Origin of the sequence: Streptomyces sp. NPDC005794, assembly GCF_042871445.1 — a bacterium.
Taxonomy (GTDB): Bacteria; Actinomycetota; Actinomycetes; order Streptomycetales; family Streptomycetaceae; genus Streptomyces.
The window spans coordinates 57404-111194 of record NZ_JBIAIN010000003.1 but is presented as its reverse complement, the minus strand read 5'-3'; the positions used below and the strand labels follow the sequence as shown (position 1 = coordinate 111194).

The following is a 53791-nucleotide window of genomic DNA, read 5'->3' as shown; positions in this document are numbered from 1 at the left end:
TGCGCGCGGCCGCCTCCGAGTCCCAGGGCACCTCCGACGCCGGCCGGAGCGGCTGGGACCCCGCCGGCCTGGGGGACAAGGAGGCGTGGCGCACGGCGAAGGAGGAACTGAGCAAGGCCAAGCAGGAATGGAAGGAACAGGCCCGCAGGGCGAAGGACGAGTCCCGCAGGGCCCGTGAGGACGCGGAGCGGGCCCGCCGCCAGGCCCAGGAGGCACACGAGAAGGCGCGGGAGCAGATGCAGAACGCCGCGCGTCAGGTCCAGGAGCACTTCGCCCGGGGGGACTGGCCCGCAGGCGTGCGGGACGGACTGGCCGAGATCACCGGCCAGCTCGGCGGCTTCGCCAGGACCGGCTCCTGGCCCTCGTACAGCCGTCCGGCACCTGAGGAGCCGGACATCGAGTGGGCCGCCGACACGACGGCCACCGGCGACCCGGCCCGCGACCTGGACCGGCTGCTGGACCGCTTCCGTGACGACATCCGTGACGCGGCCCGGGACCGCGGCGTCACCGAGGCCCAGCTCTCGGACGCCCGCCACCACCTGGCCACAGCCGCGACACACATCGGCTCGCTGCTGCGCGGGCCGGCCGACGAGGCGAAGGGCGCCTCCGGCAGGCCCTGATCCCACGCGGCGCGCGGGCGGTGCCACCCCGGCGAGCGGTGCCCACCCGGCCGGGTGGCACCGCCCGGGCGAGCGCGACCCGCCCGACGCCGCCCGGTCAGCTCGCCTGGGCCCGCCCCGCCCCTGCCCCCCCCGTATCCGTACAGCGCGCGCTCCACCGTCGCGTAGGTGGCGCCGTTCTCCGCGAGTACATCGGCGACGACTCCCGGGCAGGCGGTCAGAGCCAGCAGCAGGTGCTCCTCGCCGATGAAGCGGTCGCGTCGCCCGAGGGCGACCCGCAGGGACTTCTCCAGGATGCCCTCGGCGCCGCCCGTGAAGCGGTGGTCGTGACGGGCCGGTCCGCCTGCCTCGCCGTCTCGGGAGGCGCGAAGGCGCTGAGCGCCGCCGGGGCGTCGTCGGGCCGCCAGGGCCTCAACGACAGCCCTTCCGTCATCAGCAGCGCCTCGGCCGTCCTCACGGAGCGGTGAGGACGATCTTGCCGAACAGGTCTCCCGCGGCGAGCCGCTCGAAGCCCTCGCGGGCCCGGTCCAGCGGCAGCGTCCTGTCGATGACGGGCCGCACACCGGTTGCCGCGCAGAACGACAGCAGGTCTTCCAGTTCGTCCTTGGTGCCCATCGTGGAGCCGACGACCTTGAGTTCCAGGAAGAAGATCCGGGTCAGCTCGGCGTGCTGGGGCCGGTCACCGCTGGTGGCACCGGAGATGACCAGAGTGCCGCCGGGGCGCAGCGATTTGACCGAGTGGGACCAGGTCGCCGCTCCGACGGTCTCGATGACGGCGTCGACACGCTTCGGAAGCCGCGCGCCGGGCTCGTAGGCCTCGGCCGCCCCCAGTTCGACGGCCCGCTCGCGCTTGGCCTCGTCACGGCTGGTGGCGAACATCCGCAGCCCGGCGGCCTTGCCGAGCACGATCGCGGCGGTGGCCACACCTCCTCCCGCCCCCTGCACGAGAACGGAATCGCCGGGCCGCACACCGGCGTTGGTGAACAGCATCCGGTACGCCGTCAGCCAGGCGGTCGGCAGGCAGGCGGCCTGTTCGAAGGTGAGCTCCTTCGGCTTGGGCAGCACATTCCAGCTGGGGACGGTGACCTGCTCGGCGAAGGTGCCCTGGTAGCGCTCGGTGAGGATGGAGCGCGGCTCGTCCCGGCCGACGCCGTGACCGGTCTGGCCGATGACGGAGTGCAGGACGACCTCGTTTCCGTCCTGGTCGATCCCCGCGGCGTCGCAGCCGAGGATCATGGGCAGCTTGTCCTCGGCGAGGCCCACGCCGCGCAGGGACCAGAGGTCGTGATGATTGAGCGAAGCGGCCTTGACGCGGACGGTCGTCCACCCGGGTCGTGCCTCGGGTGCGGGGCGTTCCCCCAGCTCGAGCCCGTCGAGGGGCCGGTCACGGTCGATGCGGGCTGCGTAGGCGGCGAACATGGCGACGACGATAGGCCGCGACGTCATGTGACGTAACCGTTCGGGGGTGTGACACGCACCGCGCCGCACACGGCCGTCGTCATCTCACCCCGGTCCGGCGCGGAGCCCCGGTTTCGGGAAGAGGCTGGGTGGGGTGCGGACCCCGCGCAGCGGAGCCCGCACCCCACCCCCGCACGACGTCAGCGCCGCGCGACACCCTCCGCGCGGGCGGCCGCAGCCACCGCGGCGGTCACGGCGGGGGCGACGCGCTCGTCGAACGGTGACGGGATCACGTAATCCGCGGCCAGCTCGTCGCCGACGACATCCGCCAGCGCGTTCGCCGCGGCGATCTTCATGCCCTCGGTGATCCGGGAGGCCCGCACCTGCAGCGCGCCCGCGAAGATGCCGGGGAACGCCAGCACGTTGTTGATCTGGTTCGGGTAGTCCGACCGCCCGGTCGCCACCACGGCCGCGTACTTGTGCGCGACGTCGGGGTGGACCTCGGGGTTCGGGTTGGCCATGGCGAACACGAACGCGCCGGGCGCCATCGAGGCCACGGCCGGCTCGGGGACCGTACCGCCGGAGACCCCGATGAAGACGTCGGCGCCTGCCAGCGCGGTCTCCAGGGAGCCGGTGACGCCGGCCCGGTTCGTGAGCTCCGCCAGCTCGCGCTTGACGTCCGTGAGGTCCTCGCGGTCGGCGCTGACGATGCCCTTGCGGTCGGCGACGGCGACGTCACCGATGCCCGCCTCCAGCAGGAACTTCGCGATGGCCACACCCGCCGCGCCGGCGCCGGAGATGACGGCGCGCAGATCACCGAGCGTCCGGCCGGACAGCTTCGCCGCGTTCCGCAGTGCCGCGAGGGTCACCACGGCCGTGCCGTGCTGGTCGTCGTGGAAGACCGGGATGTCGAGACGCTCCTGGAGCTTGCGCTCGATCTCGAAGCACCGCGGCGCCGAGATGTCCTCCAGATTCACACCACCGAAGGACGGCGCCAGGCGCACGACGGTGTCGACGATCTCGTCCGCGTCCGTCGTGGCGAGCGCGATCGGCACCGCGTCGACCCCGCCGAACTGCTTGAAGAGAATCGCTTTGCCCTCCATCACCGGGAGGGAGGCCTCGGGACCGATGTCCCCCAGGCCGAGGACGGCGGTGCCGTCCGTCACGACGGCCACGACCTGCGACTTCCAGGTGTAGTCGTGGACGAGCTCGGGATTCTCGGCGATGGCGCTGCACACCTTGGCCACGCCGGGCGTGTACGCGAGGGACAGGTCGTCCTTGTCCCGGATCGGAACGGTGGCCTGCACGGCCATCTTCCCGCCGCGGTGGAGGGCGAAGGCCGGGTCGAAGGGCTCGTCCGCACTGCTGAGTCCTGCCGCATCGGCCGTGCCGTGCGTCTTGCTGTCGCTGCGAGGATTGACGATCTCCGCTGCCATTGTGTTGACCCCTTAAGTCTTCATCAGTTGAGGGTGGCCACTCCTGGTTGAGGAGGGGTGGGCGGGCACCGCGTACGTTCCCGGCACTGAGCGGTTGGCCCGCTCCGGCAGGGGAGACACATACGCGCGGGCGCGCCGCACACGCGCCCTGAGCCCCGGATGAGGGGTGTAAAGGTCTTTCTTACCGGACGGACCGGGCCTCTTACGAGTCGGTATCGACTCGGTGACATGACTCATAGCCGAATATCTGGACAAGTCCACCAAGGGCTACAAAGGCCGTCCGTAGGTCGAGACGCACCGGAGATTCTCCGGAGACGCACGCACTTTCCAAGAGAAGGTCCGGCCTTGCGTGCCGGCCCATTGAGGTTCGGGGGTCGCCCGTTACCCGATTTTGACATGGCCAGCCCCCTGATTGGGTGAGTCCGAATGGCAAGATGCCCTAATCACGCAAGGTGGCGACACTCGAAGGTGCGTGCGTGCCCACCTGACCAGCTTTCCCTCACCGCCGGAGGATTCCGATCATGACCGCAAGCACCCTCTGTCGTACGGCCGCGAAGTCCCGGATTGCCGCGGTCTGCGCAGTCGCGGTCGCCGGCACCCTGCTGCTGACCGCCTGCGGCGACCAGACCGACAGCGGTTCGACGAAGAAGGACGGGGCGGCTTCCGAGAACAGCGCTCCGCTCTTCGACAAGCTCCCGGAGAAGTACCAGAAGTCCGGTGTCATCAAGGTCGGCACGAATGCCGAGTACGCCCCGATGGAGTCCGTCGAGAACGGCAAGATCGTCGGTGTCGACCCCGACCTCGCAGAGGCCCTCGGCAAGCAGCTGGGTGTGACGTTCGAGTTCACCTCCGGCTCCTTCGACGGTCTCATCACCGCCCTCAACACCGGCCGCCACGACATCGCCATGTCGTCCATCACGGACAACAAGCAGCGCCAGGAGGGTCTGGACGACAAGGGCAAGAAGCTCGGCAAGGGCGTCGACTTCGTCGACTACTTCCTGGCCGGCACCGCCGTCTACACCAAGAAGGGCAACCCCGAGGGCATCAAGTCCATCGAGGACCTGTGCGGCAAGGTGGCGGCGGTCCAGCGCGGCACCACGTACGAAGAGGCCCTGAAGAAGCAGTCTGCGGCCTGCACGGACGCCGGCGAGAAGGCCGTCAAGATCGAGTCCTTCGAGAACGACACCGAGGCCCAGACCCGCGTGAAGTCGGGCGGCGCCGTCGCCGGCGTCAACGACTACCCGGTCGCGGTCGACCTGGCCCGCAAGGCCGGTGGCGGCAAGGACTTCGAGGTCGTCGGCGAACAGGTCGACGCCGGCCCGTTCGGCATCGCGGTGAACAAGGACAACACCGAACTGCGTGACGTGCTCAAGGAGGCCGTGGACGCGATCATCGCCGACGGCTCCTACCAGAAGGTGCTCGACAAGTGGGGTGCCGGCACCGGCGCGATCGACAAGGCCGCCATCAACGGCGGCAAGTGACCGGCGCACCACCGAAGGGCAGTCACCGTGACTGACAAGTTCGACAAGGTGCCCGGCGGCCCATCGACCGCCGCACCCGTCTCCAAGGCCACCACCGTCGCACCGGAGACCATCAGGGCCATTCCCGTCCGGCACTACGGCCGCTGGATCAGCGGCGTGGTCGTCATCGCCCTGCTCGCCGCCCTCGTGTACGCCTTCTCCCAGGGCGACATCCAGTGGCAGGCGGTCCGGGACAAGCTGTTCGACGACACCGTCCTGGCCGGGGCGGGCCGCACGCTGATGATCAGTGTGCTCGCCATGGTCCTCGGTGTGATCCTGGGCGTGGTGCTCGCCGTCATGCGGCTCTCCAGGAACCCGGTGACCAGCTGGGTCGCATGGCTGTACATCTGGTTCTTCCGCGGCACTCCGGTCTATGTGCAGCTGCTGCTCTGGTTCAACCTGGCCCTGATCTTCCCGGTCCTCAACATCCCGTTCATCTACAAGGACGAGATGACCGATGTGATGACCCCGTTCATGTGCGCCCTGCTGGGGCTCGCCCTCAACGAGGCCGCGTACATGGCGGAGATCGTCCGGGCCGGCATCCAGTCGGTGGACGAGGGCCAGACCGAGGCCTCGCACGCGCTCGGCATGACCCAGGCGAAGACCATGCGCCGCGTGGTCCTCCCGCAGGCCCTGCGGGTCATCATCCCGCCGACGGGCAACGAGTTCATCAACATGCTGAAGACCTCCTCCCTGGTCTACGCGGTCACCTACAACGAGCTGCTGCGCTCCACGTCGCAGATCGGCTCGACCTCGTACGCGGTGATGGAGATGCTCTTCGTCGCCTCGATCTGGTACATCGTGATGACCAGCGTGTTCAGCGTGGGCCAGTACTACCTGGAGCGTCGCTACGCCCGGGGCTCGCTGCGGAGCCTGCCGCTCACCCCGTTCCAGCGGGTCAAGGTCAGCCTCGCCTCCTTCAGCAACCGTCCTTCGGGGGGTGTCTCCGCATGACCGCCATGGTGAAGGCCGAGGGCGTACACAAGTCCTTCGGCCCGGCGCACATCCTCAAGGGCATCGACCTGGAGGTCGCCCCGCGTGAGGTCTTCTGTCTGATCGGGCCGTCAGGTTCCGGCAAGTCGACGTTCCTTCGGTGCATCAACCACCTGGAACAGATCAACGCCGGGCGGCTGTACGTCGACGGCGACCTGGTCGGCTACCGGCAGAAGGGCGACAAGCTCTACGAGCTCAAGGACAGCGAAGTCGCCCTGCAGCGCCGGGACATCGGCATGGTCTTCCAGCGCTTCAACCTGTTCCCGCACATGACGGCCCTCGAGAACGTCATGGAGGCGCCGATCCAGGTCAAGGGCGAGGCCAAGGCCGTCGCCCGGGCCCGCGCGGAGCAGCTGCTGGACCGGGTCGGTCTGTCGGACAAGGCGAAGAACTACCCCTCCCAGCTCTCCGGCGGACAGCAGCAGCGTGTGGCCATCGCCCGCGCCCTGGCCATGGAACCGAAGCTGATGCTCTTCGACGAGCCGACGTCGGCCCTCGACCCGGAGCTGGTCGGTGACGTCCTGGACGTCATGCGCGGCCTGGCCGAGGACGGCATGACGATGATCGTCGTCACGCACGAGATGGGCTTCGCCCGTGAGGTCGGCGACGCGCTGGTCTTCATGGACGACGGCGTCGTGGTCGAGTCCGGCCACCCGCGCGACGTCCTGACGAACCCGCAACACGACCGGACGAAGTCCTTCCTGTCGAAGGTGCTGTAACCGCGCACCGGAACGACAGCGTCGCGCAGCGCGAGGAGGGCGGTACGGACCCGGTCCGTACCGCCCTCCTCGCGTCCTCCCCCACCTCTCCGGCAGCACCTCGGGACGCAGCAGCAGGGTGCCCAGTTCCTTCTGGCTGATCAGCGGGGCCTCGAGCAGCGGGCCCTGGGACCGTTCGCCGAGGTAGCCGCTGCCGGCCCGCACGCCCAGCAGGGAGCCGTCCTTCAGCTCCAGCCGTCCGGTGAGCTCCCGGCCCCACCGGGGGGTGTCGTCCTGCCCCGCGTGCTCCATCGAGTCGCTGCAGGTCGTCAGGATGCCGCCGTCCGGGAGCTCCTCCCGTACGCCTCGATGTCGTCGAGCCGTCCGTGCCGCTTTCCGCCGAGTACCACCTTGACCGGCGTCGTCCGGACCAGGTCCTCGGCCTCGTGGCAGGGTGCAGGAGGGGAGGACCAAACAGGGCGAGGGACGGCCGGAGCCGCCCCTCGCCCTGCACACGCGCACGCCCTACTTCACCGCGAGCACCAGGCTGTCCGACGGCGAGGCCCAGACCGCGCGTGCCTCGCCGAAGCCGGCCTCGCGGAGGGTGCGGGCGTGCCACTCGACGGACGGCATGTCGCCGTCCGCGTGCTCGCCGTAGATCTCGAACCGCTCGGCGGTGGGCTCCCCGAGCACGGGGTCCTTCGCCGCCATGGCCCACCACTCCGCCCAGTCCACGGCTCCCGCGGCCCTGGCCCGGTCCATCGCCGCGTGCCGGTGCGCACGTTCGGCGGCGTTGATGCGGGGGGTGCCGGTGTCGATCATGTGGTCCGCGTTCATGAAGACCCCGCCTTCCCTGACCAGTGAGCCGATCTGCCCGTACAGCGCGGCGAGCGGCCCGCTGTGCAGCCAGTGCAGGGCGGTCGCGGTGAGCACGGCGTCGTAGGACGTGTGCGGAAGACGCTCGGTCCAGGCGGCGTCCTTCAGGTCGGCGGTCACGAAGCTGACACGGTCGTCTCCCTCGAAGGTGCCGCGCGCAATGGCGAGGAGCGCCGGGTCGAGGTCGACGCCGGTGCTGGTGGCGTCGGGGAACCGCTTGAGGAGGCGGTCCGTGATACTGCCCGTACCGCACGCCAGGTCGAGGACTCTCGGACGGGGCCCCACGACGGCCTCGACCATGTCCAGCATCACCCGGAACCGCTCCTCGCGATCCGGCATGTACCACTCCTGCTGCCGGTCCCAGCTCTCCTGCCAGGACTGCCAGTCGGTGCCCGTCGCCGTCACTCGTTCCTCCACCTTTTCCCGCATCCGTGAGACCTGCCCGTAAGACCCGTTGAACGCAACCACCCATTACCCTGGTCAGCACATCGACCATAGACCGACGCTGTAAGGACTACAAGTGGAACTGGCCTATTACTCGGACTACGCCGTGCGTCTGGTCAACACCGAGGAGCCGGCCCGCAACAAGGACTCCCTCACCACGGTGGAGTCCGTCCGTGCACTGTTCGGTGCCAACGCTCAGGCCGCCCGCCGTGCGGCGGACGCGGACGTGACCCGCTTCCGTTCGGTGCGGGGCCGGCTGCGCGCCGTCTTCGAGGCTGCCGACGGCGGCGACGAGACCCTCGCGGTCGATCTGCTCAACTCGCTGCTGCTGGAATTCCCGGTGAGCCCGCAGATCTCCGGCCATGACACCCGGGACGAGGACGGCAAACCGGACTGGCACATGCATCTCGCCGACCATCCGTCGAACGCGACGGCGGGCTTCGCCGCGATCGCGGCGATGGGCCTCGCCTTCCACCTCACCTCGCACGGCGTGGACCGGCTCGGCCTCTGCGAGGCGGCTCCGTGCCGCAACGCCTACCTCGACACCTCGACCAACCGCTCGCGGCGCTACTGCTCGGACCGCTGCGCCACCCGGGCCAACGTGGCGGCCTACCGGGCCCGCAAGCGCCTGGAGACGGAACGTCCGGGCGACACCCGGCGCACCGCGGACACCGCCCAGCCCAGCAGCGCGCGCACCGACCGCTGATCCTTCCTCAGCGGCCGGTAGCGGGCCCGGACCCGGGCCAGCACGAGCTCTTCGGGCACCGCCCCGTAGTCCGTGCTGTCCCCGCCCGCGTACGAGTTGTCGCCCAGCACCCACCAGCCGCCGTCGCGTCGCTCGGTGGCCCGCTTGACGACCAGCAGGTCCTGCTGGAACGGATGACGCAGGATCACCACGTCCCCCGGGCGCACCGGCGCCCCGCGCTGCACGAGCAGCCAGTCCCCGTGGTAGAGGGTGGGCACCATCGACGGCCCCGTCACCTCCACCACCTGGAACGGCCTGCGCGCCGTCCGTCCGCTCCACGGCTCCTGTGCCGGTTCCGGCATCTGTGGCACCTCCCGGGCCCATCCTCCAGTACACGGCTGCGCGCACCGCTCCGTATTTTCGGCCACCGGTCGCATCTCACCCCGGACTTTTGGCCTAAGCCCTAGGGGGCAGCCGCTAAAAGCGGCTTCCTACGGAGTAATGTCCCACCTGAGAAGACGATCACGAGGAAGGACAGCTCCATGCTTTCCCGCCTGTTTGCCCCCAAGGTGAAGGTCAGCGCCCACTGCGACCTGCCCTGCGGTGTGTACGACCCGGCCCAGGCCCGCATCGAGGCGGAGTCCGTCAAGGCCGTCCAGGAGAAGTACCAGGCCAACGAGGACGCGGACTTCCGCACGCGCGCCGTTCTGATCAAGGAACAGCGTGCCGAGCTCGCGAAGCACCACGTCTCGGTGCTCTGGAGCGACTACTTCAAGCCCCCGCACTTCGAGAAGTACCCGGAGCTGCACCAGCTGGTCAACGACACCCTGAAGGCGCTCTCCGCGGCCAAGGGTTCGAACGACCCGGCCACGGGCCAGAAGGCTCTGGACCTGATCGCCCAGATCGACACGATCTTCTGGGAGACCAAGAAGGCTTGATCTATGGTTAGGCCGTCTGACCTGCGATTTCGCTGGTCATGCCGCCTACCGGTCCGCACCCGGTCCGCAGGCCGCCGAGAACGGCGTCCATGACGGCCCGGGTGCGGTCTTCTTCCCCCGGCCACAGGTGCGCATAGATCCGCAACGTGATGACGGCGGACGCGTGGCCGAGGACCATCTGGACCTGCTTGACGCCCACCCCGCCTGCGATGAGCGCGGAGGCGTAGAAGTGCCGCAGGTCGTGGGTCACCGTGTGCGGCAGCGCGACGGGTTTGCGGCCCTCACGCCCGGCCGCCTCGTTCTCGGCCGCCTCGTTCTCCGCTGCTTGGAGCGCGCGACGAGTACAGTTCCATTCGGTCTTCCAGCGGCGGTAGTTCAGCGGCTCACCCCTCCTCCATCGTGAAGAGCCATTCCCTCGACGGCCTCGCGGCGAGATACCCGAGGAGCGCGTCGACGACGACCTCGCCGACCGGAACCGTACGCCGTGACTTGCCGGTCTTCGGCGGACCGATCAGACCGGACTGCAGCCGCCGGCGTTCGACATCGAAGTCCTGGACCGGATCCGGGTTCCCCGGCCCCTGGGCGGACGACCCCGGACACGGCCCGGCCACGTCAGCGGCGACAAGGCATACAGCTCCCGTCGAAACCGCCTCTACCTGCGAAGTCACCACATCAGGCACACCATCCCGGAACGGAAGGACAGCGGGCCAACCGGCGACGCAGGGGCAGAAAAAGCGGCAGACCCACCGGCTTCGACCGTGACCACCACCGGCGCCGCAACGAGGTCGAGCGGACCATCAACCGAATCAAGAACTCCCGCGCTGTCGCAACCCGGTACGACAAGAGGGCCTACGTCTTCCACGGCACCGTCACCGCAGCGGCAATCCGCTTATGGCTCCGCCCATGATCCGCCGAACAGTTCCTCATCCATGTGCACCGAGTCAGTTGCCAGTCGCCTTACGAGCATCGTGAGCCCGCCCCGCGATGATCGCGCCGATCACGACGGCCAGTACGTACACGGTGATGCTCGCGGCGAAGCCTCCTGGTAGCCAGCCCAGCAGACCGGCGTTGTCGTGGTCGACGAGTTGGCGGATTGCGCCCTGGGCTCCGATGACGAGCAGTGCCATGCCGAGCGCCTGGTAGAGGCCGTGTTTCATGGGATCCTCTCAGTCTGATCGCGGTTTACCATGCACTTGCACTGTAAACCGACAGTGCTCGGTTTTACAATGCGATCGCATGGTGAAACTGGCGAGGAAGGCGGCGGTACCGTGCCGAAGATCGTGAATCACGAAGCGCGCAGGACGCGCCTCGTCGAGGCCGTCTGGTCACTGGCCGTGCGCGGCGGCATCGAGCAGGTGTCGCTGCGTAAGGTCGCCGAGGAGGCGGGCGTCTCGATGGGCCAGATCCAGCACTACTACTCCTCGATGCAGGCCTTGATCCGCGACGCCCTCGACCGAGCCGTACGAGCCGTCAACGCCACCATCGAGAACGCTGTCAACGCCGCCGACACGACCAGTCCGGAGGCTGTTCTCCGCGCCTGCCTGCACGCCCTGATCAGCCCGGCCCAGGAAAGCGCTCGGCTGATGCGCTTCGCGCTGGCGGCCGCGGGTCGGGCAGTCTCCGATCCGACGATGGCCAAGGTCCTGGCGCCGGGCGACGACGAAATGCTCACCTTCACCGCCGGCCTCATTACGGCAGCCCGGGAAGAACGGGGCAGCAAGCCGCGCTGCGAGGAACGTGCCGACGCCGATATCTGCTGGTCCCTCGCCACCAGCCTCGGCGTGGACCTCGCCCTCGGCTACCGCACCCCAGAAGCCGCCGGCCGTCTCCTCGACCACCACATCGAGCAGGTCCTTCGCTAGGGCCTGTGCAGTGGACCTTGCTGGCCCCCCGCGCCCCTGTGCTGGTGGCACCGCCCGTGCCCACCGACAAGATCCGTCGGACAGGCCCTAGTACCACGATGTGGCACATCCTGAGCGGGCCATCCAGGCCGCGGTGGACGGAAGGAGGGCGTGGAGGCCCGCCGCGACGAAGGTGCCGCCGAACGGCCTGAAGTACGCAGACGAAGCCGCCGGTCCCGCGCCGAAGGACCGGAGCGACCTGGCGCGCAGCACGGACACGGTGAAGGAGAAGGCGATCCACTACGACTCGGATGATCCGAAGAAGGCTCAGGACTTTCCGGATGCCGAGTACCCCTGGATGCGAGACGCCAACAAGCCGGGATATCCCGTTACTTGGGCAACTGCAGCCACAGCACCGCCACCGTGGACCGCCGTCCGGACGGCGTCGAAGTCAGCGCGGCCCCGAAGCAGGCCGGCGGCCACGTGCCGCCGGAGCGGCTCGGGCTCAAGGACAGGGCCGCGGGCCAGTACGACTTCGTGGATGGCTACGACGACATCGTCCGTGGTCTCCAAGCGCGCGGGGAAGGCTCAAGAAGCGTTGTCTACATCAGTCGGCCCGACGGCTCGGACCATATTTTCAACGCCGTGAACACTCCACACGGCGTTACGTTCCTCGACGGCCAGAGCGGGACCCTGGGCGTGCTGGAGAGTAACGTCTCGCCCATCGCACACACCCCGTCTCGCAATGGAGCTCCCTGAATGGCAACCAAGGACGAAGCCGTGGAGGCGGCTGCTCGTTTCCTGATAAGCATCGCTTACCCGGACAGGCCGGATTCCGTGGTGATGCTCCCGGAGACTGCCATTCACTTCACCGACGGCTGGTCTGTCCGCTTCGACTTCAAGGAACACGTCGAAACTGGGGCCTTCATTGATGCCCCGTTCACCTCCGTGGTCGTGGTCCCCCACGACGGATCCGCGGCCCACTTCCCCCCGTCGCATCTCCCCGTGAGCGAGTACATGACTCTCCGCGCGGCAGGCGACTGGCCCCCAGCGAGGCGCTGACAGCATGATTTTCCCCAGAGCCCATCGCCTCGGCGAACCCGTCACGGACTAGAGCCTGTCCGGGCGATCACGGAATCCCGCCGCGCAGCCGCCGGGCTGACCTCTATGGGGCCGCCCGGTCTGACGACTCAGGAGTGACAGAGCAGGTCAAGGACGACGGCCTCGGCGTCGAGGTCGTCGAGATAGCAGTTGGCTTGTTCCCAGTGGCCATCTGTGTCCGCGTCCATCCACGCGCCATCGAGAGTGACCAGGGCGAAGCCGGGCACGGCGCACCGGACCGACCACAGCCGTGCTTCCTCGTGTTCCTGCGCGAAGTACGCGACCGGGTCGTTGAGCAGGAACGACGTGTCGAAGTGCGGATCTCCTGCGACGGCCCGCTGGGCCACGTCCTGCACCAGCGGCTGGGCCAGATACTCCTTCCTGGCGTCTGCCAGGGAGTACCTTTCAGGGTCGGCCTCGTGGCGAGCAAGGAAGTCGGCGAGCGGGCGGGCCGACGGGTGTATCGCGGTCAGCTCGGTCCAAGCGGCGAGCAGGGCGTCATGCGTGCGCGCCGCTCGTTTCCGCATGCCGTCGAAGTCGAGCAGACCCCGAGGCCCGCCATAGCATTCCAGCGGCCCGAGGGCATCGAGCTCGGCCTTCCTGCGCGGCACGGTTGAGGCCGTGACGAGCCTGCGGTCGCCGTCGTGCGGAGGCAACACGAGGTAGGCGTTTCCCGCGCTGGAGTGGATGGCCCACCAGTCCCAGTGGCCGACCGGATTCCATTCCTCGGTGAGGTTGGCGTTGTAGGGCGCCATGATGGCAGCTATGGCCTGGGGAACCTTCCGAGGCGAGGTCGGCGGCAGGCACACAGTGGCGAAGAACTTGGTCATGCCCGGGAGCGTAAGCCCTGGGTTTTGTCCGCCCATGTGACTGTCACGTCGGCGGATCGTTGTCTCGGCCATGAGACGGGGTGATCTGACAGATGCGGAGTGGGAGCGGCTGCGGCCGTTCCTGCCGGTGGGCAATGGCCGATGCGGTAGGTGGCGGGATCATCGGCAGGTGATCGACGTCCCTGGTCGTCACACGCGGCCAACGGGCCATGCCGGGACAGCCTGCGCCGCCGGGGCATCCGGCACACCATCCCGGAGAAAACCGAGAGCCAGGGGCGCCCGCCAGCGCAAAGGCTCACGCGGCGGACGGCCACCCGGCTTCGAACAAGCAGCGCTACACGATACGCAACACCGTCGAGCGGGCCATCAACAAGCTGAAACAGTCCCGGGCCGTGGCCACGCGATACGACAAGCGCGGCTACGTCTACCTCGGCACCGTCACCGCCGCAGCCCTCATCATCTGGCTCCGCACATGATCGACCGGACAGGCTCCAGGCGTTGCGATGTCGTGTACACCTGGCCGTACGCCAGCGGGCGTACCTTTGGGACGCGCGCATCGTGGCGCTGCTTGAGGTCGTAGCTGCGGCCGGGACGGGAGGCAAGAAGCCCGAGCAGGACTTGTGGGGTGCTCACGAAAGCGAATGTCATGTGCCGAAGACCGTGGGCATGAGCACGAGCCCGCCGCAGGCAACCGCAGAGCGTCTGCGCCTGCGAACTCGGCGCATACGAAAGCTGACTTCCTGGCGGCTCCTGCGGAAGCTCCGCTGCAGCACCACCCGGATCACCGCCGTCGTCCGTGCCGTCGATGCCCTCGGACTCGCCACCTGACCAAAGAGGGAAAGCCTCAGTTCGGGAAGTGGTCGCTTCCCGGGCAGGCTCCTGGTGCCGCCGACGTATCAGCTGCACGCTCGGGCCGCCCTGCTTCAGGATGGGCTTCCTGTTCCGTCATGATTGCGCGCCTCGGTGATGCAGTGGTGCAACCGGTTCCGCACGTCCCGCAGGTCCGCCATCTGCCGGTCGAGGCGGTCGAGTTCGGCCGCGAGCAGCTCCAGCAGCTCCTGTGACGCCTCACCGGAGTCAGCGAAGGGCAGCACCTCGCGGATGGTTCTGCTCGGCAAGCCCACGGAGTAGAGCTGCTGGATCAGCACGACCCGTTCGACGGCACCGGCCGGATACTGGCGCTGGCCACCCGGATTCCGGGTGGAGTACAGCAAGTCCTGCTGCTCGTAGTAGCGCAGCGCCCTGACGCTGAGGCCCGCCTTCGCGGCTACCTCCCCGATCCGCATCCCGACCTCCTGACGTGACTCCGCGTCTCGCTTGCACCTGACGTTGGCGTCAGGTTTTAGCGTAGTGGACACGGCGCGAACCATCCCGCGCGAATCCTGGAGCAAGCCTGTGACCAGCCTATCTCCCACTCATTTTTCAGTAACCCAGGAGAAATCAGCAATGTTCATCAGGAGCACGTCCGTGATCGCCGAGAACGCAGCGTGGTCGGCATGACCGACATCAACAAAACCGTCGTCGTCCTGGGCGCCACGGGGCAGCAGGGAGGCTCGGTCGCCGCTGCGCTGCGGGCCGACGGCTGGGGGGTGCGCGCGGTCGTGCGCGATCCGTCCGGTCACCGGGCCCGTTCCCTCTCCGCCTCCGGCGTCGAAACTGTCCGCGGTGACCTCGGGGATCCTGAGTCGCTCCGGGCGGCCTTCTCCGGCGCCCACGGTGTCTTCAGTGTCCAACCGAATTCCGGCCAGGTCGGCGCCGACGTGACCAATGAGGACGAGGTCAACTTCGGCACAGCGGTGGCGGACATCGCCGAGCGCTGCGGCGTCGCCCACCTCGTCTACAGTTCGGCGGTCACCGCGGGCTCGACAACGGGCGTCGACCATCTCGACACCAAGAACCGTATCGAGGCCCATCTTCGGAATCTGGACATCGCCGACACCATCATTCGACCCGCCACGTTCATGGAACTCCTGGTGACCCCCGAAATGGGTCTCGATCGGGGTGGACACCTGTCATTCCTGATGCGCCCCGACCAGGCCATGCAGTTCATCGCGGTACGCGACATCGGCCGCATCGTCGCCACGGTCTTCGGCTCACCCGATCGCTACGTCGGCCGCGTTATGGAGATTGCCGGTGACACTCTCACCGGCAAGGCCCTGGCCGAGCATCTGACCCGGGCCGCCGGCCGGTCGATCAGCTACAGCCGCCTGCCGACGACCCTGCCGGCACAGGGCGAGGTCCTCAGCAAGTTGGAAGCACTCGTCGACGACGGCAGGCTGGCGGGAAACGCGAACCTTGACGCGTTGCGCACGGAATTCCCCTTCCTGCTGCGCTTCGACCGCTGGCTGGCCGGCCCTGGTGCGGGCCTCCTCGATGAGGCGCTCTGTTCCACGGACGACACGGACATCGCTCCGCGCTGAACGAGGCCCTGAGAGTTTTCCGACCTCTGCGGGCGCGCCCGCCGCCAGGAACGCGGAACACGGTGGCGTCGTCTGAGCGTGGGCCGCCAGGCCCTGGTCGCTCCCGCCCACCTGCGGTGCCGCCCTGCCCACGCCCAGCTCGCTGCCGTTTTCGGGGTGGGCACCACCACGGCCCACCGGTGCAGCCGGGATGCCCTGCTCATCCCGGAAACCGGTCTCCTGGCCGGCTGCAAGCAGAGCCAGATCACGATCACAGAGCGGCTGCCGATCAGCCATACAACTCGCTCCACCCCGCATCGGACAAAGGGCCGGGCCGTCGATTCAACCCTGTGGTGGGGTGAACCAGCCGGCCCGGTGCTCCCAAACCTACGACGACACCACGCCCACTCACACGACGACGAGCCCATCCACGTGGAGCCAAAACAAGCGGGAATCCCGACTACCCCGACGGGACCGTCCGGGTGGCCAGCTCGAGCTTGAGCAGCTGGGCCGGCATCCCGGTGGCGTGAAACGGTTGTACAAACGCGAATTCCTCGGCCCCGCCGATGTCTCCGGCGGCCCCGAAAGCGGCGCCGACCGGCCGACCACGACCCTCGGCTGACCGCCCTAGGCCTCCGGCAGGAGGTGGCGGTAACTCTCCGGGTTCTCCTGGAGAAAGGCGGCCAGGCTCCGGGCCGGATGGCCCGTGAGGCGGGGGACGGCGTCCGAGACGGTCTCCAGCTCCCCTGCCGCGATCGCCTCGTACGACGTGACCCAGCCGGCCACTTCCCACTCCGGGGCGCCGTAGTGGGCACGGGAGGCGTAGGCCTCCTCCCCGGTCTCGGGCACGTAGCGGATCGCGCGGCCGGTACGCCGGCTCAGCTCAGCGGCCGCCTCGGCCAGGGTGAACGCCTCGGGGCCCGTGAGGTCGTACGTCGCGCCGTCATGATCGGTTCCCTCGTCCAGCAGGACGGCTGACGCCGCGTCCGCGATGTCCTCGTGGGAGACGGCCGAGACCCGCCCCTCACCGCCGGGACCGCGCAGAACGCCGTCGGGGCCCGTCATCGCGGGGATCGCCGCGAGGTACCAGCTGTCCCGCAGGAAGGTGTGGCGCACCCCGGTCATCCTGATGTGGGCCTCGGTGTGCCAGTGGTCGCGTGCGAAGGTGAACGTCGCGTCAGGTGCCGCGCCGAGGAACGACACGTACACGATGCGCTCGACGCCCGCGGCGAGGGCCGCGTCCACCGCCGTGGTGTGCTCCAGCACCCGGCCGGGACTCTCGTGCGCCGATACGAGGAACAGGGTGTGCGCGCCTTCCAGAGCGCGGCGCATGGCCTCGCCGTCGCCGTACGCGGCCGGGGGTGCGGCGGCCGCTCCGGGCAGCCGGGGCAACCGGGAGGGATCCCGGCCGAGGAGGCGCACGGGGACGCCCGTCCGGGCCAGCCGCGCGGCCACCCGGCCGCCGACCGCCCCGCTCGCGCCGGTCACTGCGACGAGAGAGCTGATCATCCCGTCTCACCCCGCTCCGGATCCGTGTGCCCGGCCCAGGGGCGCGCCTCCACGACCGCGCTCGCGGGCAACGGCCCGTAGATGTGCGGGAACTCCTCGCCTCCGGGCTCCATGGCCTCGTACCGGACGGGCGCCGGGAGCCGATCGGTATCGATGACCAGGACGACCAGGCCCTCGTCTTCGGACCCGTACAACGCCCTTGCCACGGCGGGGAGCTGATGGGGCAGCGAACAATGGATGAAGCCCTCCTCCCGGAGGGTGCGGCCCCGGGTGGACATCTCGTACGTCCCCGCTCTGCGGGCGGCCTCCCACAGAGGCTCTTCCGTGAGGTGCAGCAGTTGTTCGGTCATGGGGATCACGCTAAGGGCTGCCCGGCGCCGCGAGGAGTTTCGCCTCGGTTCGCGCGTCGAGACCGACGGCAGGCCGGTCGGGCCGGTGCGGGGCCGTGCCTCCCCGCTCACGCAGCCAGGCCCACGTATCGGCGACAGTCTCGCCGACGGGTCTGCAGCGCAGACCCGTGGCGTGCGCCTTGGTGACATCGCCTTGGTGCAGGCTGTCGTAGAGCTCTCCGGCGGGCAGCCAGACCGGCAGGTCCGTCCACGGCTCGACGCCTGCCGCGAGGAGCACCTCGGGGTCGGTCCAGCGCAGCCGGGCGCGGGAGCCGGTGACGCGGACGCAGGCGTCCAGGAGTTCGCCCATGGTCGTGTGCCCCGGCCGGCTCACCGTGTTGTACGCCCCGCCCAGGCCGTCCGCCGCGGCGTCCAGGAGCCAGTCCGCCAGGTCCCGGGCGTCGATGTACTGGAGCCGGGCATCCGGTGGCCCCGGCGCGATGACCGGCCCGCCCCGGGCCGTCCGTCCCAGCCACCACGGCAGACGGCCGATGTTCTCCCCCGGGCCGAGGATCAGCCCGGCCCGGGCCAGCAGCGCCCGGTCCCCGAAGGCGTCGAGCACCGCGAGCTCCCCGCCGCGCTTGGCCAGGGCGTACGGGACGTCCGCTCCGGCGTCCGGCGAGGCCCCGGCCACCAGTGGCCCGTCCTCCGGCAGCCCCGCCGGGGTGGGGTACGCGTACACGGACCTGCTGGAGACATAGCTGAAGTGCCCGGCTCTGCCTGACAGCAGCCGGGCTGCGTCCCGTACGGCGGAGGGCGCGCCGCTCCATGTGTCGACCACCAGGTCCCAGGTGCCGTGGGCCAGTGCCGCGAGCCCCGCCCCGCCCGTCGTCCGGTCACCGGTCAGCGTCCGGGCCCCGGCCGGTGCGGTGTGGCGGCCGCGGTGGAAGACGGTGACCTCCCACCCGCGGCCGAGAGCCGCGTCGGTGACCGCGCGTCCCACGAACTCCGTTCCGCCCAGCATCAAGAGCCTCATGCGGGGAGCGTGCCCTCCAGCGTGGAAGAGGCAAACGGGACCTCGCTGTCGGCAGAACGGGGAACTCTCCCGCTTCAGGACATGTGCGCGAGCGGGCTGCGGTGGCGCAGCAGCCACCGGTGGTACTCCTCGGCCCGCCGTGCCGCGTCACGGTAGGCCGTTTCCAGCTCCTCGTACACGGCGTCCATGTCCGCGCCCGGGCGCGAGACCAGCAGGAGCCGCACCGCGAGTGGGTCGCCACGCAGGGGGCGGATCGCCATGTCGTCGCGGGGGCCGGAAGTCGGCTGGCAGGGGGCGACCGCCTCACCGAGCACGACGAGGGAGGCCGCAGTGAGGTAATCGCCGTGCAGGACAGGCGGGTCGAGGCCCGCGGCGCCGAGGACCCGGCGCACCCCGTCCCATTCACCGTCCACCGAGGGGTCGACCATCCACCGGTCGTCCGCCAGGTCGCCGAGGTCCACCACCGGCTGTCCGGCCGCCGGGTGGTCCCGGGCCAGGGAGATGAACTGCGGTTCGCGTTCCACGAGTACGCGCTGGCTCAGTCCGTCCGGTACGGCGAGCGGGCAGCCTTCCACCTCATGGACGAAGGCGACGTCCAGCCGGCCGGCCGCCACCGCTCCCAGCAGCGCGCGGGCCGATACGTCGACCCGGAGCGAGATGTCGGCACCTGGCAGCCTCACCCGCAGTCCGCGCAGCCAGCCGCCGATGACCCGGCTCGCGGTGGATCCGATCCGAAGGCCGGGGCCGCCGGCCCGGGCGGCCTGGGCTTCCGCCATCGCGGCACCGACCAGGGTGGACATGCCGTCCACCAGGGGGCGGGCGCGGCTGAGGAGCGCCCGCCCCAGGAGAGTCGGCCGGCAGCCTGTCCTCTCGCGGCGGAACAACTCCGCGCCCATGGTCTTCTCTATCCGCTGGAGCTGGGTGGTCAAGGAAGGCTGGCTGACGCCCAGCCGCCGTGCCGCCTGGTGCAGGCTGCCCGTGTCGGCGATGGCGCAGAGCGCCCTGAGGTGCCTCACCTCGAGCTCCATGACGGGAGCGTATGGCTGTTCGTACGCCGAACACCAGATGCCCCAACCCCCACCAACCGGGCTGATTCAGGGGGTGTCGGGGCGCCCGGAACGTGGTGATCCTGTGTGCTTCCTGTCCGGCCGATAGGGCGGCGTTATCGCCGGTTGACATCATCCGCCCGGTCCCCGGCTGCCCCCACACTCTCTCCGTACCCCCCACCCGTTCCCCGTCCGGCCTCCGGACGGGGTTCTTCGGACAGGTAGGAGACACCCCCCATGAGACACCTCAGGACAGCTGTCATGTCGGCCGTGGCCGGGCTCGGACTCGCCGCCGCGTTGGGCACCGCCCCGGCGGTTGCCGCCGCTCCGTCACCCGCGTCCACGGCCACCGTGAACACGGCGCAGGCCGGCTACGCCGCGTACGCCGGCTCGGGCGAGAACGCCGCCGCGAACAGGGCGTTCTTCGACGCCGTCATGAAATCGGTCGCCGAGAAGCGGGCCGCGAACCCGGGCGCCCAGGCTGTCACGGTGGTCTACAGCACCACCAACGCCCCCAGCTTCCGCAGCCAGATAGCGAGCAGCACCAGCATCTGGAACAGCTCGGTCAGCAACGTCAAGCTGCAGGAGGGCTCGAACGCCGACTTCGACTACTACGAGGGCAATGACTCCCGGGGTTCGTACGCGAGCACGGACGGGCACGGCAGCGGCTACATCTTCCTCGACTACGCCCAGAACCAGCAGTACGACTCGACCCGGGTCACCGCCCATGAGACCGGGCACGTGCTGGGGCTGCCGGACCACTACACCGGACCGTGCAGCGAGCTCATGTCGGGTGGTGGCCCCGGCACGTCCTGCACGAACGCCCGTCCCGACGCGGCCGAGCGCTCGCAGGTGAACAGCCTCTGGCAGAACGGCCTCGCGGCCGCCCTCGCCACGTCCTGACGCCCCGGCACAGCCGGCACGTGCCCCCTGGCACCGGCGCCCGAACGCGGCTCAGGCGAGTTCGAGCGGGAAGGCGCCCCGGTGGCCCGTGCCGGCGCCGTGTGCCGGGCGCGGTTCGAACTCCCGGCAGCTCCATATCTCCTGGACGAATCCGGTGCGCCGGTCCCAGAGGCCGGCGACGTCGTCCCCGCCCGCCACGTCGCGGTAGGCGTCCTTCGCGCCACGGAAGCAGGCGAGTCCGCCGGACAGACCGCGGACCGGGGCCGGGAAGTAGTCGGAGAAGGCGCAGGCGATGCACGTCTGCAGATGCATGTCCGCAGGCAGGATCCGCTGGACCGTGGCCAGTGCGGCGGCGAAGTCGCCCTCGGCACGGTTCGACTCGTACACCGCACCGTCCAGATGGAGGGCGAGGTACAGATCCGGGTCCGCCCTGCGCAGGGACAACAGGCAGCTGAGCGTGGCCTGCCGGACCGTCCCGGACACGAGGACCGGGAGGGGGAGGTCCCACTCCAGCACACAGTCGTCGAGCACGCCGTCCACCAGGTCGAACAGCCCCTCCTGGACCGGCGCACCCGCCACCGGGCCCAGGCTGTCGAAGCTGGCGCCTTCGAAGTCCGTGCCCCGGATACGGATACGGAGCTGTTGTCCGTCCGTGGTGAGAATGACGGCCTCGGAACCCTGACGGTCCCGGTACCAGCCTGCCCACGACTCATCTGTCATGAGCAGGGACTGTAGCCCGTGCCCCTGAGCCGGCCCTGTGGCACCCTCCCCTTCCGTACCTCCGCAGGCCGGGCCCCGCTCATCCGGCCTGCGGCTCGCGCCACATGGGCCACATCGACGGGCCGTCAGAGAGGTCGACGGTCTGTCCCGTGAACGTGAACCCGAGGCGCTCGTAGAGATTTCGGCTGCCCCCACCAGTTCGGCCCGCTCGTTGTCGGGATCGGCCGTCTCCCGCATGAGCGCGGGGGTGTCGTCGTCCCCCTCCGGCACGCCCGCCGGCACGGAGAGCCAGAGGGCCGTCGCCGTACCGTCCTCCAGCAGGTCGACCCGGCCTCCGTCCAGCGTGACGTCGGCGAAGACCCCGAGGAACTTCCCGTGCACCGCGCGCCGGTGCTCCTCGTCGGGGAAGACCCAGCTGCTCACCGGATCCTCGTGGAACGCCTCTTCCAGGATCCGCACCACCTGATCCCTGTCCCGCTGGTCCGCCTGCCGTATGCGTACGCCCATGACCGGCCTCTTCCCTCGTCCCCCGCCCCCCGTCCCTCGTCCCTCGTCCCTCGTCCCTCGTCCCTCGTCCCTCGTCCCTGGTGATGATCCCGGCCGACTGGCCCCAACCGGCCGTCGGAATCCTAGGGTTGAGCTTTTCCACCGGTCACGCACGGGCCCGTTCAGTGCGTTCTGCGGGTGACGAATTCAGCCAGGGCCAGTAGCTCCCCGGCGCCGGCCGGCTCGGGCACCGCACGGGACAGGTGGTGGACGGCCCGGGCCATCCGGTCCGCCGCGGCACCCTGGGCCCAGTCGCGGCCGCCGGCCCGGTCGACCGCGTCGGCGGCACCCTTCACCTCCCCCGGGGTGTTCATGGCGCCCCGGTAGAGCGCGGCGAGCTCGGCGGCGGCCGGGGTGTCCGAAGTGAGCGCCGCGACCACCGGCAGGGACTTCTTGTGGGCGGTCAGGTCGGCCCCGACCGGTTTGCCCGTGCGGGCCGTGTCCCCCCAGATGCCGATCAGGTCGTCGATGAGCTGGAAGGCGAGACCCGATTCCCGGCCGAAGCCGTCCATGGCGCGGACGGCCCGCTCCCCCGCTCCGGCATAGAGCGCGCCCAGAGCGCAGGCACAGCCGAGCAGGGCGCCCGTCTTGGCCATGGCCATGGCCAGGCACTCGTCCAGTGTGACGTCGTCAGGGTTGCGGTCCTCGAGAGCGCAGTCGGCCTGCTGTCCCGCGCAGAGTTCGATGACGCAGGTGGAGAGCCGCACCGCGGCCTGCGCGGACGCCGGGTGCGGGTCGTCCGCCAGCAGCCGCAGGGCGAGGGACAGCATGGCGTCGCCCGTGATGACGGCGTCCGGCACGCCGAACACCGCCCAGGCCGTGGGCCGGTGCCGACGGGTCGTGTCCTCGTCGATGACATCGTCGTGGAGCAGGGTGAAGTTGTGGGCGAGTTCCACGGCGACGGCCGCCCGCATCGCCGCCTCCGGGTCCCCGCCCAGCGCGCGGCCGGCGGCCAGGACGAGCGCCGGTCTGATGGCTTTGCCGGCCCGCCCGGAGGTGGGACTCCCGTCGGCGTTCTGCCAGCCGAAGTGGTACAGGGCGACCCTGCGGATCGCCCCGGGCAGCGTTTCGACGACTGCCCGGAGGTGCGGGTCGACGGCGCTACGGGTGTGCTCCAGGAGCTCGGCGGCCTTACGCCCCTCCATCGCGGCGTCCGTACTGGTCATGGTCACGGTCACTCCTTCCGGGCGCCCGGGGCACCTTGGTCGCGGCCTCGGCCTGCCGGGGCCCGGGCGGCTGCCGCCCGGGCCCCGGGGGCGTCACCGCCAGCGGCTCACCTCTACGTTCTCCAGGACGCCGAGCGCGTCCGGCACCAGCACGGCGGCGGAGTAGTACGCCGTGACGAGGTACGAGATGATCGCCTGCTCGTCGATGCCCATGAAACGGACCGAGAGGCTGGGCTCGATCTCGTCCGGGATGCCGGTCTGTTGGAGCCCGATGACGCCCTGGTCCGCCTCGCCGGTCCTCATGCAGATGATCGAGGTGGTGCGGGCGTCGGTGACGGGGATCTTGTTGCACGGGAAGATCGGCACTCCCCGCCAGGCGGGCACGTGGTGTCCCCCGACCTCGACGCTCTCCGGCACCAGGCCGCGCCTGTTGCATTCCCGGCCGAACGCGGCGATGGCCCGTGGATGGGCGAGGAACAGCTTCGATCCCCGCCGGCGCGACAGGAGCTCGTCCATGTCGTCGGGGCCGGGCGCCCCGTCGTGGGGCTGGAGCCGCTGTCCGTAGTCGCAGTTGTTGAGCAGGCCGAACTCCCGGTTGTTGATGAGCTCGTGTTCCTGCCGCTCACGCAGCGCCTCGACCGTGAGCCGCAACTGCTGCTCGGTCTGGTTCATCGGCTGGTTGTAGAGGTCGGCGACCCTGCTGTGGACCTTCAGCACGGTCTGGGCGACGCTCAGCTCGTATTCACGGGGAGCCGCCTCGTAGTCGACGAAGGTGTGCGGGACGACGCTCTCGCCCACATGGCCCGCCGACAGGGCGATCTCCGCCTCGCCGTAGCGGTTGGTCCGCTGGTGCGGGATGGCGAGGAGCCCGGCGAGATGGTCGCGGAGCGAGTCCGCGCGGGCCGCGAGGTTGAGCACGTCCGACCGACGCAGGGTCAGCAGCGTGCAGGCAGTCACCGCACGGACCGTGTACGCCCAGGTCGCGTCACCGTCGACCAGGGCATGGTCACCGAAATAGGCGCCGTCGGCGAGAACTCCGAGCACCGTCTCATCGCCGTACGGCCCCGCGCCGACCTTCTCGATCTTCCCGTGTGCCAGCAGATGGACACGGTCCGCCGCGTCGCCCGACGCGGCGAGCACCTCGCCGGCCGCGACGTCGCGCTGTTCACACCTGCGCGCCAGCTCGGCCAGTACCTCCTCGTCACCGAAATCGCGCAGGGCGGGAAGTTCGCCGAGCTCGGCGGGGATGACCGTGACTTGGTCGCCCGTCTGGACAAAAGTCACCCGGCCGTCTCCGACCGAATAGCTCAGCCGGCGGTTCACCCGGTATGTACCGCCCTGCACCTGCACCCAGGGCAGCATGCGCAGCAGCCACCGCGAGGTGATCTCCTGCATCTGCGGGGCGGACTTGGTCGTGGTCGCGAGGTTCCGCGCAGCCGCCGTGCCGAGACTCTGCTGCTGCGGCGGCTGCGTGTCGCGAACCTCTTCACCAACGGACATCCGACATCCTCTCGATCATGGGCTGACCTGCGAGAAGAAGCCTTGCAGCCGGGGACACCATGCGCTATTACACAAAAGAGTGTGACTATTCAGGCTTGGAGCGGGAACGTTGCCCGCACGGGCCCTCGCGGCCGACGGTCGGGCGGTCGCCGTGCACCACCGGCTCGACCTCCACGCGTCCGGGCTCGAGGAGTTCCCGCCCGGCATCGAACGGAAGGGCGATTCCCCCCGTCCGGCTCGGCCACTCGAGGAGCCTGCCGGTGCGTGCCGCCACGGTCACAGGTGCGGTCGAGTCGCACCCGCCGGCTCACCGAACTGGTCCGGGGGCACACGGCGGCGGGCACGTCGTCAAGCTCACCGGCGCAGCCTCGATGCCGGCGGCGAGCAGGCGCTCGCGGCGGCAGCTCGCCATCGTGCTCAGCGAACCGCTGCGGTGGGAACGGCTGCCGGAGCCGTCAGCTCGCCAGCGGTGCTCCCGAGACGACGACCTTGCCCGGGTTGAGGATGCCGTGCGGGTCGAGGGCCGCCTTGACGGCTCGCTGCATGGCGAGGTTGACCGGGCCGACCTCGCGGTCCATGCCGCCCATCTTCAGCAGGCCGACGCCGTGTTCGCCGGTGACGGTGCCGCCGAAGGAGATCGCCGCGTCGAGGATGTCCTCGAAGGCGAGCTGGGCACGGGCCCTGGCCGCGTCGTCACCAGGTTCGGTGATGATCAGGGGGTGGAGGTTGCCGTCGCCCGCGTGTGCGATGTTGGCGATGAGGACGTCGTGTTCACCGGCGATCTCCTCGATGCGCGCCAGCATCTGCGGCACCCGGGACCGCGGCACGACCACGTCCTCGGTGAGCACCGGTCCCAGCCGCTCCAGCGCCGGGTACGCCAGTCGGCGTGCCTGGAACAGGGCGTCCGCCTCCGCCTGGTCGGTGGAGACCTCGGCCCAGGCGGCGCCGGCGTCCGCGAAACAGGCCCGTACGGCCTCGGCCTCGGCGTCGCCGGCGGCTCCCGGCGTGTCCACGCGGCCGAGCAGGATCGCGTCCGCGTCCGCCGACAGGCCCATGTTCTTCCACTCGTCGACGGCCTTCAGGCAGTGCCGGTCCAGGAGTTCGAGCGCCGAGGGCACGATGCCCGCCGCCGTCACCCGGCTCACCGCGTCGCCGGCCGCGACGACGGAGTCGAAGAAGCCGGCCACCGTACGCTCCGCGGGCCGCGCGCCGCGCAGCTTCACGGTGATCTCGGTGATCACGCCGAGGGTGCCCTCGGAGCCGACGAACAGGCCGCACAGGTCGTACCCGGCAACCCCCTTGGCGGTCTGCCGGCCCACCCGCACGATCTCGCCGAGGCCGTTGACCACTTCGAGCCCGAGCACGTAGTCGCGGGTCACGCCGTACTTGACGCAGCACATGCCCCCCGCGTTGGTGGCCGTGTTGCCGCCGATGGTGGACCAGGGGGAGCTCGCGGGGTCCGGCGGGTACCAGAGGCCCTGCTCGGCGCACGCGGCGCGCAGGTCGTCGTTGACGACGCCCGGCTGGACGACGGCGAGGCGCTCCACCGGGTCGATGCGCAGGATCCGGCTCATGTCCTCGAAGGAGAGGACGACGGCACCGTCCACCGCGTTGGCCCCGCCCGAGAGACCCGTGCCGGCGCCGCGCGGGATCACCGGGATCCGGTGCTCGACGCAGTACGCGACGACAGCCCGCACCTCATCGGTGTCCTGGGGCCGCACGACGGCGAGGGGCAGCCCTGCCGGGGCCCACTCCGCCTCGTCGTGCGCGTAACGGCCCAGGCTGTCCGGGTCGGTGATGACCTTGCTCGCCGGTATCCCGTCGGCTGCGTTCGGCTTCGGCACGGCCGCTGACCACCTCTCTTGCCCATGCGCACCCCCCATCCGTCGCGGGGCCGCACCCACCATGATGACGCGCCCCCTCGGACCGAGGACGGCCGACCTGACTCGCACCTGGTACGAGCAGCAGCGGAGCCCGGTCGGACGGCCGAGCGCACCGGCACGGTCGACCTGAGCGGCCTTCCGGTCACCCCGGGCACCCACGCCAACCTCTGCGGCCCGCCGCCCTTCATGCGCGCCGTCCGCTCACAGCTGCTGGACAAGAGGGTGGCGTCGGCCGACATCCGCTACGAGGTGTTCGGCCCCGATCTGTGACTCGCCAGGACTGAGCACGGCCTGGGACTCGCAGCTGTCCGGATCCGAATCGCACACGGTGCGAACAGCGCCCGGGCGGGTTTGCCGGAGTCTCACATTCCGGTAAAAGCGCTGTACGGACACACTCCCCCACCGATGAAGGAGACGGCCATGTCCTCACCCATGTCCGCGAGCAACTTCCTCAAGGCCCTCAAGGACGAAGGGCTCACCGTCGTCCAGGTGGGCGACTGGCGTACGCACAACCGCAACCACAAGGGCCCCTGGGGGCCGGTGCACGGCGTGATGCTCCACCACACCGTCACGAAGGGCACGGCCCGCACCGTCGAGATCTGCCGCGACGGCCACGCGGGACTGCCGGGCCCCCTCTGCCACGGCGTGATCGCCAAGGACGGCCGGATCCATCTGGTCGGCTACGGCCGCGCCAACCACGCCGGCCTCGGCGACGACGACGTCCTGCGCGCCGTCGTCGCCGAGAAGCGCCTGCCGTCGGACAACGAGTCCAACACCGACGGGAACCGTCACTTCTACGGCTTCGAGTGCGAGAACCTCGGCGACGGGAAGGACCCGTGGCCCGCCGTCCAGCTCGAGGCCGTCGAGAAGGCCGCGGCGGCGGTCTGCCGCTTCCACGGCTGGGACGCGCCCTCGGTCGTCGGCCACCGGGAGTGGCAGCCCGGCAAGGTCGACCCGCGCGGCTTCTCGATGACGGGCATGCGCAACCGGATCCATGACCGGCTGAAGTAGGACGCCACGGGGCGGCGGACAATGAAGGCATGGACGACGAAGCGCCCGACCTCTCCCGGCTGCAGCCGGTGCTCCCCTCCCCCCTGCAGCCAGCCGAGGACGAGCGCTTCGCGCGCCACGGCGTGACGCTGCTGCTCAAGCGCGACGATCTGATCCACCCGGACCTGCCGGGCAACAAGTGGCGCAAACTCGCCCTCAATCTCCGGGCCGCCGGCGGCCGGACCGTACTGACCTTCGGCGGGGCCTACTCGAACCACCTGCGGGCCACGGCCGCAGCCGGGCGCCTGCTGGGTTTCCCCACCGTCGGTGTCGTGCGGGGCGACGAGCTGGCCCACCGCCCGCTGAACCCCTCGCTCACGCGGTGCGCGGCCGACGGCATGCGACTGCACTTCGTGGACCGCGCCACCTACCGCGCGAAGACCGCGCCCGAGGTCCTGGAAGGCCTTCTGAGCCTCTTCGGGGAGTGTGTGGTCATCCCGGAGGGCGGCAGCAACGCGCTCGCCGTACAGGGCTGCACAGAGCTCGGCCGCGAACTGCGCGGCCCGGCCGGCACCGTGGCGGTCGCCTGCGGCACCGGAGGCACCCTCGCGGGGCTGGCCACCGGACTCGGCCCCGGGCAGCGCGCCCTGGGCGTCCCCGTCCTGCGCGGCGGATTCCTGGGAGCGGCGGTACGCGATCTGCAGCGGGAGGCGTTCGGCGCCCCCGGCGGACGGTGGTCCCTGGACGAACGCTTCCACTTCGGTGGGTACGCCCGTACGACACCGGAACTGCACGCCTTCGCCGACGACTTCGAGGACCGGCACGGCCTGCCCGTCGAGCGGCTCTATGTGGCCAAACTCCTGTACGGGCTGACCGTGCTGGCCGGGGAGGGCGCCTTCGCCCCGGGGTCCACGGTCACCGCGGTCATCACCGGGCGCCCCTGAGACCCCCGGGCCACGAGGCCTCAGGGGGCACGCTCACACGCCGTCCGTCTCCCGGTAGGCCGCTGCCTCCTCCAGGTCCAGCCGCCGCAGCAGGGCACGCAGCATCTCGTCGTCGATCCGCCGTTCGTCCCTGAGACGTACGAAGACCTCGCGCTCGGCGGCGATCATGTCCCTCGCCAGCCGCCGGTAGGTGTCGTCCGCCGACTCCCCGGTGACCGGATTGGCCGCCCCGAGCCTTTCCCACACGGCGTTGCGCCGCCGTTCCATCACGGCGCGCAGCCGCTGCGTGAGGGGGTCGGGCAGCGCGTTGCGCGGATCTTCCAGCAAGGCCTCCAGTCGCGCGTCCGCAGCCGTGGACGCCTCGTTCTGCGCCTGCGCCTCGGCCAGCGTCTCGGCGCGCGCGCTGCGCCCCGGGAGCTTCAGCACGCGCACCAGGAGGGGCAGGCTCAGACCCTGGACGACCAGCGTCCCGATGACGGTCGTGAAGGTCAGGAAAAGGACCAGGTTGCGCGCGGGGAAGCCCTCCCCGTCGTGCGTGACCATGGGGATGGAGAAGGCGATGGCGAGCGAGACGACGCCCCTCATCCCCGCCCAGCCGACGATCAGGGGAGAGGTCCAGGAGGTTGCCCCCTCGCGCTCCCTGATGCGCGGGGAGAGCCAGGGCGGCAGGTAGGTCGCCGGGTACACCCAGACGAAGCGCACCACGACCACGGCCACGAACACCAGGACCGCGTAGCCGAAGGCCTCGGCCACGCCGTACGCGCCGAGGCCCCTGAGCACGAAGGGCAACTGCAGGCCGATGAGCGCGAAGACCGCGGACTCCAGGACGAACGCGACCATCTTCCAGACCGCCGCCTCCTGGAGCCGGGTCGCGAAGTCGACCTGCCAGGAGCGGTGCCCCAGGTAGAGCGCGACGACGACCACGGCGAGCACCCCGGAGGCGTGCACCCGCTCCGCCGCCGCGTAGGCGACGAAGGGGATCAGCAGCGACAGGGTGTTCTGGAGCAGCGCCTCCTTGAGGTGCGTCCGCAGCCAGTGCAGCGGCACCATGAGCAGCAGGCCGACGACGACGCCGCCGACCGACGCCAGCACGAACTCGCCGATTCCGGCGCCCCAGCTCATGCCTGCGCCGACGGCTGCGGCGAGGGCCACCTTGAAGGCGGTGATCGCGGTGGCGTCGTTCACCAGGGACTCGCCCTGGAGGATCGTGGTGACCCTGGCGGGCAGGCCCACCCTGCGGGCGATCGCGGCGGCCGTGACGGCGTCCGGCGGGGCGACCACCGCGCCGAGCACCAGTGCGGCGGTGAGCGGCAGATCCGGCACGAGGAGATGGGCCAGCCATCCCACGGCGACCGTCGCGAAGAGCACGTATCCGACGGAGAGCAGCGCGACCGGCCGCAGATTGGCCCGCAGGTCGAGGTACGAGCTGTCGACCGCCGCCGTGTACAGCAACGGCGGCAGCAGCAGGGGCAGCACGATGTGCGCGTCCAGCGTGTAGTCCGGCACTCCCGGCAGGTACGAGGCCAGCAGTCCGGCCGCGACCAGCAGCAGGGGTGCGGGCACGGGTGTCCGGCGGGCGGCCCCCGCGACCGCCGCGCTCGCCGCGACGAGTGCCACCAGCTGCAATGCGTCCATCTCATCGTCCTCACATCCGACGTAACGTGGCCATCATGAGTGAGTGCCTCCACGTAGCCGAACTGCCGCGCCCCGAGCCCGCCCCGCTCGGCGACACCTGCCCGGAGTGTCTGGCGGCCGGCACCCATCCCGTGCAGCTGCGGCTCTGCCTCGTCTGCGGACACGTCGGATGCTGCGATTCCTCGCCGCTGAAGCACGCGACGGCACACCACGAGGCGACCGGCCACCCGGTGATGCGCAGCTTCGAATGCGCGGAGAGCTGGCGCTGGTGCTTCGTGGACGGTTCGATCGTCTGACGTCTGGGTACGTCAAACCGGCGCCGGTTCTTCGCAATTGACCGCCGCAGACCCCTAGCCACTGTGCGTACTCATATGCTTACCATGAGTAATCATGAGGTTGCGGTCTCGGCGACACGGCATCATGGGTCGCGACAGCGTCGACGAACCACAAGAACCGACGACGGACCGCACGGCCCCGGGCACTCGTCCCGGAGCCTCGAACGAGTTTGTGCCACCTTGGAGGTGAGGGTGTCCCAGATCGCAGGCGAGCCCGGGAACCAGGACTTCGTAGAGGTCCGGCTGCCCGCTGCGGGTGCCTACCTGTCGGTGCTGCGTACGGCCACGGCCGGCCTCGCAGCGCGCTTGGACTTCACTCTCGACGAGATCGAGGATCTTCGCATCGCGGTCGACGAGGCCTGCGCGATCCTGCTTCAGCAGGCCGTGCCGGGCTCCGTCCTCAGCTGCGTCTTCCGACTCGTCGACGATTCTCTCGAGGTGACCGTCTCGGCGCCCACGACGGACGGCCGCGCCCCTGAGCGCGACACCTTCGCCTGGACGGTGCTCTCCGCACTGGCCGGCAAGGTCGACTCCACGGTCGCGGACGACCGCACGGTCAGCATCAGCCTCTACAAGCAGCGCGGCGCGGGACCCGGGCCGGCGTGAGCGACGGGAACGGGGACGGTCCTGTGCGGGACGAAACGATCCGGTCGGGGGCGGTGCGCCCGGCAGCCCTCCCGGAGCAGCAGGCCCGGCCGCACCCGGAAGACGGGGCGGACGGCGCGCAGGGCCGTCCGGCCGCGGTGGAGCATTCGCAGGCGGAGCGGGCGGGCCAGATGAGCGAGCACGGGCACCACGATCCACACGACCGCAGCGGGGCACGGGCACTCTTCATCGAGCTCCGGGAGCTTCCCGACGGCTCGGTGGAGAAGGCCGAGCTGCGCAACCGACTGGTGCGGATGCACCTGCCGCTCGTGGAGCACCTGGCCCGCAGGTTCCGCAACCGCGGCGAGCCGCTGGACGACCTGACCCAGGTCGCCACCATCGGCCTGATCAAGTCGGTGGACCGGTTCGACCCGGACCGCGGCGTGGAGTTCTCGACGTACGCGACTCCGACGGTCGTAGGCGAGATCAAGCGCCACTTCCGGGACAAGGGCTGGGCGGTGCGGGTCCCCCGGCGCCTCCAGGAGCTCCGGCTGTCGCTGACCACGGCCACCGCCGAGCTCTCCCAGCAGCACGGCCGCTCCCCCACCGTGCACGAATTGGCGGAGCGCCTGGGCATCTCCGAGGAGGAGGTCCTGGAGGGGCTGGAGTCGGCCAACGCCTACAGCACGCTCTCGCTGGACGTCCCGGACACGGACGACGAGTCGCCGGCGGTCGCGGACACACTGGGCTCCGAGGACGAGGCACTGGAGGGCGTCGAGTACCGCGAGTCGCTCAAACCGCTGCTGGAGGACCTCCCGCCGCGCGAGAAGCGGATCCTGCTGCTGCGCTTCTTCGGCAACATGACCCAGTCCCAGATCGCGCAGGAGGTCGGCATCTCCCAGATGCACGTCTCCCGCCTCCTGGCCCGCACCCTCGCGCAGCTGCGCGAGCGGCTGCTGGTGGAGGAGTAGAGCCGGGCGGGGAGCTGCACCAGGTCAGGCGTCCGGGGTCGTCCGCGGCCCCCGGATGCCCAGCGCCTTCGTGGTCGCGGGGTCGACCACCAGGACGAGCCCCGTCACGGCGACCACGGCCAGGACGATGCCCGCGGGAATCAGGGCCCCCTGGGACCGCAGCAGCGTCCAGGCCACCGGCAGCGCCATCAGCTGGGTGATGAGCGCGGGACCACGGCTCCAGCTGCGCCGCCGCAGCAGTCCACGGGCGGCGAACAGCGGGATCAGGCCGAGCGCCACCAGCGTGAGTCCGCCCATTTCGGCCTGCTGGATGCTGTCCGGCCGCCCGAAGAGCCCGACGGTCAGCAGGTAGATCCCGCCGATGACGAGCGCCGCGCCTTCGAGCGCGTTGAGTGCGGCCAGGGCTGCGATCCGGCCCGGCTTCTCCGGGCCGGCTGAGGGCGACGACGGCGAGGGCGTGTTCTGCTGAGTGCTCACGCCTTTCAGATTGGCATCCCGGGGCGCCGAACGCGAAGCCGGGGCCGCGGCGACATACCACCGAGAGCCGGTCACGCCGCGTGACCGCGTGCGGACCGGTGGATCACGGCTTCGGCCCGGTACCGCGCGGTAGGTACTCTGGCGGGCATGCGCGCACTCCTCGTGGTCAACCCGGCAGCCACCACTACCAGTGCGCGGACACGTGACGTACTGATCCACGCCCTGGCGAGCGAGATGAAGATCGAGGCCGTCACCACGGAGTACCGCGGGCACGCCCGGGACCTGGGGCGACGGGCCGCCGACGCCGACGACATCGACCTGGTGGTCGCCCTCGGGGGCGACGGCACGGTCAACGAGGTGGTCAACGGTCTGCTGCACCGCGGCCCCGACCCCGAGGGCCTGCCGAGCCTGGCCGTGGTCCCCGGCGGGTCCACCAATGTCTTCGCCCGCGCCCTGGGCATTCCCAACGACGCCGTGGAAGCGACCGGCGCGATCCTGGACGCCCTCGCCGACCGCAGCGAGCGCACCGTGGGCCTCGGACTGGCCGTCGGCACTCCGGGTACGACGGACGAGGCCGTTCCTGAACGCTGGTTCACTTTCTGTGCCGGACTCGGATTCGACGCCGGCGTCCTCGGCCGGGTCGAACAACAGCGCGAACGCGGCAAGCGTTCGACCCATCCGCTCTACGTACGCCAGGTGGTCCGGCAGTTCCTGGAGGAGCCGCACCGGCGCAACGGGCTGATCACCCTGGACGTCCCCGGTCAGGACCCGGTCACAGACCTCGCGCTGTCCATAATCTGCAACACCGCACCCTGGACCTACCTGGGGAATCGTCCGATGTACGCCGCCCCCAAGGCGTCCTTCGACACCGGCCTGGACATCCTCGGACTGAAGCGGCTCACCACCCCCGCGGTGGCCCGGTACGCCACTCAGTTGCTCACTTCCAGCCCGGAGAGGGGACCTCACGGCAAGCACGCCGTGTCCCTGCACGACCTCACGGACTTCACCTTGCATTCAAAGGCGCCGCTGCCTTTCCAGATGGACGGTGACCACCTGGGACTGCGTACGAGCGTGACGTTCACAGGCGTACGCCGTGCACTGCGTGTGATTGTGTGAGTAGAAGGAGCGAAAGTCCTTTAACTCGAACGTTTGGGCTGGCCCCCACCCCTTAGAAGTACGGCTGTGACCTAGTCGACACCGAGGATTCAAAAAAAACTTTCCAGAAGGGGTTGTATCCGCCGCCGAGGTTTGCGAATCTCTACATGGCGATCGGGACGGCCCGCAACATCGGCCTCCACTGAGAGCCAGAACCCCTCCTCACCACAACAGGACCACATCCAGTTCATCTGGGCGTCGGACCTTCGTCTGCGGGGGGATTCGTGAAAGCGTTCACATTCACAAGCATCAGCATGTAATACCAAGGAGAGGTAGCAGCCATGGACTGGCGTCACAACGCCGTTTGTCGTGAGGAAGACCCCGAGCTGTTCTTCCCCATCGGCAACACCGGTCCTGCGCTGCTGCAGATCGAGGAAGCCAAGGCCGTCTGCCGTCGCTGCCCCGTCATGGAGCAGTGCCTGCAGTGGGCGCTCGAGTCCGGTCAGGACTCCGGCGTCTGGGGTGGCCTCAGCGAGGACGAGCGCCGTGCAATGAAGCGCCGTGCCGCTCGTAATCGGGCGCGTAACGCCAGCGCCTGAACCGACGCCCCCCGCACGACGAGCCTCAGCCAGGCGGCGCGTACAGAGCGTACGCACAGCCCCGCCTTCGAGTCGCAGCGCGCAGTACCCCCGAAGCGCATCGCATCGTGAGTAAAAAAGCAGTGGGCCCGGACCGTCACCACGGTCCGGGCCCACTGCTTTTTTGCTACTTGTCGTTCCGCACGGGGATGTCGAGCACCACCTGCGTGCCGCGCACCGGGGCCGGGACCATCCCGAAGGTGCCGCCGAGCTCGCCCTCCACCAGCGTGCGCACGATCTGCAGCCCCAGATTGCCGGCGCGCTGGGGATCGAACCCCTCGGGCAGCCCGCGCCCGTCGTCCGTCACAGTGATCAGCAGCCGGCCCTCGGCCGGTGAACCACCACGCACCGCCGACACCTCCACCGTGCCGCGCTCGGCCACGGTGAACGCGTGTTCCAGCGCGTTCTGCAGCACCTCGGTGAGCACCATCGAGAGCGGAGTGGCCACCTCCGCGTCGAGAATCCCGAAGCGCCCCGTGCGGCGGCAGGTGACCTTCCCGGGTGAGATCTCGGCGACCATCGCGATCACCCGGTCCGCGATCTCGTCGAACTCGACCCGCTCGTCCAGATTCTGAGACAGCGTCTCATGGACGATCGCGATCGAACCGACGCGCCGCACCGCCTCGTTGAGCGCCTCGCGGCCCTGCTCCGAATCCATCCGGCGCGCCTGGAGCCGCAACAGGGCGGCCACCGTCTGGAGGTTGTTCTTCACCCGGTGATGGATCTCCCGGATGGTGGCGTCCTTCGTGATCAACTCCCGCTCTCGGCGGCGCAGTTCCGTGACATCGCGGAGCAGCACCAGCGAACCGATGCGCACCCCCTTGGGCTTGAGCGGGATCGCGCGCAGCTGGATGACCCCGCCGGCGCCCTCGACCTCGAACTCCCGGGGCGCGTATCCGCTCGCCACCTTGACCAGGGCCTCGTCCACCGGACCGCGCGACGGCGCGAGTTCGGCGGTGGTCACTCCGAGGTTGTGGCCGACGAGGTCCGATGCCAGGCCGAGCCGGTGGTAGGCGGAGAGGCCGTTGGGGCTGGCGTACTGCACGACACCGTCGGCGTCGAGCCTGATCAGCCCGTCTCCGACACGCGGCGAGGCGTCCATGTCGACCTGCTGGCCGGGGAACGGGAAGGACCCGGCGGCGATCATCTGGGCCAGGTCGGAGGCGGACTGGAGGTAGGTGAGCTCCAGCCTGGACGGCGTGCGCACGGTGAGGAGGTTGGTGTTCCGGGCGATGACCCCGAGGACCCGCCCCTCTCTCCGTACGGGGATCGACTCGACCCGGACGGGCACTTCCTCCCGCCACTCCGGATCCCCCTCGCGCACGATGCGGCCCTCGTCCAGGGCGGCGTCCAGCAGCGGCCGTCGGCCGCGCGGCACGAGGTGGCCGACCATGTCGTCCTGGTAGGAGGTGGGGCCGGTGTTGGGTCGCATCTGCGCCACGGACACATAGCGGGTCCCGTCGCGGGTGGGCACCCACAGGACGAGGTCGGCGAAGGACAGGTCGGAGAGCAGCTGCCACTCCGAGACCAGCAGGTGAAGCCACTCGAGGTCGGAGTCACTCAGGGCTGTGTGCTGGCGGACGAGGTCGTTCATGGAGGGCACGTGTGCGAGCGTACCCGCGCAAAGGAAGAGGTTCCGAACCGATCGGCCCGCGAATACGTGACACTGTGAGGGGACGGGCCAGCACAGGAGAACGTCTGTGCCCACCGATAGACACGGGCTATTGGTCTAGTCCACAATGCATCGGGTAGGGACACGACAGGAAGAGCGCGTCCCCTGCACCACAGACCTCCGTTCTCCCCGCACAGGAGAGCGGACCGAGGCATCCGGCGCTCTCTGCCCTGACTGCGCCGGTGCCTCCAGTGGCCGGAGGCACCGCACACCGCCGGCCAGGTAGCTCCGGGCTGCGGTGCCGGACGGGCCGAGGGTCCCGTCCCGGCGCCGCGGCCCGCGGGTGTTTCCGGGGGTCTCCCCCCTCACTCCGCCTCACGGTCGCGGCCGTCCGCCGACAGGGCGACAACCAGTGACGCACATGCGACCGGTTCACCCCCCGGGCCACACCGTTCTGCTAGATTGGGACCCAGATTGGTCTATACCACATGACGCCACTCTCCAGATCGGCAGGCACAGCGTGGAAGTTGTCATCGTCCCGGACGCCACGGCAGGCGGCGAACTCATCGCGGAGGCCGTCGCGGCCCTGCTGAGCCGCAAGCCCGACGCCCTGCTCGGCGTTGCCACCGGCTCGACCCCGCTGCCCATCTACCAGGCCCTGGCGGCGAAGGTCCGCTCCGGCGCCGTGGACGCCTCGCGCGCCCGCATCTGCCAGCTCGACGAGTACGTGGGGCTGCCCGCCGGCCACCCCGAGTCGTACCGCTCGGTCGTACTGCGCGAGGTCATCGAACCGCTCGGCCTGTCCGAGAAGTCCTTCATGGGCCCGGACGGGACCGCCGAGGACGTACAGGCGGCCTGCGAGGCGTACGACAAGGCGCTCACCGAGGCGGGCGGCGTGGACCTCCAGCTGCTCGGCATCGGCACCGACGGACACATCGGCTTCAACGAGCCGTGCTCCTCGCTCGCCTCCCGCACCCGCATCAAGACGCTGACCGAGCAGACGCGGATCGACAACGCGCGTTTCTTCGACGACGACATCGAGCAGGTGCCCCGCCACGTCATCACCCAGGGCATCGGCACGATCCTGGAGTCCCGCCACCCGATCCTGCTGGCCACCGGCGAGGGCAAGGCCGACGCGGTGGCCCTCACGGTCGAGGGCCCGGTCGCCTCGGTCGTACCGGCGTCGGCGCTGCAGCTGCATCAGCACGCCACCGTGGTGGTCGACGAGGCGGCGGCGTCGAAGCTGAAGCTGGCGGACTACTTCCGCGCCACGTATGCGGCGAAGCCGCAGTGGCAGGGCCTGTAGAACTCCCGTACGCGTGAGGGCCGGGCACCGGTGACGGTGACCCGGCCCTCACGCGTCGCCCTTCCGGGGCTCAGGAAGCCGTGCCCGTGATCACCTCGGCGGCCGCGATCCCGCACACCCGTGCCGCACCGTGCGTGGCGATGTGCGGCGCACCCCGGGGCGGCGCCTCGGGCAGGCCCATCTCGACCACGACCGTGTCGGGACGCGCCGCCAGGACGGCGTCCAGAGCCTCGCTCATCCACGCGTGCCGGTGGGCGTCGCGGACGACGGCCACGATGCGCCGCTCCCCCGCCGCCCTCAGCACCTCGGCGGCCGTCGACGCGCTCCCGCCGCCGTAGGTGTCCGTCCGCGTGCCGGGCAGCATCCGGGCCAGTTCGGCCGCCACGCCCCACGGGGTCTCGTCGCCGACCGCGATGTTGGCGACCGGGCTGAACGCCGCGACATAGGCCGGCTCGGTCAGCGGGTCGACGGTGCCTGTGACCGTCACGGCCCGGCGGGCCGCGACCAGTCCGATGCCGGCGCCGGAGCCGGGCGCGGTCCCCTCCTGCGCGTCCGCGCCCGGCTCCGGGGCAACCCCCCTGGCCCCCTGCGTCCAGGACGCGAGGGCCCGTACACGCGCGGCCGCGTCGGCCAGCCGCTCCTCGGACAGTTCACCTGTCCGCACCGCTGTCACCAACGCGTCGCGCAGCCGCAGCACGGTGTCCTCGTCGGCCAGTCCACCGCCGACGCAGATGGCGTCGGCGCCCGCGGCGATGGCGAGGACGGATCCACGCTCGATGCCGTAGGTGCCGGCGATGGCGTCCATCTCCATGCCGTCGGTGACGATCAGCCCCTCGTACCCCAGCTCCTGGCGCAGCAGACCGGTGAGGATCCGCGGGCTCAGGGTCGCCGGCCGGGCCGGGTCGAGCGCGGGAAGCAGGATGTGCGCGCTCATCACCGATTTGGATCCCGCTGCGATGGCGGCCCGGAAAGGCACCAGCTCACGAGCGTGCAGGGTGTCCAGGTCCACGTCGATGCGGGGCAGGGAGTGGTGGGAGTCGACCGCCGTGTCGCCGTGGCCGGGGAAGTGCTTGGTGCACGCGGCGACACCGGCGGCCTGGAGGCCCTCGACGTACGCGGCGGTGTGGCGGGCGACCAGCCCGGTCCCGGCGCCGAAGGAGCGTACGCCGATGACCGGGTTGCCCGGATTGGAGTTGACGTCCGCGGACGGCGCCCAGTTCAGGTTGACCCCGCACTCGGCCAGCCGGTGGCCGAGCTCCCGGGCGACGGCCCTGGTCAGGTCCACGTCGTCGACGGCGCCGAGAGCGAGGTTGCCGGGGAAGGACGAGCCGCTGCGGACCTCCAGCCGGGTGACGTCGCCGCCCTCCTCGTCGATCGCGACGAGTACGTCGTCCCGCTCGGCCCGAAGTCGGGCGGTGAGCGCGGCGAGCTGCTCGGGCGAGTGGATGTTCCGGCCGAACAGCCCGACGGAGGCGAGGCCTTCACCGACCCTGCGAAGGAGCCAGTCCGGGGCGCTCGTGCCGGTGAAGCCGGGCTGGAGGACGGCGAGCGCGTCGCGGGTGACGGTGTCCGTGGTGGATACGAAGGTGGTCATGGAAGCCGTGTTATCCCTTCACTGCGCCATCGGTCAGACCGCTGACGGCCTTGCGCTGCAGGATGACGAAGAGGACGAGGATCGGGATGGCGAAGATCGAGGACGCGGCCATCGTGGCGCCCCAGTCGTCGCCGAACTGACTCTGGAACTGGGACAGCCACAGGGGGAGGGTCTGTGCCTCGGCCTGCTTGTTGAGCACCAGGACCAGCGGGAACTCGTTCCACGCGGTGATGAAGCCGAACAGCGAGGTGGACATCAGCCCGGGGGCCAGCAGCGGCAGGATGACCTTCACGAAGGCCTGGGGGCGCGTGCAGCCGTCGACCATGGCCGACTCCTCCAGTTCCCTGGGCACGGCGGCGACGAAGCCGCGCAGCGTCAGGAGGGTGAAGGGCAGGACCATGACCATGTAGAAGAGCGTCAGCGGGATCAGGCTGTTGAGCATGTCCGTGTCGCGCACGATGAAGTAGATCGCGATGACCATGACTTCCCAGGGCGCCATCTGGGCGACCATGAAGCCGATGATGAAACCCCGGCGGCCCTTGAAGCGCATCCGGGCGAGGGCGAACGATCCCGCGAGCGCCAGGACGAGGGAGAAGGCCACGGCGAGCACGGTGACGGTGAGCGAGTTCCGGACCATCGTCCAGAAGTTCTCGGCGTCGACGGCGGTCCGGAAGTGCTGGAACGTGATGTCGGTCGGGAACCAGACCGGGTCCTCGGAGACGATGTCCGGCGTCGGCTTGAAGGCCGTCGCGAACATCCAGTACACGGGGAAGACGAAGCCGATGACCAGCAGGACCGCCGTGGCGTTGGGCCAGATACGGCTGAACCGGGACGAAGCCGAGCGCTTCACAGCTCGTCCTCCTCTTGCTTGGAGACGATCCTGAGGTAGTACGAGGTGAGAAGGAGCAGGATCACGATGGTGAGCAGCGCGATCGCCGAGCCCATGCCGTAGTGCTGGTTGCCGATGCCCTCGATGTACGCGTAGACGGGGAGGATCTCGGTGAGCCGGTCCGGACCGCCCTCGTTGATCGCGAACACCTGGGCGAAGGCCTTGAAGACCCAGATGACCTCGAGGAACGTGGTCGCGAGGAGGAACGGCTTGAGGAAGGGCACGGTGACCGAGGTGAAGCTCTTCCAGGGGCCCGCGCCGTCCAGCGAAGCGGCCTCGTAGAGCTCCTTGGGGATCGTCGTCGTCGCGGCGTACAGGTTGATCGCGACGAACGGGATCGACTGCCAGACGATGAGAACGGTGATCACGAAGAACGTGGAGAACTGGCTGCCGGTCCAGTTGAATTCCGCCATGGAGTGGAAGCCGACGGCGTCCAGCACCCAGTTGACGACACCGAAGCGCGAGGCGAAGAGCCACTGGTAGACGGTGGTCGCGGCGATGACCGGCATGGCCCAGGCGAGGACGAGTCCGACGAGCAGGGTGACGCGCATGCGCTTGCCCAGCCGGGCGAGCAGGAGGCCGATCAGAGTGCCGAACAGCATGATGAGGACGACGTTGGTGCCGGCGAAGACGATCGACCGGCCGGTGACGTTCCAGAACTCCTCGTTGCCGAGGATGTCCGTGTAGTTGTCGATCCCGTTCCACTCGGTGAGGTGCTGGATCAGCTGCCTCATGTTGAGGTTCTGGAACGACAGCAGGGTGTTCTTGACCACGGGCCAGCCGAGGAACACCAGGGTCACGACCACGGGGGGGAGCAGAAGCAGGTACGGGGCCAGGACGGCCGGTCTGCCGGCTGCCCGGGGCTTGTCCGGCCCGGTGTCGGCCCGCTTCGTGACCTCCGTGGGCCCGGAGGGCGGCCGTTCGGTCTGCACGGTCATGCTCGCCATCTCTTTCTCGGCACCATGGGACGCGGCCGGGGGACGGACTCCGTCATGGAGTCCGCCCCCGGCGTTTCGGCCTTACTGCTTCTGCGCGAGGCGCTCGTTGAACTCTTCCTCGACCTGCTTGGCGGCCTCGGCGTTCGACTTGCCGTTCAGGACCGCCGTCATGAAGGTCTTGATCGGGTTCGGAGCGTTCTCGACCGCGGCCCACTCGGGGATCAGCGGCGTGGTGCCACCGACCTTGGCGGACGGGGCCGCTGCCTCGGCGACCGGGTTGCCGGTCAGGTTCGAGTTCAGCGACTCCTTGTTGGGGATGACGCCGTTCAGCTTGGCGAGCTGACCCTCGTACGTGTCGGAGAGCGCGAGCTTCAGGAACTCCTTGGCGAGGTCCTGCTTCGCGCTGCCCTCGGCGACGGCGAGGTTGGAGCCGCCGAGGAAGACGCCCTCGGGCTTCTCGGCGGTCTCACCCGGGATGGTGAAGTAGCCGATCTCCTTCTCGATGGCCGGGTTGGCCTTGATCGCCGTACCGGCTTCCCAGCCCATGCCGATGAAGGCGCCGGTCTTGCCCTTGGCGAAGATGTCGGCCTGCTGCGGGGTGGCCTCGTCCTTGTCCTTGGGCGCCTTGGAGTAGCCCTGGTACTTCTTGTAGAGGTCCATCGCCGCGCCGATCTTCGGGTCGGCGAGGTTGGAGACCCACTTGTCCCCGTCCTTCTTGATGAGGTCCGCATCCTGACCGATGGTGAGACCGTCGAAGAAGTACCAGTTCTGGCCGGGCAGGTAGAGCGGCTCGGCCTTGCCCTTCGCCTTGATCTTGTCCAAGGCGGCGAAGAACTCGTCGCGGGTCTTGGGGGTGCCGGTGACGCCCGCGTCCGCGAAGACCGACTTGTTGTAGATCACCACGCGGTTGGCGAAGTACCACGGGGCGGCGTACTGCTTGCCGTCGACGACCGCGGCCTCGTTCAGGTTGGCGGCCCAGTCGCCACCGATCTCGGTCTTGAGGTCACCCAGGTCCGCCAGGCCGCCGGTCTTGGCGTAGGCCGCGGTCTGCGTGTTGCCGATCTCGAAGACGTCGGGCGGGTTCTCCTCGGAGAGGGCGGTCGTCAGCTTCTGCTGAATACCGTTCCAGACCTGCACCTCGAACTTGACCTTGGCGCCGGTCTTCTTCTCGAACTCGGCGGACAGGTCCTTCTGCCACTGCTCGGGCGTCGAACCATCCATGGCCCAGACGGTCAGAGTCTCGCCCTTGTAGCTGCCGGGACCGGACTTCTTGCCGCTGTCGCCGCCGTCGTCGGAGCCACACGCCGCCATGCTGACCATCATGCCCGCGACGCCGATCGCCGCGATGAGCTTGCGCTTCACGCCAAACCCTCCTCAGGGTGCTGCAACCCCCCGCCCACCGCGAAGACACCGACGAGTAGTACTGCTGGGGCTGGGACCTGGTCTTTAATGGTTTAGACCAGTACCGGGAGCTTGGCCTAGACCTTTAGGGGTGTCAAGGGTGTATAAGAAGTGCACTCGCGTCCGTTATCGGACCGACACCTGAGGGAGGGCGACGACCCGTGACCGGACCGTGCCACCATGTGAGCCGCGACAGACGGAGGAGCCGGTGACGGCAGCAACGCAGCAGTCGGGAAGGCGGGCCATGGGTGCCGACGGGGGCAGCAGTACGAGCGAGGCCGGTGCGGGGGCACGTACGGCGCGCGTCCCGAAGTACTACCGGCTCAAGCGCCATCTCCTCGAGATGACGGACACCATGCCGCCCGGCACCCCGGTGCCGCCCGAGCGGACCCTGGCCGCGGAGTTCGACACCTCGCGCACCACGGTGCGCCAGGCCCTCCAGGAGCTGGTGGTCGAGGGCCGGCTGGAGCGCATCCAGGGCAAGGGCACGTTCGTCGCCAAGCCGAAGGTGTCCCAGGCCCTGCAACTCACCTCGTACACCGAGGACATGCGCGCCCAGGGCCTGGAACCCACCTCCCAACTGCTGGACATCGGCTACGTCACGGCGGACGACACGCTCGCCGGGCTGCTGGACATCACGGCGGGCGGGCGGGTGCTGCGGATCGAGCGGCTCCGGCTCGCCAGCGGTGAACCGATGGCCATCGAGACCACGCACCTCTCGGCCAAGCGCTTTCCCGCGCTGCGCCGTTCACTGGTGAAGTACACCTCGCTCTACACCGCCCTGGCCGAGGTGTACGACGTCCGGCTCGCCGAGGCCGAGGAGACCATCGAGACCTCGCTCGCCACACCGCGCGAGGCGGGGCTGCTCGGCACGGACGTGGGCCTTCCGATGCTCATGCTGTCCCGGCACTCGATCGACGGGGACGGCGAACCGGTGGAGTGGGTGCGCTCGGTGTACCGGGGTGACCGGTACAAATTCGTGGCCCGCCTGAAGCGCCCCACGGACTGAGACCGTTCCGGACCCCTGACACCTCTGATCCCCCCGCCTTCGCAGGGGGATCAGTCATTTTCGGACGACACCGGACCGTTGCAGGACCGCAATGCGGACGGGGGGTGACGATGGCCGGAACTCTCGCTTAGATTTCCTGCGCATTGCACCAGGTGATCAGCGAGGGGACGGAGCCGCCACATGCCGGAAGAAAACGGTGCGAAACCACCGACAGTGACACCCACCAGGGTGGTCATCGCGCTCTGCCTGATCGCGCCGTTCGTGGCGATGCTCTGGGTCAGCTCGTACGCGAAGGTCGAACCGACCTTCATCGGCATCCCGTTCTTCTACTGGTACCAGATGCTCTGGGTACTGATCTCGACCGCTCTCACCATGATCGCGTACAAGCTGTGGCAGCGTGACCAGCGCGCCCGCAAGGGGGGTGCCTCCGCATGAAGGACGGCGTGAACGGCGTCGCACTCGCCGTATTCATCTTCTTCTTCGTGGCCGTCACGGTCATCGGATTCATGGCCGCGCGCTGGCGCAAGGCCGAGAACGAGGCCAGCCTCGACGAATGGGGCCTGGGCGGACGGTCGTTCGGCACCTGGGTCACCTGGTTCCTGCTCGGCGGCGACCTCTACACGGCGTACACCTTCGTCGCGGTGCCCGCGGCGATCTACGCGGCGGGCGCGGCCGGCTTCTTCGCCGTCCCGTACACGATCCTCGTCTACCCGCTGATCTTCACCTTCCTGCCGCGCCTCTGGTCGGTCTCGCACAAGCACGGCTACGTCACCACGTCGGACTTCGTCCGTGGCCGCTTCGGCTCGAAGGGGCTCTCGCTGGCGATCGCCCTCACCGGCATCCTCGCCACCATGCCGTACATCGCACTCCAGCTGGTCGGCATCCAGGCCGTGCTGGACGTCATGGGCGTCGGCGGCGGCGAGACCACGCACTGGTTCATCAAGGACCTGCCGCTGCTGATCGCCTTCGCCGTCCTCGCCGCGTACACCTACTCCTCGGGGCTGCGCGCGCCCGCACTCATCGCGTTCGTCAAGGACGGCCTGATCTACCTGGTCATCGCCGTGGCGATCATCTACATCCCGATCAAGCTCGGGGGCTTCGACAGCATCTTCGCGAAGGCGAGCGAGGCGTTCGCGCAGACCAACGAGGCGACGGGCCAGCCGCGCGGTGCGCTGGTGCCCGGCGACATGGGTCAGTGGGGCTACGCCACGCTGGCTCTGGGTTCGGCGCTGGCCCTCTTCATGTACCCGCACTCGATCACGGCGACGCTGTCCAGCCGCAGCCGTGAGGTGATCCGGCGCAACACCACGATCCTGCCGCTGTATTCGCTGATGCTGGGTCTGCTGGCCCTGCTCGGATTCATGGCGATCGCCGCTGGGATCAAGGTGGACAACGGCCAGCTCGCGATCCCCCAGCTGTTCGAGACCATGTTCCCCGACTGGTTCGCGGGCGTGGCCTTCGCCGCGATCGGTATCGGCGCCCTGGTGCCGGCCGCGATCATGTCGATCGCCGCGGCGAACCTCTTCACCCGCAACATCTACAAGGACTTCATCAAGCCCGACGCGACCCCGGCCCAGGAGACCAAGGTCTCCAAGCTGGTCTCGCTGCTGGTCAAGGTCGGCGCGCTGGCCTTCGTCCTCACCATGGACAAGACGGTCGCGATCAACTTCCAGCTGCTGGGCGGAATCTGGATCCTCCAGACGATGCCGGCCCTGGTGGGCGGCCTGTTCACCCGGTGGTTCCACCGCTGGGCCCTGATCGCGGGCTGGGCGGTCGGCATGATCTACGGAACGGTGGCCGCGTACGGCGTCGCCAGCCCGACGCAGAAGCACTTCGGCGGGTCCTCGAAGGAGATTCCGGGAATCGGCGAGATCGGCTACATCGGTCTCACCGCGTTCGTACTGAACCTCGTCGTCGTGGTCGTGCTGACCTTCGTCCTCAACGCGGTGAAGGCCCCGGCCGGAGTGGACGAGACCTCGCCGTCCGACTACACGGCGGACGTCGGCGACGCGGGCGTCAAGGCCGAGCTTCCGCCGGCCACGGCGGGTGCGCCGGGCGGTCACTGACCTTCCCCAGCGGTCACGGGGCACGACGCCGTCCCGGCAGGGTCCGCCCTGCCGGGACGGCGTCGTATCAGGCAGGACCCCACGGGCCCGCCGTCGGCCGGAACCGGGGCGCGCCACGCCCCTCGGTTGCGGCAGACTGCGGCCCATGGACGTATCGATCAGGCCGGTCCGGCCGGCTCAGTTCGAGGACCTCGGCGAGATCACCGCCCAGGCCTATCTCGGTGACGGCCTGCTGGACTTCGGCGCCGAGGATCCCTATCTGGAACAGCTCCGCGCGGTGGGTCGACGGGCGGCGGAGGCCGAGGTGCTGGTCGCGGTGGACGCCGACGGCCGGCTGCTGGGCGGCGTCACCTACGTCGCGCCCGGCAGCCCGTGGGCGGACATCGCCGGGGACCACGAAGCCGAATTCCGGATGCTGGCGGTCGCGCCGGAGGCGCGTGGGCGCGGGGCGGGCGAGGCCCTCGTACGGGCCTGTATCGACCGGGCACGAGCCGCCGGCGGGCTCTCCGCGATCGTCCTGTCGACACAGCCCTCCATGCTGGACGCCCACCGGATCTACCGGCGCCTCGGCTTCGTACGGACTCCGGAGCGGGACTGGTACCCGCTGGAAGGCCTCTCGCTCCTCACCTTCCGCCTGGAACTCTGACCCACCACGACACAACATGTGGGGGCTACTTCGATCGGCAGCCCCCACATGTATGCTCGACCTCGCTGTCGCCGCAGGGGAATCCGGTGTGAATCCGGAACTGTCCCGCAACGGTGTGATCGGTGTGTTTCGCGCACCCCGAAGTCCGAAGACCTGTCGACAGTGCGTCCGGCTCGACCGAACCGGACGTCAGACGTCCGGGCCCCGCGGAGGGCCGGTGGACGCCGTGCGCCGTGCTGCCCTTCCCCGGGCGCCGTCGTGCCCGGCTGCCCCGCTCCCGCAGGCCCTGAGCCGAGCGAGGGATAGCCCCCAGTGACCATCGCGCCAGCCGATCCGGTTTCAGCCGCGGAATCCGAAGGCCGCACCACCGACGCACCCGGGACCGCGCTGCTGCGGACCCTGACCGACCTCACCGCCGATCTGCCCGACACCGACCCCGGACGGGTCGCAGCCTCCGCACTGCGCGGCCGCAGCGCGCGGGCGGACGAGGCCGAGCTGCGCTCGCTGGCCACCGAGGCGGCCGCAGGCCTGATCTCCGAGGACCCGGCCTACTCCAGGCTCGCCGCCCGGCTCCTCACCCGGGCCGTCGCGGACGAGGCCGCCGGTCAGGGCGCTGTCTCCTTCTCGGCGTCGGTCGCCGTCGGACATCGCGAGGGCCTCATCGCGGACCGTACGGCCGAGTTCGTCGCGCTGCACGCCGCCGCTCTCGACTCGCTGGTCGACCAGGCGCTCGCCGACGGCGCCGACGACCGCTTCGGCTACTTCGGGCTGCGGACACTGCACAGCCGCTACCTGCTGCGCCACCCGCTCACCCGCGAGGTCGTGGAGACCCCGCAGCACTTCCTGCTGCGCGTCGCCGCCGGGCTCGCCGAGGACACCTCCGAGCGCGCCCTGGAGGAAGTGGCCGCGCTGTACGGCCTGATGAGCCGGCTCGACTACCTGCCCTCCTCCCCCACCCTCTTCAACTCCGGCACCCGTCACCCGCAGATGTCGTCCTGCTACCTGCTGGACTCACCGCTGGACGAGCTCGACTCGATCTACGACCGCTACCACCAGGTGGCGCGCCTCTCCAAGCACGCGGGCGGCATCGGCCTCTCGTACTCCCGCATCCGCGCCCGGGGTTCGCTCATCCGGGGCACCAACGGGCACTCCAACGGCATCGTGCCGTTCCTGAAGACGCTCGACGCCTCGGTCGCCGCCGTCAACCAGGGCGGCCGGCGCAAGGGCGCCGCCGCCGTCTACCTGGAGACCTGGCACGCGGACATCGAGGAGTTCCTGGAGCTGCGCGACAACACCGGCGAGGACCAGCGGCGTACGCACAACCTCAATCTGGCGCACTGGATCCCGGACGAGTTCATGCGGCGCGTCGACGCGGACACCGAGTGGTCGCTGTTCTCCCCGGCGGACACCCCCGAGCTGGTGGACCTGTGGGGCGACGCGTTCGACGCCGCGTACCGGGCCGCCGAGGCCAAGGGGCTCGCCCGCAAGACCCTCCCGGCCCGTGAGCTGTACGGACGCATGATGCGGACGCTCGCGCAGACCGGGCAGGGCTGGATGACGTTCAAGGACGCCTCCAACCGGACCGCGAACCAGACCGCCGAGCCGGGCCGCGTCGTGCACTCCTCGAATCTCTGCACCGAGATCCTGGAGGTCACCGACGACGGCGAGACGGCCGTCTGCAACCTGGGGTCGGTCAATCTCGGTGCGTTCGTCGCCGACGGCACCATCGACTGGGAGCGGCTGGACGCCACCGTGCGTACGGCGGTGACCTTCCTCGACCGCGTGGTGGACATCAACTTCTACCCGACCGAACAGGCCGGCCGGTCCAACGCCCGCTGGCGCCCGGTGGGCCTGGGAGCGATGGGCCTGCAGGACGTCTTCTTCAAGCTGCGCCTGCCGTTCGACTCCCCTGAGGCCCGCGCGCTGTCCACGAGGATCTCCGAGCGGATCATGCTGGCCGCGTACGAGGCCTCCTGCGACCTCGCCGAGAGGTCGGGCCCGCTGCCCGCCTGGTCCGAGACCCGCGCCGCCCGGGGCGTGCTGCACCCGGACCACTACGCCACCGCGCTGAACTGGCCGGAGCGCTGGGACGCGCTGCGTGCCCGGATCGCGAAGAGCGGGATGCGCAACTCCCTGCTGCTCGCCATCGCGCCGACGGCGACGATCGCCTCCATCGCCGGGGTGTACGAGTGCATCGAGCCGCAGGTCTCCAACCTCTTCAAGCGCGAGACGCTGAGCGGGGAGTTCCTCCAGGTCAACGCCTACCTCGTGGACGAGCTGAAGAAGCTCGGCGTCTGGGACGCGCGGACCCGTGAGGCGCTGCGCGAGGCGAGCGGCTCCGTGCAGGGCTTCGCCTGGATCCCCGAGGACGTGCGGGCGCTGTACCGCACGGCGTGGGAGATCCCGCAGCGCGGCCTGATCGACATGGCGGCGGCCCGTACGCCGTTCCTCGACCAGAGCCAGTCGCTGAACCTGTTCCTGGAGACGCCGACGATCGGCAAGCTCTCCTCGATGTACGCGTACGCCTGGAAGCAGGGGCTGAAGACGACGTACTACCTGCGTTCGCGCCCGGCGACCCGGATCGCCCGCGCGGCGTCCGGGACGGCCGCAGCCGCTGCCCCGATTCCCGTACAGCAGGCCGCCGCTCCCGACGCGGACGCGATCGCCTGCTCCCTCGAAAACCCCGAGTCCTGCGAGGCCTGCCAGTAATGACCACGTCCGCGAACAAGAACCTGCTCGACCCGGGCTTCGAACTGACCCTGCGCCCCATGCGCTACCCGGACTTCTACGAGCGCTACCGGGACGCGATCAAGAACACCTGGACGGTGGAGGAGGTCGACCTCCACTCCGACGTCTCCGACCTCGCCAAGCTCTCACCCGGTGAGCAGCACATGATCGGCCGGCTGGTCGCGTTCTTCGCGACGGGTGACTCGATCGTCTCCAACAACCTGGTGCTGACGCTCTACAAGCACATCAACTCGCCCGAGGCCCGGCTGTACCTGTCGCGGCAGCTGTTCGAGGAGGCCGTGCACGTCCAGTTCTATCTGACGCTGCTCGACACCTACCTCCCGGACCCGGAGGACCGCGCGGCGGCCTTCGACGCGGTCGAGGAGATCCCCTCGATCCGTGAGAAGGCCCAGTTCTGCTTCAGGTGGATGGACTCGGTCGAGAAGATCGAGCGGCTGGAGACGAAGGCCGACCGCCGGCGCTTCCTGCTCAACCTGATCTGCTTCGCCGCGTGCATCGAAGGCCTGTTCTTCTACGGCGCGTTCGCGTACGTCTACTGGTTCCGCTCGCGCGGCCTGCTGCACGGTCTCGCCACGGGCACCAACTGGGTGTTCCGTGACGAGACGATGCACATGAACTTCGCGTTCGAGGTCGTGGACACCGTCCGCAAGGAGGAGCCCGACCTCTTCGACGACGAGCTCCAGCAGCAGGTCACCGAGATGCTGAGGGAGGCCGTCGAGGCGGAGCTGCAGTTCGGCCGCGATCTGTGCGGCGAGGGCCTGCCGGGGATGAACACCGAGTCCATGCGTCAGTACCTGGAGTGCGTCGCCGACCAGCGGCTCACCCGGCTCGGCTTCCCCGCGCTCTACGGTTCCGAGAACCCGTTCTCGTTCATGGAGCTCCAGGGGGTGCAGGAGCTGACGAACTTCTTCGAGCGCCGCCCCTCCGCGTACCAGGTGGCGGTGGAGGGGTCCGTCGGCTTCGACGACGACTTCTAAATCCTTCCAGATCCTTCTAGATCCGCGCCCAGGACCTGATGTACGGGCGCCGCGTGACCGTGACCGGTTGCGCGGTGCCCGCCTTTTCCGGGGGTGCCGCCGCTCCGCGCCGTGCCGCTTCCCGCAGCTCGCGGTCGATCCGGAGTTCCCTCGCGAACCCGACGAGCGCGGGCAGCAGCACGAGGGCGAAAAGGGCGGCTATGACCAGGTAGCTCAGGAATGTGTTCATGGCTCTACTGTCGTCCGCGCGCCCGAATTCCGGCAGTGGCAGGACTGTCACACCCCCTCGAATTACTGCCACACTGACGTCATGCTGAAGAATGTCGCCGTCCTGCTGCTCGACGAGGTCCATCCCTTCGAACTCGGCGTCCTGTGCGAGGTGTTCGGGCTCGACCGCTCCGAGGACGGGCTGCCCGTCCAGGACTTCGCGGTCGTCTCCGCGGAGGGCCCGGTGCTGCGGACGCACGCCGGGTTCTCCATCAACACCCCCTACGGCCTGGACCGGCTGGAGGAGGCCGACCTCATCGCCGTACCCGCCGGGAGCCACTTCGTGGAGCGGAAGTACCCGGAGGAGGCCCTGGAGGCCCTGCGCCGGGCGGTCGAGCGCGGCGCGCGGGTGCTGAGCGTCTGCTCCGGCGCCTTCGTCCTCGGTGAGGCAGGGCTGCTGGACGGCCGCCGCTGCACCACGCACTGGCGGCACTCCGACGAGCTGGCGCGCCGCTTCCCGAAGGCCGTCGTGGAGCCGGACGTGCTCTACGTGGACGAGGGTCCGGTCATCACGTCGGCCGGCACCGCCGCGGGCATCGACGCCGCCCTGCACCTGGTCCGCCAGGCACACGGCCCCGCCGTCGCGAACTCCATCGCACGCCGCATGGTGGTCCCGCCGCACCGGGACGGAGGCCAGGCGCAGTACGTCAAGCGCCCGCTGCCCCGCACCCGGTGCGACACGGTCGGTGACACCCTCGCCTGGATGGAGCACCATCTCGACCAGGAGATGACCGTCGAACAGCTGGCCGCCCAGACCCACATGTCGCCCCGGACCTTCGCCCGCCGTTTCCAGCAGGAGACCGGCACCACCCCGTACCGCTGGCTGCTCCGGCAGCGGGTGCTGCTGGCGCAGCACCTGCTGGAGACCTCGGACGCGACCATGGACACGATCGCCGGACAGACCGGCTTCGGGAACGCGGCGGCGCTGCGCCATCAGTTCGTACGTTCACTGGGCACGACTCCGAACGCCTACCGCCGCACCTTCCGGGGGCCGGCCGACATGACCGAGGCCGCGTGAACGAGGCCGCGTGAACGAGGCCGCGTGACCGGACGGCCCCCGGAATGCCGTCAGATGCCGCAGCCGGAGGCCGACCAGAAGTGGTTGGGTCCCTGGTTCACATGGATGTGGTCGCTGTGCCCGGCGTAGCCCGGGCCGAGGATCCCGTTGAACCCGTGGTTGCGGGCCTGCTGGGCGATGGCGCACAGGGAGTGCGGTCCGGCGCCGAGGTCGACGGCGTCACCGTAGAGATGGCGGCTGTTCGTGGCTCCGCCGACCGCCGCGTTGCAGGAGGTGGACCGGAAGCCGCTGGTGACCCGGAGGGGCTGGTCGCCCAGTGCGTGCCGCAGGGCCTGCAGCTTCCACATGCTGCTCAGGGCGTTGGCCTTGGCCGTGCCCGCGGCGACCGCTCCGCCCGCCCAGGTGCTGTTGCACGTGTTGAGCTCGGCGTAGGTGAAGTTGACGGGCGTGCAGTCGTCGTCCTGGAGCGCGTAGAGCTTGGACTGCGTGGCCGGTCCGGCGATCCCGTCCGCGGCGAGGCCGTACGCGGACTGGAAGCGCTTGACGGCGGCGGTGGTGGCGGGGCCGTACGAGCCGTCGACGGCCAGCACGGAGTTGTATCCCGGATAGCCGGCCACCCGGATCTGGAGCTGGGTGACGTCGTTGCCGGTGGCGCCCGGCGACAGGGTGCGGGTCCAGGTGTAACAGCCGTCGGCCTGCGCGGTGCCGGCGGTGACGACGGCACCGCCGATGGCGAAAGCCATGGTCATGACAAGGCCGAGCAGCAGATGTGCGGTACGTCTGAGCATGGGGATCTCCCTGCGCCTCGAGTGGAGAGATTAAGTGTGGGGACGAGCCTGGCGGACGGGTCGACGCGCGTCAACTGCGCCCCGGAGAACGCTGGTTGACGAAGCTCTCCCCTCTCCCGCACCGGCGGGCACAGGAGAGGGGCCCCGCACGTGGCGAGGCCCCTCTCCGTACCGAGGTCAGTCGTTCGGGACGACCTCGTAGCGCGGCGTACCCTCCGCCATCTGCTTCAGCGCGTCCTTGCGGTCCCGCTTGGAGAGCCGGTCGATGTACAGGTAGCCGTACAGGTGGTCCGTCTCGTGCTGGAGGCAGCGCGCGAAGTAACCGCTGCCCCGCACCTTCACCGCGTTGCCCTGGGCGTCCTGGCCACGCACGACCGCGTAGTCGGGGCGGGCGAGCGCCGCGTACGCCGTGGGCACGGAGAGGCAGCCTTCGTTGGAGTCGTCGAGGTTGCGCCGGTCCGGCGCGAGATCCTCCAGCACCGGGTTGCAGATCGCGCCGACGTGCCGCACCCCGTCGTCGTCCGGGCAGTCGTAGACGAAGACCTTGCGGTCCACACCGATCTGGTTGGCGGCCAGGCCGACGCCCTCCGCCGTCCGCTGGCTGGCGAACATGTCGTCGATCAGCTGCGCCAGCTCGTCGTCGAACTCCGTGACGTCTCTGCACTCCTTGTGCAGGACCGGGTTGCCGACCACCGTGATCGGGCGGGAGGTGCCGCGCTCCCGGTGCGCCGCCTCGCGCGCCTCGCAGTCCTCGGTGTCCACGAGGAATCCCTCGTCGTCCACACCGGTCTGCTCGTCCGTCTCCTGCTGCGACATGTCCGCCGTACGCCTTCCTGCAAACCTGAAACCCGTGACCACCGCACCGGAATCGGTGCCCGTACAGCCTACGGGCACCTGCGGGCACCGCTCAGCAGACTTCCTCGAGATCCCGCCACTCGCGGCTGTCCGGGCTGTCCGCCACCCAGCCGTCCAGCAGCCCGCGCACCAGCCCGGCGGGGGCCGCTATCCCGCACTCACGCTCCGGCACCCACAGGTCACCGGAGGTGCGGTGGCCCAGGGGCCCGGGGTGACCGGGCTCGCTGTGGTCGTGCGGGTCCAGGTGCTCGCCATGGCCCTCGTCGCTCTCCATGCGGCTCTCCGAGCACGCGCGACAGAGCAGCCGCACGGACGACGACCAGTCCTCGGCGGCGAATCCGGCGTCGGAGGCCAGCTGCTCCAGCGCGTCCCGGTCGGCCTCGGTGGCGGCTTCCAGGAGCACCACCCAGGTGGGGACGGGAGACGGCGCCCACAGCTCGATCTCGTCGAAGACCGGGTACGACGGCCCGGCCGCCGTGACCCGCTCGCCGTTCGGCACTCCGTCGTGCAGGACGACCTCGCCCCAGCGCCGCCCCGAGGACGGCAGCGGGATCGACAGCACTTCCATCCGTGCCGGGTCGAGCCTGCGGCCCCAGACGACCTCGGCCTCGCCCTCGGGCGAGAGCCGCACGGCCGCGCTGCCCAGCTCCATGCCCGTGGGCTCGCTGTTGGCCGCGGCGTCGTGCGGGCCGCTGCCCGGCGCCCTCAGCCCGTAGGCCTGCCAGGCCCGGCGCGCCAGTGGCCAGTCCTGCAGGGCGGTGGCAGCGATTCCGACGTTCCACCAGTCCGGGGCCCCGGAGCCGCGGTCGAGCAGGGCGACGGCGCGCAGGCCGGCGGCCCTCGCCTGTTCCCAGTCGTGCCGGAACTTGTGCAGCAGCGCGAGATTGAACCAGGACTCGGAGAGCCAGGGCTCCAGGTCCGCCGCGCGCGTCAGCAGCGCCCCCGCGTCCTCGTACCGGCCGTCGCCGATCAGCGTGAACGCGCGGTCCGTGGCCTGCCGCCAAGAGGCGGACGGCCGATGCCGTACCTTCCCGAAGATCCTCACGATTCCCGCCTGTCCCGACTGGACACCCTCTTTACCGCTCTCCTTCGCATCCAACCATGCCCGGCCGGACGCTCGCTCATTACCCATGGGTTACCCAGCCCCGACCGGGGTCAGACCGCCCCGCGCCAGAACTCTGGCCAGCGCTTCCACCACCTGCGGCTGGTAGTCGCGGCCGGTGCCGAGCCTCAGCTGCTCCAGGGCACCCAGGGGCCCCTTGACGCCTTCCCCGCACAGGTCGTCGTACGCGTTGACCGCACGGACGATCCTGGCGGCGGTCTGCTGTTCCTGGTACGGATCGGCCTGCTGCTCCACCACCACGGCCACCGCGGCGTCCACCCCTGTCTGACGGACCACCGCCCCTCCGAGCAGGGCGATCCGGCGCTGCTCCGCGGCAGGGAGGACGGCGGTCGCGCCGGCGGCCACCGGATCGACGAGCGAGAGCTGGCCGATGTCGTGCATCAGCGCCGCGTACTCCAGCACGGTCAGCTCCGGGCCTGCGAGCCCCAGCTCCCTCCCGACAGCCGTCGAGAGTTCGGCCACCCTGC

General features: G+C 69.8%; 53 protein-coding genes, 10 pseudogenes and 1 riboswitch (2 of these 64 cut by a window edge). Of the genes and pseudogenes, 31 read left to right on the top strand and 32 right to left on the bottom strand.

Annotated elements, in window-relative coordinates:
* Positions 1–620, top strand: the 3' portion of a protein-coding gene (locus tag ACFYQ5_RS05285) for a helix-turn-helix transcriptional regulator (RefSeq protein ID WP_389193378.1). Its footprint begins 361 nt before the window's first position; 620 of the gene's 981 nt are visible here — the last part of the coding sequence; its start codon lies off the left edge, out of view; its stop codon occupies positions 618–620.
* Positions 621–724: 104 nt separating this feature from the next.
* Here the strand turns inward: ACFYQ5_RS05285 and ACFYQ5_RS05280 are convergent.
* From ACFYQ5_RS05280 to ACFYQ5_RS05270, 3 genes and pseudogenes are all read right to left on the bottom strand, one after another.
* Positions 725–943: pseudogene (locus ACFYQ5_RS05280) on the bottom strand (Clp protease N-terminal domain-containing protein); the annotation flags it as partial.
* Positions 944–1073: 130 nt separating this feature from the next.
* The gene (locus ACFYQ5_RS05275) at positions 1074–2039 is read right to left on the bottom strand and encodes a zinc-binding dehydrogenase (RefSeq protein WP_389194225.1); all 966 of its coding nucleotides are present in this window, start codon (positions 2037–2039) and stop codon (positions 1074–1076) included.
* 179 nt (positions 2040–2218) lie between these two features.
* The gene (locus tag ACFYQ5_RS05270) at positions 2219–3454 is read right to left on the bottom strand and encodes an NADP-dependent malic enzyme (RefSeq protein WP_389193375.1); all 1236 of its coding nucleotides are present in this window, start codon (positions 3452–3454) and stop codon (positions 2219–2221) included.
* Positions 3455–3975: 521 nt separating this feature from the next.
* On the opposite strand from ACFYQ5_RS05270, the gene ACFYQ5_RS05265 reads away from it, so the two are divergent.
* Genes ACFYQ5_RS05265 through ACFYQ5_RS05255 form a run of 3 tightly spaced genes read left to right on the top strand, consistent with a single transcriptional unit; the run spans position 3976 to position 6686 of the window.
* Entirely contained in the window at positions 3976–4935 is a 960-nt protein-coding gene (locus ACFYQ5_RS05265; RefSeq protein ID WP_389193372.1) for an ABC transporter substrate-binding protein, read from the top strand.
* Between the two features lie 27 nt (positions 4936–4962).
* Complete coding sequence (locus tag ACFYQ5_RS05260) at positions 4963–5928, top strand: amino acid ABC transporter permease (RefSeq protein WP_389193370.1); 966 nt, start codon at positions 4963–4965, stop codon at positions 5926–5928.
* On the top strand, positions 5925–6686 hold the full coding sequence (locus ACFYQ5_RS05255; protein WP_389193368.1) for an amino acid ABC transporter ATP-binding protein: 762 nt from the start codon (positions 5925–5927) through the stop codon (positions 6684–6686). Before ACFYQ5_RS05260 ends, ACFYQ5_RS05255 begins: the two co-directional genes overlap by 4 nt.
* Before the next feature lie 326 nt (positions 6687–7012).
* Here ACFYQ5_RS05255 and ACFYQ5_RS05250 read toward each other — a convergent pair.
* Together ACFYQ5_RS05250 and ACFYQ5_RS05245 are read right to left on the bottom strand one after the other, a co-directional pair.
* Positions 7013–7114 (bottom strand): annotated as a pseudogene (locus ACFYQ5_RS05250) (SigE family RNA polymerase sigma factor); the annotation flags it as partial.
* A 76-nt stretch (positions 7115–7190) separates the two neighbouring features.
* A complete protein-coding gene (locus ACFYQ5_RS05245; protein ID WP_389193366.1) occupies positions 7191–7970 on the bottom strand; it encodes a class I SAM-dependent methyltransferase in 780 nt (259 codons plus the stop codon).
* Between the two features lie 91 nt (positions 7971–8061).
* Between ACFYQ5_RS05245 and ACFYQ5_RS05240 the strand changes: the two genes are divergently transcribed.
* A complete protein-coding gene (locus tag ACFYQ5_RS05240; protein ID WP_389193363.1) occupies positions 8062–8691 on the top strand; it encodes a CGNR zinc finger domain-containing protein in 630 nt (209 codons plus the stop codon).
* On the opposite strand, the gene sodX is transcribed toward ACFYQ5_RS05240, so the two are convergent.
* Positions 8595–9032, bottom strand: a complete 438-nt coding sequence (gene sodX, locus ACFYQ5_RS05235) for a nickel-type superoxide dismutase maturation protease (RefSeq protein WP_389193360.1) — start codon at positions 9030–9032, stop codon at positions 8595–8597. The two genes, ACFYQ5_RS05240 and sodX, sit on opposite strands and share 97 nt — an antisense overlap.
* 180 nt (positions 9033–9212) lie before the next feature.
* On the opposite strand from sodX, the gene sodN reads away from it, so the two are divergent.
* Positions 9213–9608, top strand: coding sequence for a superoxide dismutase, Ni (gene sodN, locus ACFYQ5_RS05230; RefSeq protein ID WP_014154121.1), 396 nt, complete (start codon positions 9213–9215; stop codon positions 9606–9608).
* A gap of 7 nt (positions 9609–9615) precedes the next feature.
* Here the strand turns inward: sodN and ACFYQ5_RS05225 are convergent.
* Positions 9616–10150 (bottom strand): annotated as a pseudogene (locus tag ACFYQ5_RS05225) (tyrosine-type recombinase/integrase); the annotation flags it as partial.
* On the opposite strand from ACFYQ5_RS05225, the pseudogene ACFYQ5_RS05220 reads away from it, so the two are divergent.
* Positions 10151–10515, top strand: a pseudogene (locus ACFYQ5_RS05220) (transposase); the annotation flags it as partial. It lies immediately after the preceding pseudogene.
* Positions 10516–10549: 34 nt separating this feature from the next.
* On the opposite strand, the gene ACFYQ5_RS05215 reads toward ACFYQ5_RS05220, so the two are convergent.
* Positions 10550–10765, bottom strand: a complete 216-nt coding sequence (locus ACFYQ5_RS05215; RefSeq protein ID WP_389193357.1) for a hypothetical protein — start codon at positions 10763–10765, stop codon at positions 10550–10552.
* Between the two features lie 123 nt (positions 10766–10888).
* Here ACFYQ5_RS05215 and ACFYQ5_RS05210 point away from each other — a divergent pair, with 123 nt between their 5' ends.
* The 3 genes from ACFYQ5_RS05210 (at position 10889) to ACFYQ5_RS05200 (ending at position 12511) form a co-directional block, all read left to right on the top strand.
* On the top strand, positions 10889–11470 hold the full coding sequence (locus ACFYQ5_RS05210) for a TetR/AcrR family transcriptional regulator (protein ID WP_389193354.1): 582 nt from the start codon (positions 10889–10891) through the stop codon (positions 11468–11470).
* Positions 11471–11842: 372 nt separating this feature from the next.
* A complete protein-coding gene (locus ACFYQ5_RS05205) occupies positions 11843–12208 on the top strand; it encodes a toxin glutamine deamidase domain-containing protein (RefSeq protein WP_389193351.1) in 366 nt (121 codons plus the stop codon).
* On the top strand, positions 12209–12511 hold the full coding sequence (locus ACFYQ5_RS05200; protein ID WP_389193349.1) for a YrhB domain-containing protein: 303 nt from the start codon (positions 12209–12211) through the stop codon (positions 12509–12511).
* 128 nt (positions 12512–12639) lie between these two features.
* On the opposite strand, the gene ACFYQ5_RS05195 is transcribed toward ACFYQ5_RS05200, so the two are convergent.
* Complete coding sequence (locus ACFYQ5_RS05195; protein ID WP_389193346.1) at positions 12640–13380, bottom strand: hypothetical protein; 741 nt, start codon at positions 13378–13380, stop codon at positions 12640–12642.
* A 213-nt stretch (positions 13381–13593) separates the two neighbouring features.
* Here ACFYQ5_RS05195 and ACFYQ5_RS05190 point away from each other — a divergent pair.
* Positions 13594–13856 (top strand): annotated as a pseudogene (locus tag ACFYQ5_RS05190) (IS5/IS1182 family transposase); the annotation flags it as partial.
* A 16-nt stretch (positions 13857–13872) separates the two neighbouring features.
* On the opposite strand, the pseudogene ACFYQ5_RS05185 reads toward ACFYQ5_RS05190, so the two are convergent.
* Positions 13873–14013 (bottom strand): annotated as a pseudogene (locus tag ACFYQ5_RS05185) (PadR family transcriptional regulator); the annotation flags it as partial.
* A 99-nt stretch (positions 14014–14112) separates the two neighbouring features.
* On the opposite strand from ACFYQ5_RS05185, the pseudogene ACFYQ5_RS05180 reads away from it, so the two are divergent.
* Positions 14113–14208 (top strand): annotated as a pseudogene (locus tag ACFYQ5_RS05180) (IS5/IS1182 family transposase); the annotation flags it as partial.
* Between the two features lie 95 nt (positions 14209–14303).
* On the opposite strand, the gene ACFYQ5_RS05175 reads toward ACFYQ5_RS05180, so the two are convergent.
* A complete protein-coding gene (locus tag ACFYQ5_RS05175; protein ID WP_389193343.1) occupies positions 14304–14666 on the bottom strand; it encodes a MerR family transcriptional regulator in 363 nt (120 codons plus the stop codon).
* Positions 14667–14876: 210 nt separating this feature from the next.
* On the opposite strand from ACFYQ5_RS05175, the gene ACFYQ5_RS05170 reads away from it, so the two are divergent.
* Together ACFYQ5_RS05170 and ACFYQ5_RS05165 are read left to right on the top strand one after the other, a co-directional pair.
* Positions 14877–15800, top strand: coding sequence for an NmrA/HSCARG family protein (locus tag ACFYQ5_RS05170; protein WP_389193340.1), 924 nt, complete (start codon positions 14877–14879; stop codon positions 15798–15800).
* 18 nt (positions 15801–15818) lie between these two features.
* Positions 15819–15980 (top strand): annotated as a pseudogene (locus ACFYQ5_RS05165) (transposase family protein); the annotation flags it as partial.
* Positions 15981–16406: 426 nt separating this feature from the next.
* On the opposite strand, the gene ACFYQ5_RS05160 reads toward ACFYQ5_RS05165, so the two are convergent.
* The 4 genes from ACFYQ5_RS05160 to ACFYQ5_RS05145 form a co-directional block, all read right to left on the bottom strand.
* Positions 16407–17288, bottom strand: a complete 882-nt coding sequence (locus ACFYQ5_RS05160) for an SDR family oxidoreductase (RefSeq protein WP_389193337.1) — start codon at positions 17286–17288, stop codon at positions 16407–16409.
* Positions 17285–17638, bottom strand: coding sequence for a DUF952 domain-containing protein (locus ACFYQ5_RS05155; protein ID WP_389193335.1), 354 nt, complete (start codon positions 17636–17638; stop codon positions 17285–17287). Before ACFYQ5_RS05155 ends, ACFYQ5_RS05160 begins: the two co-directional genes overlap by 4 nt.
* A gap of 10 nt (positions 17639–17648) precedes the next feature.
* A complete protein-coding gene (locus ACFYQ5_RS05150; RefSeq protein ID WP_389193332.1) occupies positions 17649–18653 on the bottom strand; it encodes an NAD-dependent epimerase/dehydratase family protein in 1005 nt (334 codons plus the stop codon).
* 74 nt (positions 18654–18727) lie between these two features.
* On the bottom strand, positions 18728–19681 hold the full coding sequence (locus ACFYQ5_RS05145; protein ID WP_389193329.1) for a LysR substrate-binding domain-containing protein: 954 nt from the start codon (positions 19679–19681) through the stop codon (positions 18728–18730).
* 255 nt (positions 19682–19936) lie between these two features.
* Between ACFYQ5_RS05145 and snpA the strand changes: the two genes are divergently transcribed.
* Positions 19937–20602 carry a snapalysin gene (snpA, locus tag ACFYQ5_RS05140; RefSeq protein WP_389193326.1) on the top strand — a complete coding sequence of 222 codons (666 nt, stop codon included), beginning with the start codon at positions 19937–19939 and terminating at the stop codon, positions 20600–20602.
* Between the two features lie 51 nt (positions 20603–20653).
* Here the strand turns inward: snpA and ACFYQ5_RS05135 are convergent, their stop codons facing one another.
* The 5 genes and pseudogenes from ACFYQ5_RS05135 to ACFYQ5_RS05115 form a co-directional block, all read right to left on the bottom strand.
* Entirely contained in the window at positions 20654–21322 is a 669-nt protein-coding gene (locus tag ACFYQ5_RS05135) for a DUF6304 family protein (protein WP_389193323.1), read from the bottom strand.
* A gap of 79 nt (positions 21323–21401) precedes the next feature.
* Positions 21402–21829 (bottom strand): annotated as a pseudogene (locus ACFYQ5_RS05130) (GNAT family N-acetyltransferase).
* A gap of 161 nt (positions 21830–21990) precedes the next feature.
* Positions 21991–23034: a family 2 encapsulin nanocompartment cargo protein polyprenyl transferase gene (locus tag ACFYQ5_RS05125; protein WP_389193320.1), complete on the bottom strand. Its 1044-nt coding sequence runs from the start codon at positions 23032–23034 to the stop codon at positions 21991–21993.
* A gap of 93 nt (positions 23035–23127) precedes the next feature.
* A complete protein-coding gene (locus ACFYQ5_RS05120) occupies positions 23128–24534 on the bottom strand; it encodes a family 2B encapsulin nanocompartment shell protein (protein ID WP_389193318.1) in 1407 nt (468 codons plus the stop codon).
* Between the two features lie 455 nt (positions 24535–24989).
* Positions 24990–26417 carry an FAD-binding oxidoreductase gene (locus ACFYQ5_RS05115; protein ID WP_389193315.1) on the bottom strand — a complete coding sequence of 476 codons (1428 nt, stop codon included), beginning with the start codon at positions 26415–26417 and terminating at the stop codon, positions 24990–24992.
* 108 nt (positions 26418–26525) lie between these two features.
* On the opposite strand from ACFYQ5_RS05115, the pseudogene ACFYQ5_RS05110 reads away from it, so the two are divergent.
* The 3 genes and pseudogenes from ACFYQ5_RS05110 to ACFYQ5_RS05100 all read left to right on the top strand — a co-directional run.
* Positions 26526–26687 (top strand): annotated as a pseudogene (locus ACFYQ5_RS05110) (hemin transporter); the annotation flags it as partial.
* A gap of 150 nt (positions 26688–26837) precedes the next feature.
* Positions 26838–27428: an N-acetylmuramoyl-L-alanine amidase gene (locus ACFYQ5_RS05105; RefSeq protein ID WP_389193313.1), complete on the top strand. Its 591-nt coding sequence runs from the start codon at positions 26838–26840 to the stop codon at positions 27426–27428.
* 29 nt (positions 27429–27457) lie between these two features.
* On the top strand, positions 27458–28351 hold the full coding sequence (locus ACFYQ5_RS05100) for a 1-aminocyclopropane-1-carboxylate deaminase/D-cysteine desulfhydrase (protein WP_389193310.1): 894 nt from the start codon (positions 27458–27460) through the stop codon (positions 28349–28351).
* 33 nt (positions 28352–28384) lie between these two features.
* On the opposite strand, the gene ACFYQ5_RS05095 is transcribed toward ACFYQ5_RS05100, so the two are convergent.
* On the bottom strand, positions 28385–29986 hold the full coding sequence (locus tag ACFYQ5_RS05095; RefSeq protein WP_389193307.1) for a Na+/H+ antiporter: 1602 nt from the start codon (positions 29984–29986) through the stop codon (positions 28385–28387).
* A 35-nt stretch (positions 29987–30021) separates the two neighbouring features.
* Between ACFYQ5_RS05095 and ACFYQ5_RS05090 the strand changes: the two genes are divergently transcribed.
* From ACFYQ5_RS05090 to ACFYQ5_RS05080, 3 genes are all read left to right on the top strand, one after another.
* A complete protein-coding gene (locus ACFYQ5_RS05090) occupies positions 30022–30282 on the top strand; it encodes a UBP-type zinc finger domain-containing protein (RefSeq protein WP_389193304.1) in 261 nt (86 codons plus the stop codon).
* A gap of 231 nt (positions 30283–30513) precedes the next feature.
* Complete coding sequence (locus tag ACFYQ5_RS05085) at positions 30514–30927, top strand: anti-sigma regulatory factor (protein ID WP_003966375.1); 414 nt, start codon at positions 30514–30516, stop codon at positions 30925–30927.
* Complete coding sequence (locus ACFYQ5_RS05080) at positions 30924–31877, top strand: RNA polymerase sigma factor SigF (RefSeq protein WP_389193302.1); 954 nt, start codon at positions 30924–30926, stop codon at positions 31875–31877. The genes ACFYQ5_RS05085 and ACFYQ5_RS05080 overlap by 4 nt, the downstream gene beginning before the upstream one ends.
* Positions 31878–31901: 24 nt before the next feature.
* On the opposite strand, the gene ACFYQ5_RS05075 is transcribed toward ACFYQ5_RS05080, so the two are convergent.
* Positions 31902–32354 (bottom strand): hypothetical protein, encoded by a 453-nt coding sequence (locus ACFYQ5_RS05075; RefSeq protein ID WP_389193300.1) that lies wholly within the window; start codon positions 32352–32354, stop codon positions 31902–31904.
* A gap of 147 nt (positions 32355–32501) precedes the next feature.
* Between ACFYQ5_RS05075 and ACFYQ5_RS05070 the strand changes: the two genes are divergently transcribed.
* Positions 32502–33470: a diacylglycerol/lipid kinase family protein gene (locus ACFYQ5_RS05070; protein ID WP_389193297.1), complete on the top strand. Its 969-nt coding sequence runs from the start codon at positions 32502–32504 to the stop codon at positions 33468–33470.
* Between the two features lie 320 nt (positions 33471–33790).
* A complete protein-coding gene (locus tag ACFYQ5_RS05065) occupies positions 33791–34048 on the top strand; it encodes a WhiB family transcriptional regulator (RefSeq protein ID WP_003953983.1) in 258 nt (85 codons plus the stop codon).
* A 166-nt stretch (positions 34049–34214) separates the two neighbouring features.
* Here ACFYQ5_RS05065 and ACFYQ5_RS05060 read toward each other — a convergent pair whose 3' ends face one another.
* A complete protein-coding gene (locus tag ACFYQ5_RS05060; RefSeq protein ID WP_389194222.1) occupies positions 34215–35681 on the bottom strand; it encodes a sensor histidine kinase in 1467 nt (488 codons plus the stop codon).
* Between the two features lie 538 nt (positions 35682–36219).
* Between ACFYQ5_RS05060 and nagB the strand changes: the two genes are divergently transcribed.
* Complete coding sequence (gene nagB, locus ACFYQ5_RS05055) at positions 36220–37005, top strand: glucosamine-6-phosphate deaminase (RefSeq protein ID WP_389193295.1); 786 nt, start codon at positions 36220–36222, stop codon at positions 37003–37005.
* A 70-nt stretch (positions 37006–37075) separates the two neighbouring features.
* On the opposite strand, the gene ACFYQ5_RS05050 is transcribed toward nagB, so the two are convergent.
* From ACFYQ5_RS05050 to ACFYQ5_RS05035, 4 genes are all read right to left on the bottom strand, one after another.
* Entirely contained in the window at positions 37076–38599 is a 1524-nt protein-coding gene (locus ACFYQ5_RS05050; RefSeq protein ID WP_389193293.1) for a glycoside hydrolase family 3 protein, read from the bottom strand.
* Positions 38600–38609: 10 nt separating this feature from the next.
* Positions 38610–39416, bottom strand: coding sequence for a carbohydrate ABC transporter permease (locus ACFYQ5_RS05045; protein WP_389194220.1), 807 nt, complete (start codon positions 39414–39416; stop codon positions 38610–38612).
* A gap of 29 nt (positions 39417–39445) precedes the next feature.
* Positions 39446–40426 (bottom strand): carbohydrate ABC transporter permease, encoded by a 981-nt coding sequence (locus ACFYQ5_RS05040; RefSeq protein WP_389193290.1) that lies wholly within the window; start codon positions 40424–40426, stop codon positions 39446–39448.
* An 81-nt stretch (positions 40427–40507) separates the two neighbouring features.
* The gene (locus tag ACFYQ5_RS05035) at positions 40508–41788 is read right to left on the bottom strand and encodes an extracellular solute-binding protein (protein WP_389193287.1); all 1281 of its coding nucleotides are present in this window, start codon (positions 41786–41788) and stop codon (positions 40508–40510) included.
* 283 nt (positions 41789–42071) lie between these two features.
* Here ACFYQ5_RS05035 and ACFYQ5_RS05030 point away from each other — a divergent pair, with 283 nt between their 5' ends.
* The 6 genes from ACFYQ5_RS05030 (at position 42072) to ACFYQ5_RS05005 (ending at position 49273) form a co-directional block, all read left to right on the top strand.
* On the top strand, positions 42072–42836 hold the full coding sequence (locus ACFYQ5_RS05030; RefSeq protein WP_389194217.1) for a GntR family transcriptional regulator: 765 nt from the start codon (positions 42072–42074) through the stop codon (positions 42834–42836).
* Positions 42837–43016: 180 nt separating this feature from the next.
* Positions 43017–43271 carry a DUF3311 domain-containing protein gene (locus ACFYQ5_RS05025; RefSeq protein WP_389193284.1) on the top strand — a complete coding sequence of 85 codons (255 nt, stop codon included), beginning with the start codon at positions 43017–43019 and terminating at the stop codon, positions 43269–43271.
* Positions 43268–44902 carry a monocarboxylate uptake permease MctP gene (gene mctP / locus ACFYQ5_RS05020; protein WP_389193281.1) on the top strand — a complete coding sequence of 545 codons (1635 nt, stop codon included), beginning with the start codon at positions 43268–43270 and terminating at the stop codon, positions 44900–44902. The genes ACFYQ5_RS05025 and mctP overlap by 4 nt, the downstream gene beginning before the upstream one ends.
* 145 nt (positions 44903–45047) lie before the next feature.
* A complete protein-coding gene (locus tag ACFYQ5_RS05015; RefSeq protein WP_389193278.1) occupies positions 45048–45548 on the top strand; it encodes a GNAT family N-acetyltransferase in 501 nt (166 codons plus the stop codon).
* A gap of 40 nt (positions 45549–45588) precedes the next feature.
* A riboswitch (cobalamin riboswitch) is annotated at positions 45589–45724 on the top strand.
* Between the two features lie 136 nt (positions 45725–45860).
* Positions 45861–48257 (top strand): ribonucleoside-diphosphate reductase subunit alpha, encoded by a 2397-nt coding sequence (locus ACFYQ5_RS05010; RefSeq protein ID WP_389193275.1) that lies wholly within the window; start codon positions 45861–45863, stop codon positions 48255–48257.
* Entirely contained in the window at positions 48257–49273 is a 1017-nt protein-coding gene (locus ACFYQ5_RS05005; RefSeq protein ID WP_389193272.1) for a ribonucleotide-diphosphate reductase subunit beta, read from the top strand. Before ACFYQ5_RS05010 ends, ACFYQ5_RS05005 begins: the two co-directional genes overlap by 1 nt.
* Before the next feature lie 16 nt (positions 49274–49289).
* Here ACFYQ5_RS05005 and ACFYQ5_RS05000 read toward each other — a convergent pair whose 3' ends face one another.
* Positions 49290–49502 carry a hypothetical protein gene (locus ACFYQ5_RS05000; protein WP_389193269.1) on the bottom strand — a complete coding sequence of 71 codons (213 nt, stop codon included), beginning with the start codon at positions 49500–49502 and terminating at the stop codon, positions 49290–49292.
* A gap of 81 nt (positions 49503–49583) precedes the next feature.
* On the opposite strand from ACFYQ5_RS05000, the gene ACFYQ5_RS04995 reads away from it, so the two are divergent.
* Positions 49584–50558: a GlxA family transcriptional regulator gene (locus tag ACFYQ5_RS04995; RefSeq protein WP_389193266.1), complete on the top strand. Its 975-nt coding sequence runs from the start codon at positions 49584–49586 to the stop codon at positions 50556–50558.
* 50 nt (positions 50559–50608) lie between these two features.
* Here the strand turns inward: ACFYQ5_RS04995 and ACFYQ5_RS04990 are convergent, their stop codons facing one another.
* The 4 genes from ACFYQ5_RS04990 to ACFYQ5_RS04975 all read right to left on the bottom strand — a co-directional run.
* The gene (locus tag ACFYQ5_RS04990; RefSeq protein WP_389193264.1) at positions 50609–51346 is read right to left on the bottom strand and encodes a D-Ala-D-Ala carboxypeptidase family metallohydrolase; all 738 of its coding nucleotides are present in this window, start codon (positions 51344–51346) and stop codon (positions 50609–50611) included.
* A 177-nt stretch (positions 51347–51523) separates the two neighbouring features.
* Complete coding sequence (gene def / locus ACFYQ5_RS04985; protein WP_389193262.1) at positions 51524–52162, bottom strand: peptide deformylase; 639 nt, start codon at positions 52160–52162, stop codon at positions 51524–51526.
* A gap of 91 nt (positions 52163–52253) precedes the next feature.
* Positions 52254–53246 carry a tetratricopeptide repeat protein gene (locus ACFYQ5_RS04980; protein WP_389193259.1) on the bottom strand — a complete coding sequence of 331 codons (993 nt, stop codon included), beginning with the start codon at positions 53244–53246 and terminating at the stop codon, positions 52254–52256.
* 90 nt (positions 53247–53336) lie between these two features.
* Positions 53337–53791, bottom strand: partial view of an HD-GYP domain-containing protein gene (locus tag ACFYQ5_RS04975; protein WP_389193256.1) — the final stretch only. The gene runs 793 nt beyond the window's last position; the window shows 455 of its 1248 coding nt (coding positions 794–1248); its start codon lies beyond the right edge, outside the window; it ends in the stop codon at positions 53337–53339.

Coding starts and splice junctions, on each gene's coding strand:
- ACFYQ5_RS05275 (WP_389194225.1), bottom strand. CDS start 2,039: ATGTTCGCCGCCTACGCAGCCCGCATCGACCGTGACCGGCCCCTCGAC.
- ACFYQ5_RS05270 (WP_389193375.1), bottom strand. CDS start 3,454: ATGGCAGCGGAGATCGTCAATCCTCGCAGCGACAGCAAGACGCACGGC.
- ACFYQ5_RS05265 (WP_389193372.1), top strand. CDS start 3,976: ATGACCGCAAGCACCCTCTGTCGTACGGCCGCGAAGTCCCGGATTGCC.
- ACFYQ5_RS05255 (WP_389193368.1), top strand. CDS start 5,925: ATGACCGCCATGGTGAAGGCCGAGGGCGTACACAAGTCCTTCGGCCCG.
- ACFYQ5_RS05245 (WP_389193366.1), bottom strand. CDS start 7,970: ATGCGGGAAAAGGTGGAGGAACGAGTGACGGCGACGGGCACCGACTGG.
- sodX (WP_389193360.1), bottom strand. CDS start 9,032: ATGCCGGAACCGGCACAGGAGCCGTGGAGCGGACGGACGGCGCGCAGG.
- sodN (WP_014154121.1), top strand. CDS start 9,213: ATGCTTTCCCGCCTGTTTGCCCCCAAGGTGAAGGTCAGCGCCCACTGC.
- ACFYQ5_RS05215 (WP_389193357.1), bottom strand. CDS start 10,765: ATGAAACACGGCCTCTACCAGGCGCTCGGCATGGCACTGCTCGTCATC.
- ACFYQ5_RS05200 (WP_389193349.1), top strand. CDS start 12,209: ATGGCAACCAAGGACGAAGCCGTGGAGGCGGCTGCTCGTTTCCTGATA.
- ACFYQ5_RS05195 (WP_389193346.1), bottom strand. CDS start 13,380: ATGACCAAGTTCTTCGCCACTGTGTGCCTGCCGCCGACCTCGCCTCGG.
- ACFYQ5_RS05175 (WP_389193343.1), bottom strand. CDS start 14,666: ATGCGGATCGGGGAGGTAGCCGCGAAGGCGGGCCTCAGCGTCAGGGCG.
- ACFYQ5_RS05170 (WP_389193340.1), top strand. CDS start 14,877: ATGACCGACATCAACAAAACCGTCGTCGTCCTGGGCGCCACGGGGCAG.
- ACFYQ5_RS05160 (WP_389193337.1), bottom strand. CDS start 17,288: ATGATCAGCTCTCTCGTCGCAGTGACCGGCGCGAGCGGGGCGGTCGGC.
- ACFYQ5_RS05155 (WP_389193335.1), bottom strand. CDS start 17,638: ATGACCGAACAACTGCTGCACCTCACGGAAGAGCCTCTGTGGGAGGCC.
- ACFYQ5_RS05150 (WP_389193332.1), bottom strand. CDS start 18,653: ATGAGGCTCTTGATGCTGGGCGGAACGGAGTTCGTGGGACGCGCGGTC.
- ACFYQ5_RS05145 (WP_389193329.1), bottom strand. CDS start 19,681: ATGGAGCTCGAGGTGAGGCACCTCAGGGCGCTCTGCGCCATCGCCGAC.
- snpA (WP_389193326.1), top strand. CDS start 19,937: ATGAGACACCTCAGGACAGCTGTCATGTCGGCCGTGGCCGGGCTCGGA.
- ACFYQ5_RS05135 (WP_389193323.1), bottom strand. CDS start 21,322: ATGACAGATGAGTCGTGGGCAGGCTGGTACCGGGACCGTCAGGGTTCC.
- ACFYQ5_RS05125 (WP_389193320.1), bottom strand. CDS start 23,034: ATGACCAGTACGGACGCCGCGATGGAGGGGCGTAAGGCCGCCGAGCTC.
- ACFYQ5_RS05120 (WP_389193318.1), bottom strand. CDS start 24,534: ATGTCCGTTGGTGAAGAGGTTCGCGACACGCAGCCGCCGCAGCAGCAG.
- ACFYQ5_RS05115 (WP_389193315.1), bottom strand. CDS start 26,417: ATGGGGGGTGCGCATGGGCAAGAGAGGTGGTCAGCGGCCGTGCCGAAG.
- ACFYQ5_RS05105 (WP_389193313.1), top strand. CDS start 26,838: ATGTCCTCACCCATGTCCGCGAGCAACTTCCTCAAGGCCCTCAAGGAC.
- ACFYQ5_RS05100 (WP_389193310.1), top strand. CDS start 27,458: ATGGACGACGAAGCGCCCGACCTCTCCCGGCTGCAGCCGGTGCTCCCC.
- ACFYQ5_RS05095 (WP_389193307.1), bottom strand. CDS start 29,986: ATGGACGCATTGCAGCTGGTGGCACTCGTCGCGGCGAGCGCGGCGGTC.
- ACFYQ5_RS05090 (WP_389193304.1), top strand. CDS start 30,022: ATGAGTGAGTGCCTCCACGTAGCCGAACTGCCGCGCCCCGAGCCCGCC.
- ACFYQ5_RS05070 (WP_389193297.1), top strand. CDS start 32,502: ATGCGCGCACTCCTCGTGGTCAACCCGGCAGCCACCACTACCAGTGCG.
- ACFYQ5_RS05065 (WP_003953983.1), top strand. CDS start 33,791: ATGGACTGGCGTCACAACGCCGTTTGTCGTGAGGAAGACCCCGAGCTG.
- ACFYQ5_RS05060 (WP_389194222.1), bottom strand. CDS start 35,681: ATGAACGACCTCGTCCGCCAGCACACAGCCCTGAGTGACTCCGACCTC.
- ACFYQ5_RS05050 (WP_389193293.1), bottom strand. CDS start 38,599: ATGACCACCTTCGTATCCACCACGGACACCGTCACCCGCGACGCGCTC.
- ACFYQ5_RS05040 (WP_389193290.1), bottom strand. CDS start 40,426: ATGACCGTGCAGACCGAACGGCCGCCCTCCGGGCCCACGGAGGTCACG.
- ACFYQ5_RS05030 (WP_389194217.1), top strand. CDS start 42,072: ATGGGTGCCGACGGGGGCAGCAGTACGAGCGAGGCCGGTGCGGGGGCA.
- ACFYQ5_RS05025 (WP_389193284.1), top strand. CDS start 43,017: ATGCCGGAAGAAAACGGTGCGAAACCACCGACAGTGACACCCACCAGG.
- mctP (WP_389193281.1), top strand. CDS start 43,268: ATGAAGGACGGCGTGAACGGCGTCGCACTCGCCGTATTCATCTTCTTC.
- ACFYQ5_RS05015 (WP_389193278.1), top strand. CDS start 45,048: ATGGACGTATCGATCAGGCCGGTCCGGCCGGCTCAGTTCGAGGACCTC.
- ACFYQ5_RS05005 (WP_389193272.1), top strand. CDS start 48,257: ATGACCACGTCCGCGAACAAGAACCTGCTCGACCCGGGCTTCGAACTG.
- ACFYQ5_RS05000 (WP_389193269.1), bottom strand. CDS start 49,502: ATGAACACATTCCTGAGCTACCTGGTCATAGCCGCCCTTTTCGCCCTC.
- ACFYQ5_RS04995 (WP_389193266.1), top strand. CDS start 49,584: ATGCTGAAGAATGTCGCCGTCCTGCTGCTCGACGAGGTCCATCCCTTC.
- ACFYQ5_RS04990 (WP_389193264.1), bottom strand. CDS start 51,346: ATGCTCAGACGTACCGCACATCTGCTGCTCGGCCTTGTCATGACCATG.
- def (WP_389193262.1), bottom strand. CDS start 52,162: ATGTCGCAGCAGGAGACGGACGAGCAGACCGGTGTGGACGACGAGGGA.